Genomic DNA, 56886 nt, shown 5'->3' with positions numbered 1-56886 from the left:
CGCTGCCCGCCGCTGCGCCCCTCGGCGAACAACCGCTCCTGCCAGTCCGACACCTCGGCACCGAGACTCGCCAGCGCCTCCTTGCCGTCGTCCTTGCTGCCGTCGAACCCGGCCGTCGACCGCGTGTCGTACGTCGTCAGGTCGACCTCACCGGCCGGCACCCGCAACAGCTCCCGCAGTCCCCCGCCGGCCTCCCGCTTCTTGGCCGCCTTGTCGCCCTTCTTCTGCTTCGCCATCCACTCATCCTGCCTCATCGGCTGTCCGGTTCACGGCGTTTGCGAACGCGTTTGGCCCACAAGATCGACTCGATCACCACCACCGCCACAAGACAGACCGCGACCGTCCCCGCACCCCACAACAGCCCACCGAGCGGCGCCAGACAGTCCTCCTCCCGCCCCGCACATTGGCGAGCTTCGTACGTCGCCGCCGCGACCAGCGTGACGACGACGGACAGCACCGCCGTACCAACGACGTACGCCGCCAACCGCAGCAGCCACCGACCACCACCCAGCGCCGCTCCCGCCGTCGTGAGCAGGACAACGACCAGCATCACAAGGGCAAGTTCGAACTCGCGCAGCTCCCCCTCGCTCTGGTTCCACACGAACCGGAAGCCGTCGTTCACCGCGTCCTGCCAGATCACCAGCCCGGCAACGACTCCGAGCGCGATCCCCAGCCAGAGCCGCGCTTTCGGCTCCGGCCATGCGACCACCACCGCCGCGATCGCCCCGACTGCCGCCAGCACCCCGAGCGGCAGCTTCCACTGCGAGCTGCCGAAGCCGGACGTGTCGTCGAACTGCACGAAGCTCCCCGCTGCCAGCAGCCCCAGCGCCAACACGAGCAATCCGAGCGAACCCGTCCGCCGCTTCCCCATGTTCCAGGAAAGCACGGCAGCGGATCACGCAGCGCGGGCGAGCGCGATCAGGCGGGAGAGGGCGCGCAGGTACTTCTTCCGGTAGCCGCCCTTGAGCATGTCCTGGGAGAACAGCTCGTCCAGCGGTACGCCGCTCGCCAGCAGGGGCAGGTCGCGGTCGTACATGCGGTCCGCGAGGACCACCATCCGGAGCGCGACGTTCTCGTCGGTGAGCGGGCGGATGTCCGTGATCGCCACGGTCCCGATCCCGTCGAGGAGCGCGCCGTACTTGCTCGGGTGCAGCTCCGCGAGGTGCCGGTGCAGGTCGACGAAGTGGTCGCACGACGCGTTCCGGCGTACGGCGGCCTCGTGCTCGACCTTCTCGTCCGGCCACGGCTCCGGTGCGACCGGGAGACCGCGGTGGCGGTAGTCCGGGCCGTCGACCCGGCGGACGTCGAAGCGCGCCGCCAGGCCCTGGATCTCGCGGAGGAAGTCGACCGCCTGGAAGCGGCCCTCGCCGAGCTTGTCGGGGAGCGTGTTGGAGGTCGCCGCGAACTCGACGCCGGCGTCGACGAGCTGGCCGAGCAGGCGGGAGATCAGCATCGTGTCACCGGGGTCGTCGAGCTCGAACTCGTCGACGCAGATCAGCCGGTAGGACGAGAGCTTGTCGACGGCCGTGCGCAGGCCGAGCGCGCCGACCAGGTTGGTGAGCTCGACGAACGTGCAGTACATCTTCGGCCCCGCCGCCTCGTGCCAGAGGGACGCGAGCAGGTGGGTCTTGCCGACGCCGAAGCCGCCGTCCAGGTAGATCCCCGGCCGGTCCGGCGACGCGGTCCGGCCGCGGAGCCGCGACCACAGCGAGGGCGCCGTCCGCGGCTGTGCGAGCTTCTCGGCCCGCGCCGTGAGCGCCGCGACCGCCTCCGCCTGCGACACCTCGTCCGGATCCGGCCGGTACGTACCGAACCGGACGTCCGCGAACCGCGGCGGCGGAACGCACTCCGAGAGCAACCGCTCCGGGCTGACCTCGGGCCGCCGCTCACTCAACCGCACCACCATGGCCCCAACCCTACAAACCCGCGCCGTCTAGGCTCCGCGCATGACCAACAACTGGCTCCGTCCGCTCGGCTCCACCGGGCTCACCGTCTCGGCCGTCTGCGCCGGCGGCAGCGGCATCGCGGGGATGCCCGCCGTCTTCGGGTACGACGTGACCGCGCAACAGGCCGTCGACCTCGTACTGCGGGTCTTCGACAGCCCGCTCAGCTGGATCGACACGTCCAACGGGTACGGCGACGGGACCAGCGAGACCCGGATCGGTCAGGCGATTCGCGAGTACGGCGGCCTGCCCGACGGGTTCCTGGTCGCGACCAAGGTGGACGCGAAGGACGGCGACTACTCCGGCGCCCGGGTCCGCGCGAGTGTTGCCGAGAGCAAGGAACGGCTCGGCCTCGACGACCTCCCGCTGGTTTACCTGCACGACCCGGAGGCGCACGACTTCGCCGCGATGCGCGACGCGGTCGACACGCTGATGCAACTGCGCGCGGACGGCGAGATCGGCCACGTCGGCCTGGCCGGCGGCGACACCCGCGAGCTGTCCCGGTACCTCGACCTCGGCGGGTTCGAGGTACTGCTCGTGCACAACCGGTGGAGCCTCGTCGACCACTCCGCTCGGGCCATCTTCGAGCGGGCCCGGGCGGACGGCATCGCGGTCGTGAACGCGGCCGTCTACGGCGGCGGCATCCTCGCGAACCCGGCCGGTGCGACCAAGTACGCCTACCGCGAGGCACCGCCGGCCCTGCTCGAGGCGGTCACCGCGATGGACGCGGCCTGCCGCGAGTACGGCGTGGACCTGGCCACGGCCGCGTTGAGGCACTCGGTGGACGACCCTGGCATCGCCGGCACGGTCGTCGGGATCACCAAGCCGGCCCGGGTCGACGCGCTGACCGAGGCGCTCGCGGCCGACCTCCCCGACGAACTGCTTAACCGGTTAGGTAGCCTGCTCCCCGACGAGCGATACTGGGTCGAGAAGGAGACGACGTGACGAACGGCTTCCCGAGCGGGTTCACCTGGGGCGCGGCCACCGCGTCGTACCAGGTCGAGGGCGCGATCAACGCGGACGGGCGCGGCCCGAGCATCTGGGACACCTTCGCGAACACCCCCGGCACGATCGCGGACGGCAGCACCGGCGACGTCGCCGTCGACCACTACCACCGGTTCGCCGACGACATCCGGATGCTGGCCGACCTCGGGCTCACGGCGTACCGGTTCTCGATCGCCTGGCCGCGGATCATGCCGACCGGGACCGTGAACCAGCCTGGGCTGGACTTCTACCGGCGGCTTGCGGAGACCTGCCTGGCGAACGGCATGACGCCGTACGCGACGCTCTACCACTGGGATCTGCCGCAGCCGCTCGAGGACGCCGGCGGCTGGCTGGTGCGCGACACCGCCGAGCGGTTCCGCGACTACGCCGCCGTCACCCACGACGCGCTGTCGGACGTGGTCAAGCACTGGATGACGCTGAACGAGCCGTGGTGCTCGGCGTTCCTCGGGTACGGCAGCGGCGAGCATGCCCCGGGGCGGACCGAGGGCACCGACGCGCTGAAGGCGGTCCACCACCTGCTGCTCGGGCACGGGCTGGCGCTGGACGCGATCCGCTCCGAGGGTGGCTCGTACGGCATCGCGCTGAACCCGGCGCCGATCCACGCCGCCACCGACTCCCCCGCCGACCGCGACGCCGCACGCCGGATCGACGGCCTGCGGAACCGGCTTTTCCTGGAGCCGCTGCTGTCCGGGCAGTACCCGGCGGACGTGCTGGAGGACACCGGCATGTCCGACTGGTTCGCGGCACAGGAGGCCGACCTGCCGCTGATCGGGGCGCCGCTGGACTTCCTCGGCGTGAACTACTACTGCCCCACCACGGTGGCCGCGCCGGACGGGCCGATCTCCACGCCCCGAGCGAGTGACCAGCCGGGCAGCGAGAACGTCGTCGCCGTCGACCCGGGGCTGCCGAAGACGCAGATGGGCTGGTCGGTCCAGGCGTCCGGGCTGCGCGACATCCTGGTCTCGATCAACAAGCTCGCGCCGGAGCTGCCGTTGTACGTGACCGAGAACGGGTCGGCGTACCCGGACGTCGTGACCGCGGACGGTCAGGTCGAGGACGACGAACGGCTCGACTACCTGCGACAGCACGTTGCCGTGTGCAAGGACCTGGTCACCGAGGGGTTCCCACTGAAGGGGTACTTCGCCTGGTCGCTGCTCGACAACTTCGAGTGGGCGTGGGGCTACAGCCGGCGGTTCGGGATCGTGTACGTCGACTACGCGACGCAGCAGCGGATCGTGAAGAAGAGCGGCCGCTGGCTGCAGGATTTCGTCGGTTGACCTCAACCCTTGTAGAGGTTCTAGCGTTCTCGGCGTGAAAGCGATCAGATTGCACGCATTCGGGCCGGCCGAGAACCTGGTGTACGAGGAGGTCCCGGACCCGGTGCCGTCGGCCGGGACCGTCCTCGTCGACGTCGAGGCCGCCGGCGTCCACCTCGTCGACACGATGATCCGGGCCGGGGCCACCGGCGGCAGCCCGATCCCGGTGCCGGACCTTCCGACCATCCCGGGGCGCGAGGTCGCGGGCCGGGTGCGGGCGGTCGGACCGGACACCGCCCCGTCCTGGATCGGCAAGCGCGTCGTGGTCCATCTCGGCATGGTCCCCGGCGGGTACGCCGAACGCGCCGTCGCGAAGGTGGACTCGCTGTACGAACTTCCCGACCACGTCGACGCCGCCCAGGCCGTCGCCGCGATCGGCACCGGTCGGACGACGGCCGGCATCCTCCAGCAGGCCCGCCTCACGATGGAGGACGTCGTCCTCGTGACGGCCGCGGCCGGCGGCATCGGCAGCTACCTGATCCAGGCAGCCCGGAACGTCGGCGCGGTCGCGATCGGCCTCGCCGGCGGGCCGGAGAAGGTCGGGGTCGTCCGCTCGCTCGGGGCGCAGTACGCGATCGACTACCGGGATCCGGACTGGGTCCAGGTGCTGAAGGACGCGCTGCACGGCCAGGACGTCACGGTCCTCCTCGACGGCGTTGGCGGCGCCAACGGTCAGCAGGCGTTCGACCTGCTCGGCAACGGCGGCCGCGCGTTCCTGTTCGGCTGGTCCGGCGGCGGCCCCATCGAGTTCACCCACGAAGACCTGATGAACCGCGGCCTCACCGTCGGCTGGACCCTCGGCGCCCGAATGGCCCGCCAGCTCCGCACCCTCGAAGCAGCCGCCCTCGAAGAGACCGTCACCGGCCGCTGGCAGGCGCTGACCACCACTTTCCCCCTCTCCGAGGCGGCAACCGCCCACCACTACCTGGAATCCCGCCGAACCACCGGAAAGGTCGTCCTCATCCCCTGAGCTATCCGCGGGGCGCGTACATGATGACGGCTACGCCGAGGAGGCAGATGGCTGCGCCGGTCACGTCGTAGCGGTCGGGTTTGAAGTGGTCGACGAGCATGCCCCAGGCGAGGGAGCCGGCCACGAAGATGCCGCCGTACGCGGCGAGGATGCGGCCGAAGTTGGCGTCCGGCTGGAAGGTGGCGACGAAGCCGTAGGCGCCGAGGGCAACTATTCCGGCGGCGATCCAGAGTACGCCGCGGTGCTCGCGCCAGCCCTGCCAGATCAGCCAGGCGCCCCCGATCTCCGCGATCGCCGCCAGGACGAACAGCAGGACCGATCGCAAAACCGTCACTCGGCGATCTCCACGAACGGCAGCGGGCAGGCCGGATCGCCCGCGCAGGTCTCCAGATCGTCGCAGCCGGCGGCGATCCCGGCGCGCAGGGTCTCGGCGATGACCGTCAGGTCGGCGATCTTGGCTTCCACATCGGTCAGTTTCTCCCGGGCGCGCGCCTGGAGCCCGGCTCCCTCGCCGCGGCGGTGGCGATGTCTCGCGGAGTCGAGCAGGTCGGACACCTCGGCAAGGGTGAACCCGAGCCGCTGCGCCGCCTTGATCACACGCAGCGTAGTAACGGCCTCGGACGAGTAGATCCGATGTCCTCCGAGGCTCCGGGACGGTTCAGCGAGCAGTCCGCGGCGTTCGTAGTACCGCAGGGTCTGCGGGTTCACCCCGGCGGCGGCTGCGACCTCGCTCGACCTCATCGCGGCAGTCGGGCGGTCAGACCGTCCAGTACGGCGGTGTGTGCCGGCGGGACCGTGATGCGGAGTTCCGTCCTGCCGGCGAAGGTGAACGTGAAGAACGAGCAGCACTCGCTCTCGCGAGCGGTCAGGTCTGCGACCACCTCATAAGCCTCCGGGTCGAGCGTGAGATCCAGCGTCCGCGCGTCGACGCGCTCGGCGTGTTGCAGGGAGTCGGCGAAGAGTTGGTCGAACTCCGCCACTCGCAGTGGCCGCTCCGCGGTCGGCAGCGTGCAGGAGTCCGGCACCCAGGTCAGGTTCTCGGTCATGCCATCGACGGTAAACCTGTACCCAAGTACCGGATGCAAGCTCGTTACGGCTGCTGCGTCAACGTGAAAGCGACCGCGCCGAAGCTCACCCGGTCGCCCGGGCGTACGCGGACCGTGGTGGTGATGCGCAGGTCGTTCACGCAGGTGCCGTTCATCGAGCCGAGGTCCCGGAGCAGCCAGCCGTCCTCGACGTACCGCAACTCGGCGTGGAACCTGGAGACGGTCACATCCCCCAGCCGCAACGTTGCCCCGGGCCCCCGCCCGATCCGTACGGTCGGAGATCCGGGTGCCGGCAACGCGAGCGCGGCAGGTGCCGGAGCGGGCGTCTTCCGGACCACCGACAGCCGGCCCAGCACGTCCCACCGCGGGACGCTGCGGGACGGGCGGTCGAGCTTCACGCGCGGCAGCTTCTCGCACAGGTTGCGGGTCACCGCGGTGAACCGGGACTCGCGGCGGGGCAGGTCGCGGAGGACGTCGGCGAGTTCGCCGTGGGTCCGGGCGCGGAGTACGACGTTCATCCGGCGGACGAACGTGTCGTGGGAGAGGCGGCCGGAGCCGGCGCCGTCGCGAAGGACCGAGAGCGCGCGGTCACGCTCCGCGTCCGACGGACGCGTCCCCACCCCGAGCGAGCTCATACAGAGCATTGTCCGAGGCAACTCGCGTCCCGTCCACCTGGGAACTGTCACAGGCGTGGGACAGAATGACAGGATGCGACTGCCTGTGATGCCTCCGGTCAAGCCGATGCTCGCCAAGCCGGTGAAGGAGATCCCGCGCGGAGAGCTGTCCTACGAGCCGAAGTGGGACGGGTTCCGGTCGATCATCTTCCGCGACGGCGACGAGGTGGAGATCGGCAGCCGGAACGAGAAGCCGATGACGCGGTACTTCCCCGAGCTGGTCGAGGCGGTCAAGGCGAACCTCCCGGAGCGCTGCGCGATCGACGGCGAGATCATCGTGATCGGCGCGTCCGGCGACCGGCTCGACTTCGAGGTGCTGCAGCAGCGCATCCACCCGGCCGCGAGCCGGGTGAACATGCTGTCCGAGAAGACGCCCGCCCGGTTCGTCGCGTTCGACCTGCTGGCCCTCGGCGACGACGACTACACCGAGCGCCCGTTCAGCGAACGCCGTACGGCGCTGCTCGACGCGCTCGCGAACGTGAAGGCGCCGATCCACGTCACGCCCGCGACCGCCGACCACGACACCGCGGCGCAGTGGTTCGAGCAGTTCGAGGGCGCCGGCCTGGACGGGCTGATCGCGAAGCCGCTGGACGGGCTGTACGTCCCGGACAAGCGGACGATGTTCAAGATCAAGCCGGAGCGTACGGCGGACTGCGTCGTCGCCGGGTACCGCCTGCACAAGAGCGGGCCGGACCGGATCGGATCCCTGCTGCTCGGGCTGTACAACGCCGACGGCACGCTGGCCAGCGTCGGCGTGATCGGCGCGTTCCCGATGGAGCGCCGCAAGGAGCTGTTCGAGGAGCTGCAGCCGCTGGTCACGACGTTCGACGACCACCCGTGGGCTTGGGCGAAGCAGGAGGAAGGCGTCCGGACGCCGCGGAACGCCGAAGGCTCCCGCTGGCAGGCGGGCAAGGACCTGTCGTTCACCCCGCTGCGCCCGGAGCGCGTCGTCGAGGTGCGCTACGACCACATGGAAGGGATCCGCTTCCGGCACACCGCGCAGTTCGTCCGCTGGCGCCCGGACCGGACACCTGAGTCCTGCAACTACGAGCAGCTGGAGGAACCGGTGAAGTTCGACCTGGCCGACGTACTCTCGAGCGCCCAACGCTGATGCTCTACTCCCTGTACAAGCGCCGTCTCCGGCGCCAGCTGAAAGGCCTCCCCAAGCCGCGGCACGTCGCGATCGTGATGGACGGCAACCGGCGCTGGGCACGCGGCGCCGGGTACGACGACGTCCGCGTCGGCCACCGGTTCGGGGCGAAGCACCTGGAGCAGTTCCTGCAGTGGAGCGCCGACGCAGGGATCACCTGTGTCACTGCCTGGGTCGCGTCGGCCGACAACATCCGCAAGCGTGACTCGGCCGAGGTCGGCTACCTGATGGAGCTGACGGAGAGCGTGCTGGCCGAGCACGTACGACGCGACCACCGCTGGCGGCTGCACGTCGCGGGGCAGCTGGATCTGTTGCCCGACTCAACAGCCCGCGCACTGAAGGAGGCCGTCGAGCTCAGCCGGGATCGTGAGGCCGGTGACCTGACGCTGGCAATCGGCTATTCCGGACGGCTCGAGGTGGTCGACGCCGTCCGGGCGGTCCTCGACGACGCCGCGGCGGATGGGCGGTCGCTCGAGGACGTCGCCGACACGCTGAACGAGGCGGAGATCGGCCGGCACCTGTACGTGCCCGGTCTGCCCGACCCGGAGCTGGTGATCCGGACCAGCGGCGAGCTGCGGATGTCGGACTTCCTGCTCTGGCAGGCGACCGACTCGGAGATCGAGTTCTGCGACCTGTACTGGCCGGCGTTCCGCGAGGTCGACCTGCTCCGCGCCCTGCGCACCTACGGAAGCCGAAGACTGCAACGATTCAGTTGAATACTTTCACCGCCGACCGGGGCACTATGGAGTCATACCGACTGGTAAGCGGAGGTGGCACGATGTACGACGTCGTACTGCTTGTCGAACAGGAACTGTCCGAGCCGGACGCGAAACGCGTCGTCGAACTCCATCAGGACATGCCCGAGCCGGTCACGTACCACGTGCTCGTGCCCTGCCACAACGCGGAGGCAGGCGTCGAGGCGTCGATCAGCGCCCTCGGTACGGCGGACCTGTACGGACCGGGTCTCGCCGGTCAGCGCGAGGACCTGGTGGAGGCGCAACGCGCGATCGACTCCGAGGCCAAGGGCTGCAGCGGCCGCAGCGTGCAACGGCTCCGCGAGCTCGGGCAGAACGCCGAGGGCGGCATCTCCCACGACCGGCCGATCGACGCGCTCGTCGCGACCGTGAACCACGTGCACGGGCAGGAGGTCATCATCCTGACCCGGCCGCACATCGTGGCCGAGTTCTTCCATCTGGACTGGACCAACTCGGCGCGCCGTCACCTCGGTGTCCCCGTCCTCCACCTGCTGGAGCACGAGCCGGCTAGTGCTGGAGCAGAACCGCGTAGGTGAGTCCGCCGGCGAGGCTTGCGATCAGGAGCGACAGTGTGGTCCTGATCGCGCGCTCTCCGGTGCGGCCGTAGTGCCGGCCGTCCTCGGAGTGGTACGCGACCTTGTAGCCGGCGTACCCGGCCGCGAGGACGAGCGCGAGTTTGATCATCAGACACCTGCCGCTGTGCCGGACTCCTTGAACTGCGTGCGGTACAGATCAGCGTACTCGCCACCGGCCGCGAGCAACTCTTCGTGCGTGCCGCGTTCGACGACGTTGCCGTGGTCAACGACCAGGATCTGGTCCGCGTTCCGCACCGTCGAGAGCCGGTGTGCGATCACCAGCGACGTACGGCCCTCGAGCGCGGTGTCCAGGGCCCGCTGGACAGCGACCTCGGACTCGGAGTCCAGGTGTGCGGTCGCCTCGTCGAGGACCACGATCTTCGGCGCCTTGAGCAACAACCGGGCGATCGCCAGCCGTTGCCGTTCGCCACCGGACAGCCGGTGCCCGCGGTCGCCCACGACCGTGTCCAGGCCGTCCGGCAACTCCGACACCAGCTCCCAGATCTGGGCCGCCCGCAACGCCGCGATCATCTCGTCCTCGGTCGCGTCGGGCTTCGCGTAGTCCAGGTTGGCCCGGATCGTGTCGTGGAACATGTGTGCGTCCTGCGTGACGTACCCGATCGTGTCGTGCAGGGACCGCAGCCTGACCTCGCGTACGTCGCGCCCGCCGACGCGCACGGCTCCCCCGGTCACGTCGTACAGCCGCGCGACCAGGTTCGTGATCGTCGTCTTCCCCGCACCGGACGGGCCGACCAACGCGATCATCTGGCCCGGCTGGACGACGAAGCTCACGTCCCCGAGGACCTGCGCCGACGCCCGCTTGTCCAGCACGGCGACCGATTCCAGGCTCGCGAGCGAGACCTGCTCGGCGGTCGGGTACGAGAACGCGACGTGATCGAACTCCACGCTCGCCGCGTCGTCCGGCAGGTCGACGGCGTCGGGAGCGTCCTTGATCATCGGCTCCAGGTCGAGCACCTCGAAGACGCGCTCGAACGACACCAGCGCGGTCATCACGTCGACACGCACGTTCGACAGCGCGGTCAGCGGCCCGTACAGCCGGCCGAGCAGCGCGACGAGGGCGAGCAGCGTCCCGACGGTCAGCGTCTGGCGGACCGCCAGGTTGCCGCCCACGCCGTACACCAGGGCCGTCGCGAGCGCCGCGACCAGCGTCAGCGCGGTGAAGAACACCCGGCCCAGCATCGCGATCCGGATGCCCAGGTCACGGACCCGCCCGGCGCGCTCGCCGAAGTCGCGCTCCTCGAGCGCCGGGTGGCCGAACAGCGTGACCAGCAGCGCGCCGCCCACGCTGAACCGCTCGGTCATCGCGGACGACATCTCGGCGTTCAGGTTCATCTGCTCGCGGGTCATCGCGGCCAGCCGGCGGCCGAGGATGCGGGCCGGGACCAGGAAGATCGGCAGCAGCAGGATCGCGACCAGGGTCAGCTGCCAGCTCAGCGCGAGCATCGCCGCGACCACGAGGATCAGGCTGATGATGTTCGAGACGACGCCGGACAGCGTGGTGGTGAACGCCTGCTGGGCGCCGATGACGTCGTTGTTCAGCCGGGAGACCAGCGCGCCGGTCTGGGTCCGGGTGAAGAACGCGACCGGCATCCGCTGCACGTGCGCGAACACCTTGGTCCGCAGGTCGTAGATCAGCCCCTCGCCGATCCGCGCCGAGAACGAGCGCTGCACCAGGCCCAGCACTGCCTCGACGACCGCGAGCCCCGCCACTACCAGCGCGAGCGCCGTCACGAGTCCGGCGTTCCCCTTGGTGATGCCGTCGTCGACGATCTTCTTGAACAGCAGCGGCGACGCGATCACCAGGAACGCCGACGCGATCACCAGCACCAGGAATCCCGTGATCTGCCACCGGAACGGCCTCGCGAACCGGAGGATCCGCCGCACCGTGCCCTTCGCCAGCTTGCGTCCGACGACGGACGCGTCCTGCCGCCGCCAGCCGGCCGCAGCCATCCCGCCCATCATCGACATCGCACTGCCTCCCTTTTCACTGAATCATCTCAACAGCCGGGGGTTGAGAACGCTTCCCGCAACCTTTGGTTGCATATCTCGGCGGCACGGCCTACAGTCATGAGCAACCAAAGGTTGCGAAAGGGGCAGGGGTCAGATGAGCAGGAGTATCGAGCGGGAGATTCGGATCGAGGCCGCGCCGGAGGTGGTCTACGAGGTGGTCAGCTCACCGGAGCACCTGCGCGAGTGGTGGCCGGACGAGGCCGACTACAAGGCGGTGCCGGGGAGCGCCGGCACGATCGGCTTCCGGCAGGACGACGGGACCATGACCGTGGGATTCACGGTGCTGGAGGCCGAGCCGCCGCGCCGGTTCGCGTTCCGCTGGGACTACGACGGCGAGACCGCGACCGTGCGGAACTCGGTGCTCGTCACCTTCGATCTGGTCCCGGACGCCGGCGGCACGCTGCTCCGGTTCGCGGAGACCGGGTTCGACGAGGCCGGGAAGTCCGACGAACTGTTCGCCGACCACACCAGCGGCTGGGACTACTTCCTGCCGCGGATCGCGCCGTACGTCGCCCGGCTGGTAGCCCGGCCGTGATCGACGACGAGCTCTGGTCGGCGATCGGCGACCCGACCCGGCGGCGGATGCTCGACCTGCTGCTCGCGGACGGCGGCGGTACGGCGACCGGGCTCAGCGAGCGCCTGCCCGTCACCCGGCAGGCGGTCGCGAAACACCTCGGCGTCCTGGACCGGGCCGGGCTGGTGCACTCCGCGCCGTACGGGCGGGAACGCCGCTACACCGTGGATGAGGACCGCCTCGCTCACGCCATCAACCAGCTGTCCGACGTGACCCACGCCTGGGACCGGCGGCTGCAGCGCATCAAGACGATCGCCGAGGCGATCGAACGGAAGGAAAGGTAGTTCCGATGAGCGACATTCTGCACCGCGTGGGCATTGTTGCCCCGAGCAAAGATGTGTACGACGCGCTGACCACGATCGACGGTCTGGCCGGGTGGTGGACCGTGGACACCACCGGCGACGTCGACGGCGTACTGGAGTTCCGCTTCGCCAGCGCGGGCGGGGACGGGTTCGACATGAAGGTCCTGGAGACCACGCCCGAGCTGATCCGCTGGGAGGTCGTTGGCGGACCCGACGAATGGATCGGTACCCAGGTCAGCTTCGCGCTCTCGACCGTCGACGACTTCACTATCGTCCTGTTCAAGCACGAGGGCTGGCGGGAGCCGGTCGAGTTCATGTACCACTGCAGCACCAAGTGGGCGACGTTCCTGATGAGCCTCAAGCAGTACGTCGAGACCGGCAAGGGCGAGCCGGCCCCGAACGACGTACTCGTGAGCAACTGGCACTAGCCGAAGGCGGCGAGGAGTTCCTTCAGGCGGCGCTCCTGGGCTGCGCGCTCGGCCTTGAGCTGGTCGTCGTACGGGCGGTCCGCGGCACCGAGGAGCAACGCCTTGGTCTCGCGGATCGCGCCCGGCAGCGGCCCGAGCAGCGCGTCGGAGAGGTCCTTCACCGTCGCCTCCAGCTCGTCCGCCGGTACGACGATGTTCGCGAGGCCGAGCTCCTTCGCCTCGGCCGCCTCGACCCAGCGGGTGGTGGCGCAGATCTCGAGCGCCCGGGAGTACCCGACCAGCTCGACGAGCGGCTTCGTGCCGCCGAGGTCCGGGACCAGGCCGAGCGACGGCTCGCGCATGCTGAACCGCACGTCCGGGGTCACGACCCGCAGGTCACAGGCGAGCGCGAGCTGGAAGCCGGCGCCGACCGCGTGGCCCTGGACGGCCGCGATGCTGACGATCTCGGGCCGCCGCAGCCAGGAGAACCCGGACTGGAAGTGCGCGATCAGCTCCAGCACCTCGTCGGTCGGCTTCGCTCCGAGGTTGAGCAGCGGCTCCTCGCCGAGGTCGTTCTCGCCCATGATCAGCCGCCGGTCCAGCCCGGCCGAGAACGACGGGCCCTCCCCCGACACGATCACCACGCGGACCTCGTCGGGCAGCGACGTACCGAAGTCCGCCAGCTCACTCCACATCCGCGGCGTCTGGGCGTTCCGCACCTCGGGCCGATCCAGCACCACCCGGGCCACGGGCCCGTCCACACTCAGTCGCAGGCCAGTCATACTCCCGGATATTACTCGGAAGTAATCAGGCGAGCGAGACCAGGTCGGCGTACTCGTTGGTCCAGAGGTCCTCGACGCCGTCCGGGAGCAGGACCACGCGTTCGGGTTCGAGGGCCTCGACGGCGCCCTCGTCGTGGGTGACGAGGACGATCGCGCCGGTGTACGAGCGGATCGCGTTCAGCACCTCGGCGCGGGAGGCCGGGTCGAGGTTGTTGGTCGGCTCGTCGAGCAGCAGCACGTTCGCCGCGGAGACGACCAGCGTCGCCAGCGCGAGCCGGGTCTTCTCACCGCCGGACAGCACACTCGCCGGCTTGTCCGAGTCGTCACCGGTGAACAGGAACGAGCCGAGCACGCTGCGCGCCTGCGTCTCGTTCAGGTCCGGGGCGGCGGACTTCATGTTCTCCAGCACGGTCCGGTTCACGTCGAGCGTCTCGTGCTCCTGGGCGTAGTACCCGAGCTTGAGGCCGTGGCCGTCGATCACCTCGCCGGTGTCGGCCTTCTCGATCCCGCCGAGAATCCGCAGCAGTGTGGTCTTGCCGGCACCGTTGAGACCCAGCACGACGACCCGGGAACCCTTGTCGATCGCCAGGTCGACATCGGTGAAGATCTCCAGCGATCCGTACGACTTCGACAGCTCGCGCGCCATCAACGGCGTCTTCCCGCACGGCGCCGGCGTCGGGAACGAGATCTTCGCGACCCGGTCGGCCTGGCGCTCGTCCTCCAGCGAGGACATCAGCCGCTCGGCGCGGCGGAGCATCTGCTGGGCGGCCGCCGCCTTGGTCGCCTTGGCGCGCATCTTGTTCGCCTGGTCGACCAGCTGGGTGGCCTTCTTCTCGGCGTTCGCCCGCTCGCGCTTGCGGCGCCGTTCGTCGGTCTCGCGCTGGCTCAGGTACGCCTTCCAGCCGACGTTGTAGACGTCGATCTCGGCGCGGTTCGCGTCCAGGTGGAAGACCCGGGTGACGGTCTCCTCGAGCAGGTTCACGTCGTGGCTGATCATGATCACGCCACCGGCGTACGACTTCAGGAAGTCCCGGAGCCAGACGATCGAGTCCGCGTCCAGGTGGTTCGTCGGCTCGTCCAGGAGCAGCGTCTCGGCCTGCGCGAACAGGATCCGGGCCAGCTCGACACGGCGACGCTGACCGCCGGACAGGGTGGACAACGGCTGGCCGAGAACCCGGTCCGGCAGGCCCAGGTTGGCCGCGATCCGGGCCGCCTCGGACTCGGCGGCGTATCCCCCGGCGGCGTGCAGGTCGGCCTCGGCGCGCTCGTACCGCCGCATGCCCTTGGCGCGGGTCTTGTCGTCCGCGCTGGCCATCTGCTTCTCCGCGCCCCGCAGCCGTCGTACGACGTCGTCGAGTCCGCGGGCGGACAGGATCCGGTCCCGGGCGAGTACGTCGAGGTCGCCGGTGCGCGGGTCCTGCGGCAGGTAGCCGATCTCCCCCGACGAGGTCACCGACCCGGCGGCCGGGAGACCTTCACCGGCGAGGATCTTGGTCAACGTGGTCTTACCGGCCCCGTTACGGCCGACCAGCCCGACCTTGTCCCCCGGGCCGACCCGGAACGACGCGGGCGCCAGCAACTGCCGGGCACCGACGCGAACCTCGAGATTGGAAACAGTGATCATCGGGGTACGCAGAGGTCCTTACGCTGGGGCCGGCAGAGGTGAGCTGCTCTAGTGTATGTGCCGTGAAATTCAACCCGGATGCGGATCTCGACACGAGCGGTGTCGAGGACACCCGCGGGAGTGGCGGCGGCGGTCGCGGTGGGCTGCCCGGCGGGGTGATTCCGGTCGGCGGCGGCATCGGCGGCCTCATCCTGCTCGTCGTGATCCTGCTCCTGAACGGCGGACTGCCAGGCGGGGACGGCGGTGACCAGCCGGTCACGCAGAACACGGCGGCAGGCAACCTCAGCTCCTGCAAGAAGGGCACCGACCTGCAGTCGAACTCGGGCTGCCGGTTCGTCTTCTACCAGAACTCGATCGAGAGCTTCTGGGCCGCGGAGCTCCCCCGGCACGGGAAGAAGTACACCCGGGCCCCGCTGCGGGTCTTCGACGGCTCGGTGAACACCGGCTGCGGCCCGGCGACCAGCGCGGTCGGCCCGTTCTACTGCCCGCCCGACCACCGCGTCTACCTCGACCTCGGCTTCTTCCAGACCCTGAAGACCGAGCTGGGCGCACGCGGCGGCGAGTTCGCCGAGGCGTACGTCGTGGCCCACGAGTACGGCCACCACGTCCAGAACCTGTACGGCATCCTCGACCGGATCAAGACCCGGAACGGCCCGACGTCGGACTCGGTCCGCTCCGAGCTCCAGGCCGACTGCCTGGCCGGCATCTGGACCAACCACGCCACGACGGTCCCCGGCAAGAACGGCAAGCCGCTGATCACCGACCTCACCCAGGACGACATCGCCCGCGGCCTGGACGCTGCCGCCTCCGTCGGCGACGACCGCATCCAGCAGAAGACGCAGGGCCAGGTCACCCCCGAGTCCTTCAGCCACGGCACCGCCGCCCAACGCATGAAGTGGTTCCAGACCGGCCTCGACTCCGGCGACCTGACCGCCTGCGACACCTGGTCTGCCCGCTCCCTCTGAGGACTTACCCCCTCACCTGGAGGGTTGCCCCCTGAGATTTTCAAGGGGCAACCCTCCAGTTCGGGGGATGTCCCGTGAACTGGAGGGTTGTGCGGCGGTGGGTCAGGCGACCTGGGCGGGGCGGTGGTAGCCCGGGATGAGTTCGTCGACCAGGGCGTCGGTCTCGGCTTCGGGGCCGCGGGGGGCGCCGTGCTTGGTGAGGGCGGCGTACATCTGGCCGGCGACGTTGGTGACGTCGGCGGTGGTGCCGAAGTGGGCCGCCAGCCGGAGGGTGGCTCGCCACAGTTCCTCGGAGGCCGGCGAGAAGCTCAGGCCGGTCTGCAGGGCGGTGCGGGCCAGGTTGCCGTCGTTGTGGCTGAGGGACGCCTCGGCGAGCCGCAGGGCGGCGTCGACGACGGCCTCGACCATCCGGCGCTCGATGCCGGACGCGGCGAGCCACGAGTAGCGGCCGCCGGGCAGGTTCGACCAGGCCGGACCGTGCACCAGGCTGAGCGCCGTCGACAGCGGGCCGCGCGGGTCGTCCACCATCGACGCCTGCTTGGCCAGGGTCCGGAACACGTCCCAGTCGACCCGGACCACACTGCGGTTCAGCATCCAGCGGCCGGACTCGTCGGCGTACATCGCGTCCACGCCGACCCAGCGGCGGGTGTGCTCGAGCGCCGAGTCGCGCAGTTCCTCGCTGATGCCGCGCGGCCAGATCGCACCGGCCAGCACGTTCGGGTGTACGCCGTAGTCCTGGCTGGCCAGGAACGCGACGATCTCGGTCGCGAGCGCGACCCGTCCCTCGTCGATCGCGCCGCGGGCGTCCACCTCGACCGGCCCGAGCAGGTCCACCTCGACCGGCGCGGGCTGGCTCAGGTCAGTGGCCGAGAACTCGTACGCCGGCATGTCCTGCTCCACGCGGCGCTTGTCGCGGGCGTCCGCCTCGGCCGCGTCGAACAGCTGGACCAGGTCCGCGAACTGCGCGGGGTTGATGCTGTGCGCCTCGACCTCGAGGCCGAGCAGCCGGCAGACCGCCTGGTTCTTCTCGTCCACGACGAACCGCCACGGTGCGTTCAGTACGTCGCCGACCACGATCACCGAGATGCTGCGCTTGGTGTCAGCGGCCAGCCGGTTCAGCTGGTCCTGCTCCTCCGGCGACGGCGGCGCGGACACGAAGATGATCTCCGCGCCCCACAGCGCCGCGTCCGGGTGCGACATCCGGGCCTCGGCGACCGAGCCGGCGTTCCGCCGCTGGCAGGCCTGGACCTGCGCCTCGGTCCGGCGGACCACCTCGCCCATCGCGTCGTCCAGCCGCACCCAGTAGCTCAGCCGGCTCGGCGACAGCGACGACAGGTCGTCACCGAACCCGACCATGCTGATGTGCGCGCCTTCCGACCACAGGTTGGTGGCCAGCTCGACGGCCAGCGAACCGACCACGTCGCGGGAGGCGTTCGTGACGCCGCCGAACGCGACGATCCCGTTCGCGGTGTCGAGGTCGATCAGCACGGTCGCGCCGTCGGCGTTCTGGCCGACCGTGACCAGTGTCGGGTACGGCGCCGGCGCGTTCACCTCGCCGGCCGGGCCGTACGCGCGGCGCAGCGTCCAGCGGGTGCCCTCGGCGATCGCCTGCCACGGACCGGGCGGGGCGGGCTGCGCCTCGTACGGGTCCAGCACCAGGGTCAGCGCTCGGTCGGTCACCAGCGCGGCGACCACCTTCGGCATCGGGCGCCCGAGCTGGGTCATGTCCGCACCGAGCTTGCGCAGCGAGTTGTCGACGAACTGTGCGGTCGGTACGTCGGCCGCCAGCCGCAGGTCGATCTCGGTCTGCCGCTGTCCGGCCGCCTTCGGGCCGGGGCCCTGCGCCCAGCCGCGGCGACGCTTCAGCGCCAGCGCCAGGCCGGCCGCGAGCAGCGTCGCGCCGAAGCCGAAGATGCCGGCCTCCTGCAGGCTGATGCCACCGCTGTGCGCCGCGACCGGAGTCGCCACCGGCACCTGGGTGCCACCGCCGGCCGGCTCACCCTGGGCGTTCGTCCCGGTGCCCGGGATGTGCGGCTCGGCCGTCACGTTCGGGCCGCCCGGCTTGACGTTCTTCGCGCCCGGGTCGGTGGTCGAGCTGACGATCCCGAGCGAGGATCCCTGCTCGACGCCCTGCTCCGCGTAACGCCCCGGACCGCTGGTCCTGGTCTCGGACTTGTGGTCGACCGCGGCCTTCGGCTTGGCCGTCGTCTTCGTCTCGGCGGTCTTCGTGCGGGCCTCGGTGGTGTGGGTCTTGGTCTGGTTCGTCGACGTGTGGTCGCCGATGCTGACCCGGACCGTGTGCACCCCCGGGCCCTTGGCGTCGGCCGGCAGCCGCACCTGCCAGCCCGGCATGATCAGGTCCGGGTTGGTCAGCCGGCGGCCGTCCGGCTGCAGCTTGTTCTTGTTGAGGTCGTAGATCTCCTTGTACCGGCGGCCGTCGCCGAGGTGCCGCTCCGCGATGTCCCACAGGCAGTCGTAGTTGCGGCCGTGCGGCGGACGCACCTCCGTGTACTTGATGACCTGACCCTGGTGGTCGTGGTTCGTCCGGACCCCGGTGGTGGTCTTGTTCGCCTGCTGGCTGCTGCCGCTGAGGATCGTGCTGGACGCCTCGGTCTGGCGGAACTGCGACGCCGCGGACTCCTGCGTGCTGTGCCGCGCGGTCACCGCGGTCGGCGCGACCGGGCCGCTCGTCGTCGCCGCGCTCGCCACCGGCAGGCTGACGCCCGCACCGGCCGCGATCAGTACGACGGTGCCGATCAGCCGCCGGGCCAGCGCCTGCGAGCCGCCGCCGAGCGGGACCCGTGGCGACAACCCGTGGCCGCGGATCTCCGCGACCGCCTCCGCGATCAGGCAGACCACGAAGTGCAGCCAGGCGATCCAGATGAAGAACGCGATGATGCCCAGCACGGTCCGGATGCTCAGCTCGCTGAACAGCATGCTCTTCGAGGGCATGCTGTCCGGCCACGGCGTACCGAAGAACCGCAGCAGCACGTACGGCACGCCGCCGACGATCGCGAGGATCGCGAGCAGCGCGAGGAAGCCCTTCAGCCGGTCCGCGCCCGGACTCGTCGACCGCCGCTGCGGCAACCGCGCCGCGCGCACCGGATCATTCGTCCTTACCATCGCTCCTCCATACCCCCACCATCAGCCACCAATGGCCTCGACTTCCTGCACCGGCAACCGCTGCACCGCGTGAACATCCGCCCTACCGATCGGGTTCCAGCCCCCGTGGTCCTTGCCGATCCAGTAGGAGACCTCCCATGTGATCGTCAGCTTCACCGTGTACATCCCGTCCGGCTGACTCGCGCTGGACTTCTTGTAGACGTGCTTGCACGGGTTCAGCTGGTGGTACGGATCCTGCGTCGGGTCGTATCCGGTCGGGTTGGCCAGCGGTGTCGTCCCGGTCATGCACTTGAACGGTCCGGTGCCGTCCCCCGGGTCGATCGTCATCTCCACCACCATGCCGCGCATGGTCAGGTTGTGCCCCGGGCTGAAGTAGCTACTCGTCGTACCGTCGACCTCGTAGATCTCGGAGCTCAGCGGCGTCAGCGTGAAGTACGCCGGCACGTTCACCCGCGGGGTGTACGTCGGCATGATCTGCAGCGCCGGCTCCGGGTAGCTGCTCTTGAACTCGTACCAGAACTGCTTCATGTAGTCCGGGAACGGGCACTGCGCTTCCTCGGCCGGGTCGACCGGCACGTACGCGCGCTCGAGGTGCGCGTGGTCGCCGCCGTTGAACGTGTTCAGGTCGTAGTCCGTGATCGTCACCCGGAGCACCCACTTCTTGCCCTCCGGGGCCTTCGGCAACTTGATGCCTTCCGGGATGTCGAAGTTCCGGCACGGTACGAACGGCCGGCCCTCGAGCCGGTCCTTCCAGGTCGGCGGCGGCGAACCGTCGCCCAGGTAAGGCTCACCGGAACTGCAGTAGGAGCCGAAGCCGACGGAGTTGACGTACATGCTGCAGACGGAGTTGCCGGTGACGATGGTTTCGGCGGACGCCGTGGTGGCGGGGACTGCCACCAGTAGTGCGAGAACGGCGCTCAAGGCGAGCAGCGCGCGGCCTACCCGGTTGTGCATCCTCACTCCCCAGACTCGTCTTCCGGCAGATTATCTTCGACCAGGGGCATCATGCCCGTTGCCCAGTGCCCCGTCACCTCTTCGCAACCTGAAATCCATCATTCTGGTCTATGCCGGATAATGGATGCCGGCGCAGTTCACGCCCTTGCTCGTGACCAGCCGGTACGGCAGCCAGCCCATCCCGGTCTTCACCATCTCGATCACCTCGGGCGACCCGTTCGGTGCTACCACGGTCCAGTTCCGGGCCTTGGGATCCCAGTACTGCGTGTGCTGCGAGCGGCAGGTCTGCACGGTCACGGTGCCCTGTGGCGTACTGCGGGCACCGACCACGACGACGCTGCCCGGCGGCTTCATCACCCAGCCGTTGCGCTTGGCGTCCGCGATGCCCTGCGCCACGTCGGCGTAGAAGAACGACGGGAACCGCTGCTTCAGGATCGTGTCGTCGCGGTCGACGAGCGACTTGAAGTACAGCGGGTAACTGGTCACGAGCCCTTGGACGGCGGGATTCGACCCGAAGTTCCCGGGAAGTACCGTCACCTGTTTGGCGGCCGGCGCGGTCGGCTGCGCGGTGGCTGCGGTCTGGGTCGGCGCGCTGCTCGGAGTCTGGCTCGGGTCCGCGGACGGCGTACTCGAGGTCGTCGTACCGGCGTCGCCGCCGGCCGGGACCGGGAGGCCGCCGTCTTTGGAGTCCTTGCCGCAGGCACTGAGCAGCAGGACGCCACAGAGCACCGCGGCAGGGATGGCAAACCTACGCACGAGGAACAGTCCTCCGTCTCTAGCGACCGCTCGGCGGCGTGTCTGTGGGGCTCGGCGGTGTACCGGTCGGCGGAGTGTCCGACGGGTTCGGGGTGAGGGTCGGGGTCGGGGTCACGTTCGGCTTGCAGGTGGCCGGGAACGGGAACGGCGTCAGCGTCCAGACGGGTGTCGGCGAGCCGACGGTCCAGGTCGGGCAGGGCAGGTCGATGGTCGGCGGGACCGCGGTGGTGATCGGGATCGTGCCCGGGCCGTCCGGGGTCGAGTTCACCACGATCGGCGGGATGGTCGGGCTGTCGTCGGCCTTGTCGACGCCCTGCTCGGCATGCGCCTGGCCGGCGCCGGTCGCCTTCAGCGACTGCTTGCCGATCAGGCCGAGGAACGTGGTCTTGTTCTGGATGTCGACCTGGATGTCGACCTCTTTCTCGGTCAGCGTGGTCGGGCCGCACGAGGTCACGGTCGGGTCGTTGTTCTGCACCTGGCCGCAGAAGCCGGCGATCGCGGTGGCGGCCTTGGTCGTGTCGATCTTCGCCTCGGCCGAGTTCAGCTGGATGGCGGCGGCGCCGACCCGGGCGGCCTCCTGCGCGTAGCCGACCGCGCGGGAGCGCGCGCCGAGCTGCCGGCCGCCGTCGATCACGAGTCCGGCCAGCGTGAAGATCATCACCGCGAGGATCGCCACCGCGGGGCTGAGCGCGCCGCGGTGGAAGCGCCGGTGCGGCCGCGGTGCGTCGATCCGCAGGAACTCGACGAGCCGCGACCTCAGCTGGTCAGGAGCCGTCACCGCGCACCCCCCGGTACGGGTCGAGCGACGACGTGAAGCGCTTGGTGATCTTGGTGTCACCGCCGAGCCCGAGCAGGCCCAGGTCGCGGTAGTTGATCGTGCACGTGACCTCGACCGACAACGGCGACCCGGCAACGAACCCGGTGGTGATCGAACCGCTCGCGGACTCCTTGCAGGACTTCACCGCCTGGCCCATCGCGTCGCTGACGGCCTGGTCGACGCGGCCCTGCGCCTCCTGCACCGACCGCGACTGGCTGGCGCCGCGGGCACCGTCGCGGGCGGCGCTCTCCAGCAGCGACGAGGTCTGGAAGTATCGGCCGCAGGCGAGCAGGAACATGAACAGCGCCAGCAGCACGGGCGCGAGAATCACCATCTCCAGCGCCATCGTGCCGCGCTCGGCGCGCAACAGGAGCGAGGAAGGCGCTCGCTCCAGGCACCGTCGAAGCTGCATCCTCCGAACCCTCACTTGTCGGCACTCACTTGTCAGCTTGGAACTGCTCGATCGGGCCGGTGGCGGTCCGGCTCACCTTCAGCTTCAGCCCGGGCACCAGCGAGACGGTGTCACCGGTGACGGTGAACGAAACCATGCCTTCCGGGCTGTTGTACGACGGGAACGGCACGGCGGTGTTCTGCAACGTCGTACCGCCCAGCTGCTGGGCGTAGGACTGGATGTCCGAGCGCACCTTCTCCCCCACCGCGTCGGTGTAGACCGTCGGCTGCACCAGCCGCAGCCGCGACACCCCTTCCTGAGCGGCGTTCAGCGCGACGGACCGCCCGTACAGCCAGAGGGCGGTCTGGATCGAGACGAAGATCAGCGCCAGGATGGCCGGCGCGAGGATGGCCAGCTCGAGTGTGCTGACACCTCGCTCCGATCGTCCCCGCGAGCGTCCCGGCGCCGTCCGCCGCAGCACGGCCGGCGTCAGCCCTGGTCGATCTCGGACGTGCGCTTGGTGATCACGCGCTTCACCACCACGCCGATCGCCAGCGCGGCCGCGACCAGGATCGCCGAGATGATCGCCCACTCCAGGGCGGAGGCGCCCAGCTCGCTCTGGCCCGCGCGCTGCCGGGCGCGCTGCGCCTGGGCCCGCGCCACCGCGTAGCCGGCCATCGCCCGCCAGAACATCAACTCCGAGATCATCCGTCTGCCTTCCGATTCGTGAGGCCTGAGCAGGCCCCAGTATGCCGTGTTCGACGGGCGACGCCGCCCAACGGATCCCGTGCCCTGATCACTGTTCGGCCTAACTTCCGAGGATGGCCACGCCGGCCGGGAAAGCCAGGAACAGGAAGAAGGCCGCGATCATCACCAGCTGCGCGACCAGCATGGACTGCGACCGCTCGCCGGCCTTGCCCTCGACGTCGGCCAGCTCCTTGCGGCGCAGCGACGCCGCCCGGGCGAGCAGCGAGGACCGGATCTTCGCGCCCTCGTCGCCGGCCAGTGCCAGTGCCGAGGCCAGGTCCCGGAGCTCCTCGACGCCGAGGTCCTCGCCGAGCCGGGCCATCGCGTCCCACGGCGTGATGCCGATCAGCCGCGCGTTCGCCAGTGCCTGCCGGATCCGGGCCATCGCCCAGTGCTCGCCGATCGTGGACGCGGTCATCAGCGCCTCCGGCAGGCCGCGGCCGCCGGCCAGGTTCATCGCGACCAGGTCCAGGAAGCTGCCGACCACGTGCCGGAAGTCCCGGCGCCGCTTCTCCGCCTCCTGGCGCAGGGCCAGGTCCGGCAGGAAGAACGCCACCGCCATGAACGCCAGCGTCACGATCGCCGGCGTCGCGCCGGGCGCGGTCAGGCCGATCGCCGAGAACAGGAACAGCACGAGCGGGATGAACAGCATCGCGCCGAGCGCGAAGAACACCTTGGTGGCGAGCATCGCGGCGAACGGCTGGTTCATCACCGCGAGGTCCCGGCGAAGCTTGCCGAACGCCCAGCCGCGGGAGTTCGCCTCCAGCTCCAGCCGGCGGCCCAAGGACTCCCGGGCGCGGTCCACACCGCCGAGCACCCGCTCCCCGGCCGCGCTCGCGGTGGCCCCGCCGGTGTAGGCGCCGCGGCCGGCGTCGATCCGGGCGATCGTGGACAGCACGTTGGCGCGCGGCTTGATGAACATCCGCACCAGCAGGTACACGCCCAGGCCGGCGATCGCGCCGGTGACGAAGGCCCACGTCATCCGTTCACCACCTCCATCCGCTCGTCACCGGGCCGGTTCGTCCCGTGGTCCCTGGAGACGCCGATCAGGAACCGCTCCGGCACCTCGATCTTCGCCAGCCGGCGCAGCCAAAGCAGGCCGAGCGCGTACAGGCCGATCACCACGGCCAGCACGACCTGCCCGATGAAGCTCGTGTACGGCGCCATGTACGTCGGGTTGAACAGCACCAGGCCGGCCGCCATGATCAGCGTGATCGCGACCACCACCTGCACACTGCGCCGGGTGGACCGGCGCTCGGCGGCGACCTTCCGGCGTACGTCGAGCTCCTCGCGGGCCGAGTCCGCGAGCGCGCTCAGCACCTCGCGCAGACCGGGTCCGCGGAGCCGGGCGTTCAGCACCAGGGCCGCGACGATCAGGTCCGCGGACGGGTCGTCGAGGTCGTCGGCGAACCGCATCAGGGCCGACGGCAACGGTTCCCGGATCCGCAGCCGGTCGACCAGCAGGTTCAGGCCGGGCTTGATCGCGGGCGCCGCGTTCACCGCGGTGGCCGGGATCGCCTGCTCCAGGCCGACCGCGCCGGCGATCGTGTCCCGGAGCGCCTCCGTCCAGGTCGCCAGTGCGTCCAGCCGGTCGATCGCCCGGCGCTCCTCGCCGCTGCCGCCGAAGAACCGGTCCGCCATCCCGGCCAGCAGGCCGAGGGCGACCGCGAGCACCAGCCAGCGGGTCACCACCAGCACCACCAGGCCGACCGCGACCGCGGCGCCGAGCCGGATCAGGTTCTTGCGGTTCTCGGCACTCCGGTTCCGGAACAGCGAGGGCGTCTCGTTCTTCGGCTCGGTACCGCGGATCGCGACGATCAGCAGCATCACGGCGCCGCCCACCACCGCACCGCAGAGCAGCGCCGCCAGGGTCTCGGTGCTCACGGCATCACGCCCACGTTCCGTGCACGAGCGGCTGGTACCCGAAGTGCTCGAGCTCGTCCATGCACGCGATCGGCGCGTGCGCCGCGGCCCGGCCGTCCGGTCCCGGCGCGAACACCTCGCCGGACAGCACCCGCCCGTCCCAGCCGGTCACCTCGCGGATGCTCTCGATGTACCGGCTGACGCCGCCGCCGCGCTGGTAGTCGTTGTGCCGGCGGACGAACACCACGAAGTCGAGCGCTCCGGAGATCAGCATCTGGGTGGCGTCCATCGGCAGCCGCTCCATCGCCTGGATGGCGTACGTGCTGATCCGGTTGAACACCTCCATCGAGCTGTTCGAGTGGATCGTCGACAGCGAGCCGTCGTTGCCCTGGCTCATCGCGTTCAGCATCGTCACGATCTCGTCGCCCAGCACCTCACCGACGATCACGCGGGACGGGTTCATCCGCAGCGAACGACGGACCAGATCGGCCATCGTCACCTCGCCGACGCCCTCGGAGTTCGGCAGCCGCTCCTCGAACGCGACCACGTTCGGGTGCAGGTCCTTGAACTCCCCCAGCCCGAGCTCGAGCGAGCGCTCGACCGTGATCAGCCGCTCGTGCGGCTGGATCTCGTTGGCCAGCGCGCGCAGCAGCGTCGTCTTCCCGGAGTTGGTCGCGCCCGCGATCATGATGTTCTTCCGGGCCGCGACCGCCGCCCGCAGGAACGAGCCGACGTCGTCGCTCATGGTGCCGTTGGCAACCAGGTCCTTCAGGAACACCCGGCCGAGCCGGGCGCGCCGGATCGACACCGCGGGCCGCGAGGTCACACCCATCACGGCCGAGAGCCGGGAGCCGTCCGGCAGCCGGAGGTCGAGCTGCGGGTTCGCGGAGTCGAACGGCCGGCTGGTCAGGCCGGCGTGCGAGGCCAGCACCTGGATCAGCTCGATCAGTTCCTCGTCGCTCTCGGCCACCGGGCCGGGCGTCTCCTCGCGGCCGTCGCCGTACTGCACGAAGACCTGGTCGCAGCCGTTGATGTCGATGTTCTCGACCTCGGGGTCGTCGATCAGCGGCTGCAGCCGGCCGACGCCGAACAGCGCCGAGTGGATCGCGCCGGCGATCTGCGCGTCGTCGTCCGGCGTCGGCGGCGTCCGCCCCTCGGCCAGCTCGTACCGCGCGTGGTCCTCGAGCACCTGCACGATCAGCGACCGGGCGTACTCCCGCTCGTCCTCGGCGCTCATCGGAGGTACGCCGTTCACCTGGTCGCGGCGGCGCTGCTCGTTCAGCCGCTCCGCGACCTGCACCCGCAAACGGCGAACCAGCTCCTGGTCAGCGCTCATCGATAGTCACCCGGCGGGAACGCCGCGTTCGCCATGTCGAAGTCCTGCGGCGGCGGGGCGGCGACCAGCGAGGCCATCTCTCCAGCAATCACGCTCGCGGAACGGATCAGCTGGGTCTTGTCGAGCCTGCCGTGCCCACGGCCGTCGAAGAACGCCGCGCCCACCGGGTCGTAGGCCAGGTGCCAGCGGTGCCGCACCGGCAGCGACATGGCGTCCAGGACCGACCACACCTGCTTCACGCCGTCCCGCTGCTTCGGGTCGGCGACCACGACGACACCGAGCTGGGCGTCGACGTGATGCACCAGCGTGGACAGCCGCTCACGCAGGTGCGCCACCGACGAGCCGGTCGCCGTACACACCATCACGACCAGCCGCGCGGACTGGATCACCGGAAGCTGCGGCGACGACGCGCCGATCCGCCCGCAGTCCGCCAGTACGTCGCTCTGGTGCATCTGGTTGAAGGAGATGCCGAGCGGATGCCACAGCCCGCCCATACCGCCGACCTGCTCCGGCGAACGCACACCGAGCAGTACGTCGAGCCCGCCGTCCAGTTGCTGGCTGTGCGCCAGGATCACCTCGTCGCCCAGGCCCTTCCGGCTCGCGGCGGCCAGGCTGACCAGCCCGCGGTCCGAGTCGAGCGGGGCACCGGCCGGGCCGGTCATCCGGATCGCGACGTCGCTGCCGGCCGGGTCGCACTCGGCCAGCAGCACCTGCCGCGGCCAGAGCGCGCCGAACACCAGGCTCGCCGTGGTCACGCCCGGAGAGCCTTTCGCGCTCGCCAGCGCCACCAGTGCCATCAGTTCGACCCCACATCGGTCTTGGTACCGGGCGCCAGCTTCGCCACCGACAGCGTCTTCGCCGCGGCGGCCGCGGCGACCATGTTGACCTTCGACTGCGGGACCAGGATCGTCACGTTGAGCGAGCTGTTGGCACTTGTCTTGCTGTCGGTGATCGCACCGGCGCTCGAGGTCACCGTGGCCGCGCCGACCAGCAGCGTCGAGTTGCCGCCCCCGTCGTTGCCTCCGGGCACCCGGACGACCTGCACGATGTCGCCGACGCTCAGCCCGTCGGACGGTGCGTGCCCGGCATCCAGGCTGACACCGACCAGGGCGCCGTCCTGCGGGATCGGCTGATGGCCGTCCTTGGTGAAGTTGTCCGGCGTGACGAACTGGTCCTTGTACAGCCAGCTGGTGGTGTACCGGCCGACGTACTTGCCCGCCTGCGACCACGGGACCAGACCGCCGGTGGCGCCGGCCAGGTCACCCCGGGAGAAGTCCTTGGCCTCGATCTTGTGGCCGGGCGGCAGCGTGCCGGAGATCGCGACGTAGTCGGAGCGGTTGCCGCTGTTCAGCGCGATCAGCGCGGAGCCGGCGGCACCGAGCAGGATCAGGATGACCGCGAGCGCGGCCAGCGCCGGACGTCGTTCCCGGCCGCTGGGAAGGCGGTTAGGGCCGCCGCCCGCCGGTCGGCCCGCGGCCCGGGACCCTTGGGAAGTGCTACGCGTGGAGGACGAGAGACTCACCCGCCTACCGTAATGGCAGCGAGGTACCAATCGCGCCAGCGGCCCGGCGCTGTTCCATCCCCCGTTACCGCGCCGCGACCCGCTCCCGCTCCAGCGGCGTGAGCAGCTGGTTGAACAGTCCCGGACCGCCGTACAACTGGTCCAGATAGGAATACAGCGCCCGCAGGCAGAGGCCGACCTGTCGTTCCCAGGCCGGACGTGCCTCCATCCAGTCGACCAGCTCGCGGCCCTCCGCCAGCGTGACGGCCGCGTTCACCGGCTGGTCCATCCGGTTCGACGACGGGTCCCAGGCGGTGTTCGGGCCACGGACGGCCCGGACCGCGGCGGCCAGTTGCTCGAACTGCGGCCCGGTGTAGAACGAGCCGAACCCGTACCGGCCGCGGGCCGGATCGGTGCCGTGCAGCTCGTCCAGGTACTCGCAGAGCGCGAGGAACAGTTCGATGGCGTCGTACTCCCGGTCGCCCTCGGCGATCCGCCGCAGCTCGTGGACGAGTTCACGCGCGTCGCTGACCGTCCACTCCGACTCACCGAACGTCTCAGTCATGGAGCGGATCCTAGGGGGACGCACTGGCGTAAATCGTTAACAGTTCGGGTAGTACGAGTTGCTGGCGAGTAACCGATTGTTTGCTAGATTCCGGAACCAGAGGGTCCTGGTGACGACTGGTGAGCACCTGGACACTGAACGGGAGGGGTGATCCGGCTGACCACACCCACGTTGTCCGCCGCGGACGCGACGGCTCGGGCCCGCTGGGCGGTCGGAAGCGCCCTGGGGATCCTGCACCCGTCGGCCGTGCCGCTGCGGAACGGCCGGGTCCGGCTGACCACCCGCGAGGACGTGCTCGACGCCCAGGTGCTGCGGTCGCTGCAGCAACACCTCACCCGCCGCGCCGCCGACCGGGTCGTCGAGGACCGCCTGCTGGCCGAGTCGGTCGCGATCCTCGGCGCCGAGATCGCCCGCGCCCGCGGCCAGGAGCCGGCTCGCGGTGCGACCGACGCGCTCGACCGCTACCTCGGCGGGCCTGGTCTCAGCCCGTCGCGACGCGCCGAGGCCGAGGCGATGTTGCTGGTCGCGCTCGGCGGAGCCGCGGCGCACGATCCGCAGGCCGCCGAGCGGCTCCGCCGGATTCCGCAGCCGGGAACGGTCGTCCGGACCTCGGAGATCGTCGGTACGTCGGGCCTGATCAGCCGCGACGCGCAATACCTCGACGCCCGTACGGCGCGTCGTACGCCGACATCGCACCGTCGGCAGCGTGGCAACGTCGGCGGACAGCACCGCGCGCCGAAGCGCAGCCGTCAGCAGAGCACGACAGGCCGCCGCCTGTGGACCTCGCAGATCCGGGGCACCGGGCTGGAACGCCGCGAGCGACCCGCGTCCGAAGGCGTACTGACCTCGACGCACGCACTCGACGTCCTCGGCGCGATGAACCAGGACGACCTCGCCGCGACCCTGACCGATCAGCGGCCGGCCGGCCAGCTCGCCGTACTGCGGATACCCGGAATCGACGAGCCGCAGCACGTGCGCGTCGAGGTCGGTGACGTGCCGCTGGGCGCCCTCGCGAGCAGCGTGCGGCATGCCGGTACGGCGACGGACCCACATGTCGTACAGCTCTCGTCGCGACTCACCGACCAGCAGCTCCGCGTGGTGTGGGCCAACCAGACGTCGCAGCTGACGCAGGACGTCACGGCCGGCCGGGCCGAGCGCCCGCACGGCCTGCTCGGCAAGCTTCGGTCGGTCTTCGGCAGCGAACGCCGGGACCGCCGCGCCCAGGCCGACCTCGCGAGCTTCCAGCTGCTGCTCCGGGACTGGCACGAGGCGCGCGCCCACGGCCGGCCGGTCGCCGACCTGCAGCGCGACCTGGAGGGCCTGGCCCGGACGATCCGGCGGCACGGCGGCTCCGAGCCGGCGCTGCCCTGGGCCGACGGCGTGGTCGTCGACCCGCAGGCCGCCGCCTTCGGAGTCGCGGCCGGTCGTGCCGCGGCCGCCGCGAACGCGGCCCCGCACACGCCGGAGCACCTCCGCGGCCAGGTCGTCCAGCAGATCGAGATTCTCCGGGCCGCCGCCGAGGACCTCGCCATGGACACCGCCACCAAGCGGAACAGCTCGCTCGACGCCACCACCGAGGCCGAGCAGCACGAAGCGGCGGCCACGGACGAGGACGGGCAACGGGACTTCGGCGCGCCGGAACGGGCGCGCAAGCTGCGGGTCCTGGCGGACGGCGCCCGGCGCAAGGCCGTCCGGCACACCGAGATCGCCGCCGGGTACGAGACCGCCGCCGTCACCGCCCGCAAGGCACTCGCCGAGTACGAGCAGTTGCTGACCCGGATCGACGAGGGTGCGCCGCCGGCCCGGATCGCCGAGCTCGCCGCCGCGGCCGAGCGCCAGGTGCTGGCGTACGAACGCAGCCTCGACAAGGCGATGCCGGTCAAAGACCTGCTGATGACCGGCACTCCGGACGGGCAGCCGGTCACGTTGCCGGCCGACGACATCAACCGGATCCTGGCCGCGAACGGGATCGGCCGGCAGCTCCCGGGCCGTGGTCCGGCTCCGCTTCCGAGTGCGGAGTACCGGCGGCTGCTGTCCCGCGACGGCATGGTGTTCCCGGTCGGCCACGACCCGGACGCCGACGTCTCGACGCTCCCCCAGGTCCGGCTGCGGCTGGTGCCGCGCGATCTCACCGAGATCACCAACCGCAACTACGAGATGGCCGAGCAGATGTCCGGCACACTCGGCGAGGGCGGGACCAGCGTCGGCACCACCGACACCCACTCGACCAGCACGAACTTCGGCCTGTCGCTGCAGCCGTTCCTCGCGATGGCAGCCCCCGGTACGCCGTTGCACGCGGTCTCCCAGCTGGTGTCGCCGCGAGTGGACGTGACCCGCGGCCGCACGCTGGCCGACAGCAGCGGCGCCACCGCCCACTACCAGTCCGGCTGGGTCGACGACAACCGCGGCGAATCGCTGCTGTACGAGTGGTCCGGCACCTGGGAGATCGAAGTACGGAACTCCCCCACCGAGCCCTGGTCCACGGTCGAGACCCTCGACGCCGGGCGGCAGCAGACGTGGGTGTCCAGCGCCTACACGGTGCAGGCGGCCGACGAGACGATTTCGCTCGACGAGATCGGCCAGGGCCACGAGGTCACCGGCGAGTTCCCACGGCACGCGGTCACCAGCATCACCGGTCTGCAGGACGTCACCGACCGGCTCGTGCGCCGGACCCAACAGCAGTACGGCGACCTGGACCGAGTCGCGTACGACCACATCGCGGGCCTGATGGTCAACGACTCGCACCGGCTGCTCCGGGAGATGAGTCAGCCCGGCGGCCTCACCCGGCGGATCCCGACCGGCGGCGAGACCGAGTACGAGCTGACCTGGGAGGTCGAGCCGGTCTGGGCCGACGCGAAGCTCGTCGGCGAGTCCAGCTCGGAGATGTGGCAGGAAGAGGTCCTGGTCGACTTCGCCGGATCGAACGCGAGCCAGACGTTCGGTACGTCGGCGACCGCCAGCGCGGGCCTGGCGTTCCCGGGCAAGCCGGACGCGGTGAACCCGCTCGGCGCGGCGACGGTGCTCGACAACGTCGGCGGCAGCGGCGTGAACGTGTCGCCGAACGTGTCGGCCGGCCGCAACGTGTCCCGGACCGGCGGCCAGAACGTCAGCATGACCACGATCACCCCGGCCGTGCACCGCAGCCAGGGACCGACCCAGGGTGTACTCGTCGGCCTGAACGTCCGCGCCACGCTGCGCAGGGCCGGCGACCCGAAGGCCGCGCCGATCGTCGAGACGGGCACCTGCGAGGCGCTGCTCCGGGTCCAGGAGAACGACCTGCTCCGGGTCGGCGGCCGCGCGGACAAGGACGCCGTACCGCGGAACCCCGACGGCACCGTCAAGCTCGGACCGGACGGCCGGCTGCTGCTCCGCGGCGACCCGGCACCGGCCACCGGTCCGCAGCAGGCACCGCCGTGGATGGGCTTCGGCCCGGACCAGATCCGCGGCGTCGGCAAAGCACTGGTGCAGAACCTCAAGGGCGCCGACGCGGCCCAGTTGCAGGCGCTCGACGGTCTCCGCAAACTCGGCCTTGTCCCGCCGCACGGTCCGACCAGCGACGACGACCTGCAGAACCGGAACTACCAGCAGATCATCAAGCACCTGAACGCGCCGCGGATCCGCGCCGGTATGAACGAGGCCTGCCAGAGCGGCCTGATCGTGATGCTCGAGGACCGCGGGATCGCCGGTACGCCGAAGTGGCGGCCGTTCCGGCTGACCGTGACGCAGGACCACGACGAGACCAGCGGCCGGATGACCACCCGCGGCGCCGGCGTCAGCGAGAACGAGAACGCCGTACTCCTCGGCATCAGCTCCCGGGCCACCGGGCGGACGTCCGGGCGGTCGAAGGCGCTGCCGCTGTCGGCCGGCGTCGGCGGTTCCCGCGGCCCGGCCGCCGGGATCAGCGGCCTGATGGGACGGCTCGGCCTGACCGGCACCCGGACCGCCCGCGGCCGCAACTTCAGCCACACCGCCGGCCGCCGGGTCAACCGGGTCACGCTGAGCGAGTCGACCGAGCCGCTCGACCTGCTCGAGCAGGGCATCCGGATCCGGTTCGCGGAGATCACCGACAAGGGCGACGCGCCCCCGCTGGCCGACGTCCGCGGCAGCATGCGGATCGGGTACGACAGCGCGATGACCCGCGCCGCCGAACCGGTCTACGAGAAGGACCCGAAGGCGCCGCACGGCGACGCCGTACAGCAGGCCTTCCCGGTCGCCGTGGACGCCGGCAAGTACAGCGCGGAGACCGAGGAGTACGTCGGTGCGGCGGACGCGCTGTGCAAGGCGATCCCGGCGATCCACGCGGACTCGACCGCGCTGGCGAAGCTGCACGCCGAACTCGCCCCCACCAGTTTGCTCGCGAACCGCGAGTGGCTGAACGGCGAGTACCGGCTGCCGTTCACGGTCGTCCAGGCGCCGGGCAACCCCGTACACATGCTGCGGAACAAGACGATCCTGCCGCAGGAGTACCAGATCGTCGTCCGCGGCAAGGCGGTCGGCCTGACGCATCTGGCGATGCATCAGGAGAACAGCGTCGACATCAAGTTCCCGATGAACGACGTCGGCTCGACGTCCGGTACATCGTCGTCCGGCGGGATCGGCGGCAGCATCGGGGGCGGCCAGGTCGGCGCCGACGGTGTCGGCCGGAGCGGCGGCGCGTCGATCTCCCGGACGGGCGGCCGGTCGCAGTCGACCACGACCAGCGAGGCGTCCGGCGACGAGGACCTGCTGATCAACCCCGGCTCGCACCATGAGTTCATGGAGCGGTACGAGCTGACCGCCGACATCGTGCACAACGGCGAGGTCGTCGGGCAGATCGAGCTGCCTGAGGCCCGCGTCCAGAAACTGATGGCCGAGCGGCGGGCCCTGGAGCTGTACGCCGCCCGCAAGCTCGACCTGCCCTTGTGGGTGGTGTCGGACGCCGCCGAACGGTACCTGAACGACCGGCTGCCGATCAGTCAGCGGACCGCCGCCGGCCTGCTGCAGCGGTACCAGCAGGAGAAGGCCGGCGTGACCACCGGGCTGGCCGCCGAGCACACCAGCGAGCGGCTGATCGCGAAGGTCCGGCAGCAGAATCGCCGCACGCCGGCGTCTGCCCCGAGCCGGCCGGATGAGCTCCAGTCGCTCACGCACGCGATCATCGCGCACGCCGACGAACGCCGCGAGGTGCACACGTCGGACGCGTACGAGGACGGCCTCGGCGCGTCGGTGGTCGAGTCGGTCACCGTGGCGGGCCGCCCGTTCGACCCGCGGACGCTGGTCCAGCCGCAGATCGACGCGCTGGCGCCGGGGCTGCGGGCCGCCAGCCTGCAACTGCAGAACGACATCGACGTCGACCTCGACCCGAGCAGCTTCTCGGGTCACCTGAACGACATGCTCGGTGCCGGCGGCTTCTACGCGCCGATCGAGGTCCCGGTGCAGGGACAGGCCCGTCCTGACGTGCTGTTCGTCCGGGTCCGGGCGAGGTTCACCGGGCCGCGCACCATCGACAACGTCCCGGACAAGCCCGTCGACGAGCAGGACCCGGGCGCCGGGACCCAGCCCGACATCCCCAAGGAGGACGTCGGCAAGGTACGGCAGAAGTACGACTACACGTCGGTGGACCGGTCGACCGGCCATACGACGACCGTCGCCGGCGGCGTCGACGGGAAGGGCGGCCTCGGCGGCGGAACGGACGCGTCCGGCGGCCTGTCCACCGACCAGACCCGGAACAACACGGCCGGAGGCGGCGAGCAGAACACCACGATCGACCGGCTCGGTCACTTCGATCTGGTCAAGACCCACCGGGAGGCGATCTTCACCACCGAGGTCGTCCGGATCCGGAACGCCGGCTCCGCCGCGCAGGCCGGTCGCCGCTGGCAGCTCGGCCGGATCGACCAGGCCGACATCACCACCGTGTCCGCGCCCGCCCAGGTCCGCGCGGACCTGATCCAGTGGATCCCGCGCGGCGACGTCCTGGACGGACCGGCGCCGGCCAGGAGCGCACCGGCGGAGCAGGAGGTCGCCGACCACCGGCAGATCGACCTGCCCGAGGGCGCGGTCACCATCCGGGTCGCGTTGCACGGCAGGGATCGCGAACGCCGGCACGAGTTGTTGGAGAACCTGACGCAGTACCTCGAGCAGCCCGGAGTGCTCGGCCGGAACGGCACGGCGGCGTACGCGCATCTGCTGCATCAGAACCTGGCCGCGACCGCGCTGGCGGCAAAGACCGGCCGGATGTTCGGCCCGGGCATCGACCTGCAGCCGATGACGAAACCCGGCAACGGGAACAAGACCGTCGACGTGCACCTGCAGGCGACCGCGATCGGCTTCGAGCTGGACGGTCCGGAGGTCGAAGGGCAGGTCGGCCGGGTCTGGCGGCGGCAGAAGACGTACCGGTCCTCCAACTCCGCCAACCGGCTCACCCCGCTCACCGCGAACGCCGGTGTCGACGGCGGGCTGGTCGGCGTGAGCGGCTCGATCGGCGAGCAGGTCAAGGAGCAGGTGTCGGACGCGAACGGCACCCGGCTCGAGACCAGCAGGTTCCTCGAGGGACAGCTGGTCACGGTCCGGATCCCGGTCCGGTACGACGCGACCGTACGGACGAGTGTCGACCGGGGCCGCGGCGAACCGGAGACCCGGAGCACGACCAGAGTGCCGGACCTGGCCCGCGGGGAACTGTACGTCCGGATGCTCGGCCACCAGTACCTCGACGTCCTCCGGCAGATGGAACGCGGCGCCAGCCTCGACAGCGCCATCGCCCAGACCCGGCTGCAGGCAGCGCCGGACGGGTTCGGCCGGCCGGACTTCGTCGTCAGCGAACTGCAGCAAGGAGAGTCGGGTCTGGTCAAGCAGTCGTACCGGCCGCTCGTGGACCTGATGCAGCAGGCCAACCTCCAGGACCGGACGCTGGTGCTGCAGTTCGAGCAGGCCGACGGCCGGACGGAGAAGTACCGGGCCTCGCCGGGCGGTAACCTCGAGTGCGAGGGCAACCGCGGATTCGGCCCGGCGTTCGCTGCACTGGACCCGAAGGTCGCGTTGATGGCCCAGGACCGGGTGGACCTTCAGGAGCTGTACAACAGCACACCGGCAGACGAGTCGTTCAACGCCAGGGTCGCGCGGGAGTTGCTGCGGACGGGTGTGCCGGAGGCGTCGCTGTTCGGACGGGAGTACGGGACGACCGCCAAAGGGATGCCCCACCACGTACCCAACCGGCAGGCGCGCACGCACTCCGGTGGTTCCGCCGGGCGGACGATTTCGCCAACCGGCCACGGCCCGTCGCTGGCCGGGCCGTGAGCCGATGATGAATACTGCAGGACTTCAGCAGCGAGAGGGGCTTCATGGGATTCTCGGTGGTTCGCACCCGGGACGAGGCGCACCTGTACCTCGAGCTGCATCCCTGCCCGGACTGCGGGACCGACGAGGCACCCTGGCAGCAGGCACTGGTCGACGTCGACGGTGAGCTGTCGATCAGCTACAGCGCGGTCTGCCCGGGCTGCGACGCCGAGCGCGAGTACCTGTTCGGCGTACCGGACCGGGAGACACCGGTGCAGGGCTGGCCGACGTTCGGCGGACCGGAGCCGTCCGACGTCATCGACGCCGGACAGTGGCTCGACGTCGCCGAGCGGCTGGTGTCCGCGGTGCCCACCGATCCGGCCGAGGCCGGCCGGGCGATGGCGATCGCGCAGGCCGCGGTCGCCGAGGTGATCAAGTTCGTCCCGGAGGGCCTGGACGCCGTGCCGGACGAGGAGTTCTGGACGCCGGAGGGACGGGCCGCCCGGGAGCTGGACCCCGGCCGGTTCCGGCTGCACCGGTTGCTGCTGACCCGAGACGCCTACGCCGAGCTGGCACGAGAAGTGGGAGCGAGATAACCGATGCTGATGGCCCGCAGTATCTGGGAGGCCCAGACCTACGTGAGTCTGCGGCTCGCGGAGCAGCAGAACCCGTCGGTCGAGCCCGGGCAGCCGGTGCCGGCCCTGACGCTCGGCGACGCGCCGCCGATGAAGCTCGGCACGAACATGGTCGAGGGCCCGGACTCCTGGACCTACCAGTCCCCCGTCGGCGACATCGTCATCCCGTACGCGTCCGAGAAGACCACGATCCAGGTCGGCGCGCCGTTCGGGCTCGGCCGGTCGCTGCTGATCGACGCCGCCGAATGGGTGCAGGTCGCGTACCTGTACCACGACTGGGCGATCGGCGACATGCTGACGTACGCCGGTGAGCCCGACCCGCACAGCCAGGACGTCCAGCACACCGAGCGGCGCCGCTACATCCGGCTCGGCTGGGAGCTCGCGATCGACGCGATCGTGCAGGCGATGGCGTTCCTGCCCGAGGGCGACCAGGGCGGCGACCAGGTGCCGGACGCGGAGATCTGGTCGCAGTTCGGCCGCAGCGCCAAGCTCGCGGATCCGCACCTGGTCACCCGGGCCCGGCTCGAGGAGGACCTGGAGACCTACCGCGGCATCCTCGAGGACTTCGACCGGAACTACGACTCGGTCGACTGACTCAGGTCGATCCGGATCGCGCGGGCGTCGGCGCCGGCCTGCTCCAGGACCTTCTGTTTCGGGTCCGGTACGCCGAGGAACGGCGCCCGCACCAGCGGTACGAGGTCCCGCAGCCGCGGGTCCTCGAGCACGGTGTCGACAGCCCGCCGGTCTCCCCCGCAGACCAGTACGTCGAGCTTCGCCGGGGCCAGGATCCGCACCGCCACCTCGGTCGCGGCGGCGAACGCCTCGCGTGCCTGGTTGTCCCGCCGGCGGGCGTACCGCTGCTGCGACCAGCCGCCGGCCTTGGTCGTCCCCTGCACGTGCCGGGAACCCACCTTCGAGTCGAGAAGGTTGCCGTCGGCAAACACCCCGGCGCCGTACCCGCCGCGGCGGACCAGCAGTACGCCGAGCCGTCGCGGCCGCAGCACGTGTGCGACGAGCCCCTCGCGGGACAATTCCGCGAGGGGCTCGAAGGGCACCGTGACGACGGCCGTCTCGCCGTCCTCGGCCGACAACGTGACCGCTGTCGGCGTCACGTCGTACCGGACCTCACCGTGCCGTTCGCCGAAACCTGTCAGCCACCTGTCCAACCGCTCCGGCGCGACGTGAACGGTCCTGCTCACACGTTGAAGCCGAGGGCGCGCAACTGGTCGCGGCCGTCGTCGGTGATCTTCTCCGGACCCCACGGCGGCATCCAGACCCAGTTGATCCGGAAGTCGTTGACCAGGCCGTCGAGCGCCATCCGGGTCTGGTCCTCGATCACGTCGGTCAGCGGGCAGGCCGCGGACGTCAGCGTCATGTCGATGATCGCCGTACTGCTGTCGTCGACGGTGATGCCGTAGATCAGGCCGAGGTCGACGACGTTGATGCCGAGCTCGGGGTCGACCACGTCCTTGAGCGCCTCGGTGACGTCCTCCACCTTCGCCGGACTGGTGCCGGGCTGAGCCGCCGCTTCCAGGTCGACCTCGGGCAGCTCGATCTTCTCGTCGGTCTGGTCAGCCATTGCTCACTCCTTCGGTTGCCGTCAGGGCCTGCGCCGTGGCGTCCCGCCACGCCGACCACCCCAGCAGTGCACACTTCACCCGGGCCGGGAACTGCGCGACGCCCGCGAACGCCACACCGTCCTGGAGAACCTCTTCGTCGGGCTCGACATTCCCGCGGCCCTGCATCAGTTCGAGGAACTTCTCGTACGTCGCCATGCCCTCGGCCACCGGCTTGCCGATCACCAGGTCGGACATCACCGAGGTCGCGGCCTGGCTGATCGAGCAGCCGACGCTGTCGTGCGTCACGGACTTCACCGTGTCGCCGTCGAGCTCGACCCGGAGCGTGACCTCGTCCCCGCAGGACGGGTTCACGTGGTGCACCTCCACGTCGTACGGCTCCGCGAGACCCGCGTGGTGCGGGGCCCGGTAGTGGTCCAGGATGATCTCCTGGTACAGGCTGTCGAGCTGCATTATCAGTCCACCTTGAAGAACGATCGGACGAACCCGAGACCGTCGACGAGCGCGTCGATCTCCTCGGGAGTCGTGTACAGGTAGAAAGACGCTCTGGTCGACGATTGCATTCCGAACCGCTCGTGCACCGGCCGCGCACAGTGGTGCCCGGCCCGGACGGCGATCCCGCGGGTGTCCAGCACCGTCGACACGTCGTGCGGGTGGACGCCGTCCAGCGCGAAGCTGATCGCGCCGCCGTGGTCGGTGGCGTCCGTCGGGCCGAGCAGCTTCAGACCGGGGACAGTCTTCAGCCCCTCGAGCGCGTACTCCACGATCGCGTGCTCGTGCGCGGCGATCTTGTCCATCCCGATCCCGGACAGGTAGTCGACGGCCGCACCGAGCCCGACCGCCTGCGCGATCGGCGGCGTACCGGCCTCGAACCGGGCCGGCGGCGGCGCGTACGTCGAGCCGGTCATCCGGACGACCTCGATCATCTCGCCACCACCGAGGAACGGCGGCAGCGACGCGAGCAGGTCGTACCGGCCCCAGAGCACGCCGATCCCGGTCGGGCCGACGACCTTGTGACCGGTGAACACCAGCAGGTCGGCGCCGAGCGTGGACACGTCGACCGGGAACTGCGGCACCGCCTGGGAGGCGTCCACGACCATCGTCGCGCCGACCGCGTGCGCCTTGGCGGCGATGTCGCTGATCGGGTTGATCGTGCCGAGCGCGTTCGACACCCAGGTCAGCGCGACGACCTTGGTGTTCTCGGTCAGCAGCTCCTCGATGTTGCTCGTGTCGAGGCGCCCGTCCTCGGTGACGCCGAACCACTTCAGCGTCGCGCCGGTCCGCTCGCAGGCGAGCTGCCACGGGACGATGTTGCTGTGGTGCTCCATCTCGGAGACCACCACGACGTCGCCCGGCTTCAGCGACGCGCCCAGCGTGTGCGCGGCCAAGTTGAGCGCCTCGGAGGCGTTCTTGGTGAAGACGATCTCGTCCCGGTTCGTCGCCCCGACGAACGCGGCGACCTTGTCCCGGCCACCTTCGTACGCCGCGGTCGCCTCGGCACCGAGCTGGTGCATGGCGCGAGCGACGTTCGCGTTGTGCTTCAGGTAGTGGTCCTCGATCGCCTGCACGACCTGGCGCGGCTTCTGCGACGAGTTCGCCGAGTCGAGGTACACCAGCGGGAACCCTCCCGCCAGCTCACGCGACAGGATCGGGAAGTCCGCCCGGACCGACTGCAGGTCCAAGGGACTGCTGAACGTCCGGGCGTCGGTCACTTCGCGCCTGCCTTGAGGAACCGCTCGTAGCCGTTGGCTTCCAGCTCCTCGGCCAGCTCCGGGCCGCCCTCCTCGGCGACGCGGCCGTCGACGAAGACGTGCACGAAGTCCGGCTTGATGTAGCGCAGGATCCGCGTGTAGTGGGTGATCAGCAGGATGCCCTTGTCGCCCTGCGACGCGTACCGGTTGACGCCCTCGGAGACGATCTTCAGCGCGTCGATGTCGAGGCCGGAGTCGGTCTCGTCGAGGATCGCGATCTTCGGGTTCAGCAGCTCCAGCTGGACGATCTCGTGGCGCTTCTTCTCACCGCCGGAGAAGCCCTCGTTGACGTTGCGCTGCGCGAACTCGGGGTCCATCTGCAGCTCGCCCAGCGCGGTGTTCACGTCCTTGACCCAGGTCCGCAGCTTCGGCGCCTCGCCGTCGATCGCGGTCTTCGCGGTGCGCAGGAAGTTCGCCACCGACACCCCCGGGACCTCGACGGGGTACTGCATCGCCAGGAACAGGCCGGCCCGGGCGCGCTCGTCGACGGACATGTCCAGCACGTCCTCGCCGTCCAGCGTCACCGAGCCGCCGGTGATGTTGTACTTCGGGTGCCCGGCGATCGAGTACGCCAGCGTCGACTTGCCGGAGCCGTTCGGGCCCATGATCGCGTGCGTCTGACCACCGGCGATGGTCAGGTCGACGCCGCGCAGGATCTGCTTCGGTCCGGCCTCGGTGTCCACCGACACCTGCAGGTCGCGAATCTCGAGTGTCGCCATGAGTTTCTCTATCTCCGTAGGGTTTTACAGGGAGGTCTGGTTGATGGGGTTCTTCACGTCGACGAGTACGTCGTCGCCGTCGAGGCGCACCGGGTAGATCGGCACCGGGTCGTAGGCCGGCAGGCTGGTCGGCTCGCCGGTCCGCAGGTCGAAGCGGGACCCGTGCAGCCAGCACTCGATCTCGCACCCGCCGACGTCGCCCTCGGACAGCTGGATCTGCGCGTGCGAGCACTCGTCGCGGACCGCGAAGTACTGTCCCTCGCTCTTCACCACCGCGACCTCGACGCCGCCGACCTCGACCGGGACCACGCCCTCGTCGGGTACGTCGGCGGCGGCGCAGGCGCGCTCGAACGTGTCGCTCACTTGCCGACAACCGCCTCTTCGCCCGATGGGCGCAGCGCGGACTCGCTCAGCTCGGCTGCCCGGGCGAGCTTCTCCTCGATCACCTCGTGCAGGCGCTCGGAGACCTCGGGGACGCCGATCTTGCCGATGATGTCGTTGAAGAACCCGGACACCACCAGCCGGCGGGCGGCGTCCTCGGGGATGCCGCGGGCCTGCAGGTAGAACAGCTGCTCGTCGTCGAACCGGCCGGTCGCGGACGCGTGCCCGGCGCCCTCGATCTCGCCGGTCTCGATCTCCAGGTTCGGCACCGAGTCGGCGCGGGCGCCGTCGGTGAGCACCAGGTTCCGGTTCAGCTCGAAGGTGTCGGTGCCTTCGGCCGCGGCCCGGATCAGCACGTCGCCGATCCACACCGAGCGGGCCTGGTCACCGGCCAGCGCGCCCTTGTAGAGCACGTTGCTCTTGCAGTGCGTGGCCTCGTGGTCGACGAACAGCCGGTGCTCGTGGTGCTGGCCCGACTCGGCGAAGTACACGCCGACGAGCTCGGCGTCGCCGCCGGGTCCGTCGTACCGGACGTTGGTGTTCACCCGGACGACCTTGCCGCCGAGCGTCACCGCGACGTGGTGCAGCCGGGCGTCCCGGCCGACCAGCGCGTCGTGCTGCGCCAGGTGGATCGACTCGTGGTCGCTCTGCTGGATCGCGACCACCCGCAGGTCCGCGCCGTCACCGACCTTGATCTCGACGTTGCCACTCAGCTCGCCGGCTCCGGTGTGGTCGATGATCACGATCGACTTGCTGAACCGGCCGGCCTCGACGATCAGGTGGCTGAAGCCGCGGGCACCCAGGCTGGCGACGTTCACGTGCACCGGCTCGGTCAGCTCCGCCTCGACCGGGATCCGGACCGCGAGCGCCTCCGGCGCCTGGGTCCAGGCCACGGCCGCCGTACGGTCCTGCGGCTTGCCGACCTTGAGCGCGTCGGCGGCGACCGTCTCGATCACCACGCCGTCCGGGCCGGAGGCGTCGATCTTCGGCGTCTCGGTCCCGGCCGCGTCCTCGAACAGCGCCTTGAGCTGCTTGACCGGGGTGAAGCGCCACTCCTCCTCGCGCCCGTTCGGCACCGCGAAGTCGGCGACGTCGTACGACGTCGGCCGCTCGCTGCGGGCCTGCAGCGGGATCTCCGATCCCGCTCCGTGGGAGTGTGCCTTGTTGCCGGTAGCAACAAGAGTTTCAGAGGTCGACATCAGCCGACGGCCCCTTCCATCTGCAGCTCGATCAGTCGGTTCAGTTCCAGCGCGTACTCCATCGGGAGCTCGCGGGCGATCGGCTCGATGAAGCCGCGGACGATCATCGCCATCGCCTCGTCCTCGGCCATGCCCCGGCTCATCAGGTAGAAGAGCTGGTCGTCGCTGACCTTGGACACGGTCGCCTCGTGCCCCATCGCCACGTCGTCCTCGCGGACGTCGACGTACGGGTAGGTGTCCGAACGGCTGATGGTGTCGACCAGCAGCGCGTCACAGCGCACCGTGGACTTGCTGTGGTGCGAGCCCGGCGCCACCTCGACCAGACCGCGGTACGACGTCCGGCCGCCACCGCGGGCCACCGACTTCGAGACGATCGAGCTGGAGGTGTACGGCGCGTTGTGCACCATCTTCGAGCCGGCGTCCTGGTGCTGGCCCTCGCCGGCGAACGCGACCGACAGGGTCTCGCCCTTGGCGTGCTCGCCCATCAGGTACACGGCCGGGTACTTCATCGTCACCTTGGAGCCGATGTTGCCGTCGATCCACTCCATCGTCGCGCCCTCCTCGCAGGTGGCGCGCTTGGTGACCAGGTTGTAGACGTTGTTCGACCAGTTCTGGATCGTCGTGTAGCGGCAGCGGGCGCCCTTCTTCACGATGATCTCGACGACCGCGGAGTGCAGCGAGTCGGACTTGTAGATCGGCGCCGTGCAGCCCTCGACGTAGTGCACGTAGGCGCCCTCGTCGACGATGATCAGCGTCCGCTCGAACTGGCCCATGTTCTCGGTGTTGATCCGGAAGTACGCCTGCAGCGGGATGTCCACCTTGACGCCCTTCGGGACATAGATGAACGAACCGCCGGACCAGACCGCGGTGTTCAGCGACGCGAACTTGTTGTCGCCGACCGGGATCACCGAGCCGAAGTACTCCTTGAAGAGCTCCGGGTGCTCCTTCAGGCCGGTGTCGGTGTCCAGGAAGATGACACCCTGCTCCTCCAGGTCCTCACGGATCTGGTGGTAGACGACCTCGGACTCGTACTGCGCGGCGACGCCGGCGACCAGGCGCTGCTTCTCCGCCTCCGGGATGCCGAGCTTGTCGTAGGTGTTCTTGATGTCCGGTGGCAGCTCCTCCCAGGAGGTGGCCTGCTTCTCGGTCGACCGGACGAAGTACTTGATGTTGTCGAAGTCGATCCCGGACAGGTCGGCGCCCCAGGACGGCATCGGCTTGCGGCCGAAGAGCTTCAGGCCCTTCAGGCGCAGGTCGAGCATCCAGTCGGGCTCGTTCTTGAGGGTGGAGATGCCTCTCACCACGTCCTCGCTCAAGCCGCGCTGAGCAACCGCGCCGGCGGCGTCGGAGTCGGACCAGCCGTACTGGTAGTTGCCGAGGCCTTCCAGTTCGGGGTGAGCGGTTTGCGTCATCGTGCAGTCCTCGCAGATTCGCCGTCGGTTACAGGGGCCACAGGGGCAGGGCCCGGGATGTGCGTCGTACAGACACCGTCGCCGTGGGCGATGGTGGCCAGTCGCTGTACGTGCTTGCCGAGGAGTCTCGAGAACACCTCGGTCTCGGCCTCGCACAGCTGGGGGAACTGCTCGGCCACGTGCGCGACCGGGCAGTGGTGCTGGCAGAGCTGGGCGCCGTGGCCCGCCTCCGCCGTCGAGGCGGCGTACCCGTCGGCCGTCAGGGCCTGCGCGAGCACCTCCGCCTTCTTGCCCTCCGGGGCCTGCGCGAGCAGGTCCCGGTACCGCTCCTCCACCTCGGCGACGCGACGGCGGGCGAACTCCGTCACCGCGTCGTCACCGCCGGCCTCGGCGATGAACCGCATCGCGGTCGTCGCGAGGTCGTCGTACGCCGTGTGGAAGGCGTGCCGGCCGGTGTCGGTCAGCACGAACACCTTCGCGGGGCGGCCGCGGCCACGCGGGCCGTAGACGCGCTCCTCGCGGGACTCCACCAGGCCCTCGTCGAGCAGGTGGTCCAGGTGCCGGCGGACCGCCGCCGGGGTCAGCTCGAGCCGCTCCGCCAGCACCGCGGCGCTGGACGGACCATTGGTCAGGATCGAGCGGGCAACCCGGTCCCGGGTGGACTCGTCCCGCGCACCGGCGGTGCCGTGGGTCACGGCAGATCCAGTCGCAGGAGTTTTCACAACATCAGTGTCGCGTAATTCCCCGGGGCCTTCAAATAAGGCACGCCTTACCCCTCCCGCCACTCAGGCGGCCCTCAGCCGTGGGGCGTGAGCGAGGTCACTCCGGCCCGTTCCCTATGCTGCGTTACGTGCCAGTCGCGGTGGAGATCGACAACCTCGTCGTGCGGTACGGAGAGAAGACCGCGGTCGACGGTCTCAGTCTCACCGTAACCGCCGGCACGGTGACGGCCGTGCTCGGCCCGAACGGTGCCGGCAAGACCACGACCGTGGAGACCTGTGAGGGATTCCGGCGCCCGGAGTCGGGCAGTGTCCGGGTCCTCGGCCTGGACCCGCTCGCCGATCACGACGAGCTGATGCCGAAGATCGGCGTGATGCTCCAGGAGGGCGGCGCCTGGTCCGGCGTCCGGGCTGTCGAGATGCTCCGGTACGTCGCGACGCTGCACACGCATCCGCTCGACGTCCCCGCGCTGGTGGAGCGGCTGGACCTCGGCAGTTGCGGGCGGACGCCGTACCGGAGGCTCTCCGGCGGGCAGAAGCAGCGGCTGTCGTTCGCGCTGGCGATCGTCGGGCGGCCGGAGCTGGCGTTCCTGGACGAGCCGACCACCGGGCTGGACCCGCACGGCCGCCGGGAGATCTGGCAGCTGATCCGGGACCTCCGCGACGACGGCGTCACCGTCGTCCTGACGACGCACGCGATGGACGAGGCCGAGCAGCTGTCCGACCAGGTGCACGTGGTGTCGGCCGGCAAGGTGATCGCCTCCGGTACACCCGACTCCCTCACCGAACACCACACCAAGTCCCTCGAGGACGTCTTCCTCGAACTCACGTCACCTAGGCACGACAAATGACGGCTTACGCACCGCAGCCGGGGAGCGCGCCCTGGGCGCAGAAGGTGCTCTCGCACACCCGGATGGAGTTCAAGCTCCTGATCCGCAACGGCGAACAGCTGTTGCTGGCACTGGTCATCCCGTTGGGAGTCCTGCTGCTGCTCGGCGGGACCGGCCTCGGCGACCGCCTGCCGCTCGGCGGTGGCCGCCCGATCGACGAGGCGGTCCCCCGCGTGCTCGCGCTCGCGGTCCTCTCGTCGTCCTTCACCTCACTGGCGATCGCCACCGGCTTCGAACGCCGGTACGGCGTGATCAAACGCCTCGGTGCCTCACCGCTGTCCCGCACCGGTCTGCTCGCGGGAAAGATCGGGGCGGTGCTGATCGTCCAGCTGATCCAGCTCGCCGTTCTGATCGGCGCCGGGTTCGCCCTCGGCTGGAAACCGGTCGGCGGGGCCGCGGCCGTCTTCGGCGTCGCCCTCACCGTCCTGTGCGGTACGGCGGCCTTCGCCTCCCTCGGCCTGCTGATGGCCGGCGTACTGCGCGCCGAAGCGACCCTGGCCGCCGCCAACCTGCTGTACCTGCTCCTGCTGGTGGGCGGCGCGATCATGACCCCGGTCGACGAGTACCCGCACGGCATGCAGGCCGTCGTACGGCTGCTGCCGAGCGCCGCGCTGGCGAGCGGGATCGCGAACTCGACCGTGCACGGCGTGGTGCCGTGGGCCGCCGCGCTGTCGCTGGCCCTGTGGGCGGCGGTGCTCGGATACCTGGTCTCCCGGACGTTCAAATGGGACTGAGCTTTAGAGTGTCCCGGTGATGAGCACGGATACCCCGCCCCAGGAGAGCGAGCCCGTCAGCAAGTTCTGGCGGCTGATCCCCGAGCCGAGCCTGGACGCCGTCCGGCGCTGGGGATGGGCCTCGGTGGCGGTGAACATCGGCATCGTGGTGACCGGCGGTCTGGTCCGGCTGACCGGGTCCGGGCTCGGCTGCCCGACCTGGCCGTCGTGCACCGACTCGTCGTACGTCCCGCACGCCGCGCTCGGCATCCACGGCGCGATCGAGTTCACCAACCGGATGCTCGGGTTCGTGGTGGCGATCGTCGCGATCATCACCTGGCTGGTCGTGATGCGCTACCGCCCGATCCGGCGGGACCTCCGCCGGCTGGCGACCGCGGCCGCGCTCGGCGTCCCGCTGCAGGGCGTGATCGGCGGCATCAGCGTGCTGACCGGCCTGAACCCGTGGATCGTGTCGGCGCACTTCCTGGTCTCGCCGGTGATCATCACGCTGACCGTGTCGATGATGCGCCGGTCCCGGACCAGCCCGTACCCGCACACTCCCCCGGTGGTCCGCGCGCTCGCGACCGCCGCGGTCGTGGCGGTCTGGATCACGATTGCCCTCGGCACCGTCACCACCGGCGCCGGGCCGCACTCCGGCGACCCGGAGACCGGGCGGAACGGGTTCGACCCGGCGGTGGTCAGTCAGCTGCACGCGGACTTCGTGTTCGGCCTGTTCGGCATCACGATCGCGCTGGTGATCGCGACCCGGGTGACCGCGACCTCGCGCACGCTCCGGAAGCTGGCGGCGTGGCTGCTGGCGATCGAGCTGCTGCAGGGCGCGGTCGGCTTCACGCAGTACTTCACCGGCCTGCCGTGGGGCGTCGTACTGGTCCACATGTTCCTGGCCGGCCTGCTGATCGCGCTCGTCACCGCCGTGTACGGCGAACGCGGTACGCCCGCAACCTAGACGCTCGAAGTTCCCGGCCGGCAGCATCCTTCCCGACCGGCCGGGAAATCGTCGGGCAGACGTCAGTTGCGCGTCAGGGTGACCTCCACCGGGGTGATGACGTACGGCGTGTCCGAGGTGAAGGCGAGCCGAGCGTGGTACTGCCCGGCTGTGGACGTCGCGGCAGGGTCGAACCGCAGTCGTACGGTCACAGAACCACCAGATGGAACGGTGATCTGGGTACGGTCGGCCGACAACCAGCTCACGTCCGCGCCGAGGACACACGCGTCCTGACCGGACAGGTACTCCGCGAACGGTGTCGCGGTGAACGATCCGATCGAGCCGCCGATCCTGCTCAGCCCGCAGGCCGCACCTCCGCGGAACATGCTGTACGTGGCATTCGGCAGGGCCGACCACTCACCGCTCGCCGGATCGAACTGGACGGCCTGGTTGGTGATGTAGCCACCTGTGATGCCGCCCACCAGTTGCAGCTTGCCGCCGCTGCCCGAGTACGCCATGCCCCAGGCGGGATACGGCATGTCGGCGACCCGGGTCCAGCTGTCCGAATCGGGGACGTAGCGGTAGGCGCTCGAGACAGGGAACTCGTGCCACGGGTCGTCGAGCACCGGCACGAGACCACCGGCGCAGATCAGTCCGTCACCCGAGCCCGTGCACCCCGGCATCACGACGTGCTCCGGGTACGCCGCGATCCGCGTCCAGGTGTTGCGACCGGCGTCGTACCGGTACGTGGGAGTCGTTTCCGTGCACGCCTCCGACTCACAACCGGCCACCACGTACAGGGCGCCGCCGACGACCGCGCCCGCCGCGGCGGTACTGGGCATGGGCAGGTCTGCCACGCGTGACCACTTGTTCTTCACCGGGTCGTACACATACGTCGCCGAGCTCAGGTTGCCCTGCACGTTCCAGCCGCCGGTGACGTACAACTTCCCGCCGACGAAGCCGCCGACCGCGCGCTCCAGCGGCTCGGGGAGATCCGCGATCCGCCGCCACGAGCCGGCCTCCCGGTTGTACGCGTACCCGGCGGCGGTCAGACCGTCGTCGGTCGCTCCGCTGACCGAGTAGACGACTCCGTCGTCCGCAGCGACGACGTTGTCCATGATCGGCGTGGGGTAGTCCGGCAAGTGCGACCACGCCGGGTTCGGCGAGGCGTCCCGGGAGGGCAGCGGGTCGCGTCCGCCGTGCTGCTTCGCGAACGACAGCGGCGAGGCGTCCACCTTCTCGCGCCGCAGCGGCGCACCGGGGGACGTCGTTCGGCGACGGCCGTCAGCACCCGTGAAACCAAGGTCCTGCTCCACGAGCGACACGTGAGCGGGCTTCGTGCCGTGGTTGGTGAACGTGATCGTCCGGGTGCCGACCGGCCCCTTGCCGGCGTGGACCGAGATCGTGGACGGTGTCGAGGTCACCCGGCCCGCCTCCAGCGACCAGTCGACCCGGGTCGTCCGGTGCGCGACGACCGGCGTCGTCTGCCGCGCCTCGGCGTACTGGCGCCCGGTGGCGCTGAGCGGGACGTTGCCGGTGTGGCCGAACAGCCAGTAGTAGCCGTCGTCGATCTGCGAGTCGTCGGTGGTCGCCTGGCTCACCGCCGGAGTGGCTCCACCGCCGAGCTGTACGCCGGTCAGCCCGGCGCCGGTGTTGTGGTCCCGGACGAAACCTGCCACGAGTCCACCCGGCGCCGCCTCGCACGACCGGTTGCCGACGTACACGTCGTCCAGCTCCCAGAAGTTGTCGGCCTGCCCGCTGAAGCGGAACCGCACGCGGACGTCGCTCTTGTGCGCGGCCTGCGGGACCGGCACCTCCACGTGTCCCCGGACGAAGGCGTCCGGCGCCCGCCAGATGTTCTGCCAGGTGGCCCCGCCGTCGAGGCTCAGGTCGACGACGCCGTCCTGCTCACCGAACCCGTAGTCGTAGTAGTACGTGTCGAAACCGACAACCGGCTGCGAGCGGTCGGACAGGTCCGCGACCGGGCTGACCAGGCTCGTGTCGTTACGGTCGACCGGCGACGACCAGTTGTCGACGATGGCGAACTGGCCGCCGGCGCCGGTGAGGTTGCCTTTGGCACCGGGATCGTCGAACGTCCAGGTCTTGCCGGTGCCCGCGTCGTCGGTCACCGTCCAGCCGCCCTGCGCGCCCGACCATCCCTCGAAGCCGGTGCCGGCACCATGGAACGTATGCCCGTATCCGGCGGCCGTGCACGCCGACGCGTCGACGCCCAGCGCGACGTCGCGCAGCACGGCGTTCTTTCCGTTGCCTACGGCAACACTGGTGTCAGAAGGCAGATAGCCGGGCATGTCGGCTGCCTCGACGTGCAACCGGTACGTCGCACCGACCGGGAGCGCCACGCTGTAGCGACCGGTGAACGGATCGGTGTGGACGGCGCCGTCCGGGTATCCGTCGATGGAGATCTTGGCGTACACCGGCCAGCCCTGACCTGATCCGTCGGTGACGACACCGCTGACCGTACGGCGGGCTACCGCTGTCAGCGTGAAGTTCCTCGACAGCTCGGCGCCCGCGGACACGGTGACATGGTCGAGCGTCACGTCGGCGTACCCGAACTTCGACGCGATGACCTGGTAGGTCCCTGCGGCCACCGCGACGCGGTAGTGACCGGATTTGTCGACGACGGCGCGGGTGCGGTAGCCGCTCTCGTCGGTGAACGTGACCGTCGCACCGTCGAGCGGTTGGTTCCGGGTCCGCACCGAACCCGAGGCCCAGCCGTAGGATCCCAGGGTCAAGGCCGACACACCGTTGGGCGTACCAACGCCGGTCGGGCCGTCCCAGCCGGGGCCTGCCGTGCAGCGTACGTCGCCGCACGAGCCGTCGACGCCGTCGGTGACATCGTGCAGGGAGCTGTTGCGGCGATACGGGTAGGTGACCGGATTGCTCCCCGGCACGGGCGTGCCCGCCAGCGCGTACATCGCGGCGACCAGTGGCGCGGACAGGGAGGTACCGCCGTACTGCGCCCATCCGTCCTGCCCGAGGGTGTTGTAGACCGCAAGCCCGGTCTCCGGGTCGGCCACGGCGGCCACGTCGGCGGTGGCTCGCGTGTCCGGGCAACCGGTGTCGAGGCCGCGCTGGTAGTCAGGGCGCGGCTCGTAGAGCGAGCAACCGCTGCCGCCGTCGGCCCACGCCGCCTCGTGCCATCCGCGCGGCGTCGAGTCGTCCCGGGTCAGCGTCGTACCTCCGACCGAGATCACGTTGGGTGAGGTGGACGGATAGCTCTGGACGTTGCCGTTGTCGCCGGACGACACGGTGACGGCGACACCGGGGTGGTCGTAGTAGTGGTCGTAGTACGTCTCGAACGGGAGTTCACCGTCGATGCCGTACGAGTTGGAGATCGCGACAGCTCCCAGCGACGCGGCGGTGTCGACCGCCTGACCGAGGCTCGGCGAGCTGTTGCTGTCGGCCTGGACCAAGAGGATGTGGCAGTCGGAACAGGAGGAGGAAACCGCATCCAGGTCGAGGGCCGTCTCGATGGACCAGCCGGGATCCTCTTGCGGGTAGTCCGTCCCGCCGCGCTGGTCGACCTTGCGGAAGCAGCCGTTGTCCGTCGTACACGGCGCCAGACCGTAGTGCGCGCGGAACACGGCCAGATCGGATTCGGCGTTCTCGTAGCCGAACGCGTCGACGATCGCCACGGTCCTTCCGGCGCCGCCATCGGGCAGGGCGTACGCCGCCTTGATGTCGGCGGGCCCCAGCGATCCGGGGATCGGCCCGGCCGTTCGCTGCGCCAGTGAGCCGCGATCGCCGGCCCGGCCGACCGCGTAGCAGCGGGCCAGCGGAGTGGACCCGTCGGCGGCCGTCTGGGCGACGTTGCAGCCCGCCGGGACAGCGCGGCTGCCGTGCAGCCCACCTGACGTCGGATTACCTGCCGCGACCGCCTCTGAAGAAGCCAGGGCCGGCACTGTCACCGCGGACGCCACCAACGCAGCGATCGTGGTCACGACGACTGTCATGGTCCTGGTAGCGCGATGTCTTCTCATCAAGCCGTTTCGTATCCTTCTCGTGCGTTGCACGCCTCACCCCTCGCTCACTCGTCCGGCGGGACATTCCCGTCGGGTTGCCCGGCTCACAACCAGCCCGCCCGGGAGGCCAGCAAACCGGCCTGGAACCGCGTCTCGGCCCCGAGGGCCGCCATCAGTGCCGCGATCCGCCGCCGGGTGGTTCGATGGCTCCAGCCCAGGTGCCGCGCGATGGCCTCGTCCTTCATCCCGCTGGCGAGCAGGACCAGGACGCGCCGATCCTGCTCGGCCGGTTCGAACGTCCCGTTCTCCTCGGCGGCTCGTAGCGAACCGTGAGCGGTCAGGGGCGTCGCCTGTTGCCACAGCTGGTCGAAAACCAGCAGCAGTACGTCGAGGAGGCTGCACGGGTGGACGACGATCGCGCTGGCGATGTCGCCGTGATCGATCGACTGTGGGATGAACGCCGTCCGGCGATCGAAGGTCGCCAGCTTCAGCGGCAGCTCGGACGTTACCCGGGCCTGCTCGCCGGCAGCGACGTACCGCAAGATCGCGGTCACCGCGTTCGGCGCCTGTTCCAGTGCGGCCCGGTCGTAGATCGCCTTGCAGGTCACGCCCCTCGCGAGCACCTCGAACTCGACGGCATTGGTGTCCGGCCCCGCCGCACGCACGTACGGCGGAGTGTCCAGGACCTGCACCTCCTCGACGGCGGCGCGCTGGAGCTGGTCGAAGCGGCTCAGCACCGTGTCGGCACCGACGACGACCTCGATCAGTTCGGTCGGCCCCGTACTGCGACCCGCGCGGAAGTCGGCGACCCAGGCCGTCGCCAGTGCGCGGATCCGCTCGAGGTCGGACTCGTGCCGGCGTACCAGCGCTCCGATCGCGGCATCCGGCGCGACCGGCAACAACCGGGGTGTGGGCAAGGGCGACCGCGTGATCAGCCCGGTCTGCTCGAGCCGGGCGACCGCGCGGCGAACCCGTCCGGCCGGCGATCCGATCCGGTCCGCCAGCCCGTTCACGGTCAGGCCCGGCCGGCGCAGCAGGATCCGGTACGCCCGTTCCTCGAACTCACTGATTCCGAGGATCGACAGGTCAGCCCCAGTCCGCATGCCGAACCCCTCCCTGATAGCGCGCCGGATCTCACCGCACGGCACGACGCGCAAGCAGTTTCGCCAGCGCTACATCAGGGTGTCCAGCAACATCTGTGGCCCACATAGGCCACGGCCAGAACTGGCCATCCGGGCATCACACGACGTCGGGGCGCCACGACCGCTACGGCGTGGCGCCCCGACGCTGACAACCGGCTACTACCTGTACCGCACCTTGTAGACGGCGCCCGGGCCGAAGACCGGGCCGGCGACGTACAGGCCGCCCCACCGGTCGAAGGCCGTGCCGCCCGGCAGGTTGAGCTGTCCACGGACGAGTTCCCGTTTGTACCCGGCCTGGTGGTGCCGGCCCGGGTACTGCAGGAACAGGCCGCCGACCGTCGGGCCGCCGAGTTCGAACTGCAGCCAGCTCGCGTTGTCCAGCTGGACGACGGCGAAGGTTCCGTGCGGGCCTCCGGCCAGGTCGACGATCGACGTGTAGCCGTCGGCGTACCGCTGGCACTTGCCCTTCGACGGTTTCACCGGGTCGCAGGTCGCGCCCACCGAGCCCGGTCGGATCCGCCAGATCTCCGACGTCCCGGGCGTCGCCGGGAAGCCGCGGAGCTCGCCGACGTACCAGTAGCCGTCCGAGCCGACCGTCACCGAGGTGGCGACCGCCTCGGCCGGGATCGGCGTACCGGCAGGCGGCAGCGGGTTGCCGTCCGGATCCTTGGCGGGCAGCCCGGCCGGGACCTTGACGGTGCGCGGCTTGAGCCGTGCCACCGTGACGATGTGGCCGTTCGGCCAGACCCGGAGCAGGTCGTTGCCGGCCGCGTCGGACACCAGGACCGTGCCGTCGTTCAGCGTCGCGACCCCGAACGGGTTCGAGTCCGTCGGGTTGTTCTCCAGGTCGTACGGGTCCGGGTCGTGCGCTTGGTACGCGGCGATGTCGGCGACCTTGATCGCCTTACCCCGCCACAGCTTGTAGAGCGTCGAGCTGCCCGGCACCGGTGGTTGGCCCGGCTCGCCGCCGGCCCCGGTCAGGGCGTAGGTGACGCCCCACCTGTTCGTGTCGATCGCCGGTGGGAACCCGCCCGTGCCCGGCACCGTGCCGAGCTTCCAGGTCCGGTGGCCGTTGGTCGCGTACACGGAACCGTCCGTGACGCTGTACATGACCAGATTCTTGTACGTCGAGACTCCGCGCGGCCCGTTCAATCCGGTCGCGATCGGTTTCAGGCTCGAGTGAGCCCCGCCGGCGTCGGCCTGTCCTGCGACCAGGACCGATCCGGCCAGTGCGAGCGCCGCGAGTGCGGCAATGCGTGTTCGTACCCCCATGAATCCCCCTGAAGCCTCCGAAATCGAGTCTCCCCAGGCGTGGAACCCCCTCCACAGACCTGACCATGGCAACAAAAGATCACAGGAAGGTCAACGGGAGGACGCGGAAAACCTCAGCGGAATCTCAGCGCAGCAGCGGGTCGATCGCGGCCGCGATGAACAGCAGCGCGAGGTAGATGTTCGAGAAGTGGAACAGCCGCATCGGCCGCAACGCCGCGCCGTCGGCACCGGTGTGGGCCCGGAGCAACAGCCGGCGAGCCTCCCGGAGGAACACGAAGCCGAGCACGATCGCGGCCAGTGGGTACACGTAGCCGGTGCCGCCGATCGGCCAGAGCGCGATCGAGGTGGCGACCATGATCACCGAGTACGCCATGATCTGCCGGGCGGTGGCGACCGGGGTGGCGACCACCGGCAGCATCGGTACGTCGACCGCCGCGTAGTCCTCGCGGTACCGCATCGCCAGCGACCAGGTGTGCGGCGGGGTCCAGAAGAACACCACCAGGAACAGCACGACCGGCGTCCAGGCCAGCTTGCCGGTGACCGCGGTCCAGCCGATCAGGGTCGGGAAGCAGCCGGCGATCCCGCCCCACACGATGTTCTGCACGGTCCGGCGCTTGAGCACCATCGTGTAGCCGAAGACGTAGAACAGGTTCGCCGCCAGCGCGAGGCCGGAGGACAGCCAGTTCACGAAGAAGCCGAGCTCCAGGGTGGCCAGCAGGCCGAGCACCACGCCGAAGACGGTCGCGGACCGCGGGCTGACCGCGTGCCGCGGCAGCGGGCGGCGCCGGGTCCGGCGCATCTGCTCGTCGATGTCCCGGTCGAACACGCAGTTGATCGTGTTCGCGCTGCCGGAGGCCAGGATGCCGCCGATCAGCGTCGCGACCACGATCCGGAGCCCCGGCACGCCGTCGGCGGCCAGGAACATGACCGGCACCGTGGTCACCAGCAGCAGCTCGATGATGCGCGGCTTGGTCAGACCGACGTACGCCTTCACCACGTCGCGCACCGACGGACTCACTGTTGCTGCTGATGCAGCAGTAGCGTCCGGCAGCGGCGTCGGGTACGACGTCGTCGCGGCGGGACGCGGGTCGACGGCCGTCACGAACACCTCGAACAGATCTGGGTTGACGCCGGCGGACCGGCGCTGACGATTCAGCAGTCTACGACGCCCCGTAGGAGGGTTCTGCCACCCCCCTCCGATGTGCGGGTGTGACCTCGCAGACGTCCGGGAACAGGCCGTTGAGCTGAACGGTTGACAAACAGTCGAGTGGTACCCAGCGGACGGTCCTCGTCACAGTAGGCTCATCCTGAACGGGTACCCCGGAGAATTCCATCGAGAGGAGCGCCGCCGGCGTGACGGAGAAGACCAAGCTTGAATGGACCGAGCTCGACCAGCGCGCGGTCGACACCGTGCGGGTGCTCGCGATGGATGCGGTCGAGAAGGTCGGAAACGGACATCCCGGTACGGCGATGAGCCTGGCGCCCGCGGCGTACCTGCTGTTCCAGAAGGTGATGCGGCACAACCCGGCGGACCCGCACTGGGCCGGCCGCGACCGCTTCGTGCTGTCCGCGGGCCACTCCAGCCTGACCCTGTACATCCAGCTGTACCTGGCCGGCTTCGGCCTCGAGCTGGACGACCTGAAGGCGCTGCGGACCTGGGGCAGCAGGACCCCGGGCCACCCTGAGTACCGGCACACCCCCGGCGTCGAGACCACCACCGGCCCGCTCGGCCAGGGCGTCGGCAACGCGGTCGGGATGGCGATGGCGGCCCGCCGCGAGCGCGGCCTGCTGGACCCTGACGCGCCGAAGGGCGAGAGCCTGTTCGACCACCAGATCTACGTGATCGCGTCCGACGGCGACATCGAGGAAGGCGTCGCGTCCGAGGCCTCCTCGCTGGCCGGGCACCAGAAGCTCGGCAATCTGACCCTGATCTACGACGCGAACAAGATCTCGATCGAGGACAACACCGACATCGCGCTGTCCGAGGACGTCGCGGCCCGCTACGCGGCGTACGGCTGGCACGTCCAGGACGTCGACTGGACCAACGGCGGGACCGGCTACGAGGAGAACGTCCAGGCGCTGTACGACGCGCTCGAGGCGGCCAGGGCGGTCACCGACAAGCCGAGCTTCATCCGGCTGCACACGATCATCGGCTGGCCTTCGCCGGGCAAGCAGAACACGGGCAAGATCCACGGCTCGGCACTGGGCGCCGACGAGGTCGCGGCCACCAAGAAGGTGCTCGGCTGGGACCCGGAGCAGACGTTCCAGGTCGCGGACGACGTGATCGCACACACCCGCAAGGCGCTGGACCGCGGCAAGGCGCTCGAGGCCGAGTGGGACAAGGGTTTCGAGGCGTGGAAGGCGGCCGACGGCGAGCGCGCCGAGCTGCTGGCCCGGCTGCGGAAGCGGGAGCTGCCGGCCGGCTGGCAGGACGCGCTGCCGAGCTGGGACGCCGACGCCAAGGGTGTCGCGACCCGCGCCGCGTCCGGTGAGGTGCTGACCAAGCTGGCGCCGGAGCTGCCCGAGCTGTGGGGCGGTTCGGCCGACCTCGCCGGCTCGAACAACACCACCCCGAAGGGCCAGCCGTCGTTCATCCCGGCGGAGTACTCGACCAAGGAGTTCTCCGGCGACGAGTACGGCCGGGTGCTGCACTTCGGCATCCGCGAGCACGCGATGGGCGCGGTCCTGAACGGCATCGCCCTGCACGGTCTGACCCGTCCGTACGGCGGTACCTTCCTGGTCTTCTCGGACTACATGCGCCCGTCGGTCCGGCTGGCCGCGCTGATGAAGCTGCCGGTCACCTACGTGTGGACGCACGACTCGATCGGCCTCGGCGAGGACGGCCCGACGCACCAGCCGATCGAGCACCTCTCGGCGCTGCGGGCGATCCCGGGCCTGGACGTCGTCCGCCCCGGTGACGCGAACGAGACGGCCGCCGCCTGGGAGGCGATCCTGGAGCACACCGACCGTCCGGCCGGCCTGGTCCTGACCCGGCAGAACGTGCCGACCTTCCCGCGCGGCACCGACGGCTTCGCCACGACGGAGAACGTCCGCAAGGGCGCGTACGTGCTGCTCGACACCGAGGGCACGCCGGACGTGGTGCTGATCGGCACCGGCTCCGAGCTGCAGATCGCCGTCGAGGCCCGTGCCAAGCTGGCCGAGGAGGGCGTCAACGCCCGGGTCGTCTCGATGCCGTCCCGCGAGTGGTTCGACGAGCAGGAGGACGGGTACCGCGAGTCGGTCATCCCGGCCGGCGTCCGGGCCCGGGTCTCGGTCGAGGCCGGGATCGCGCAGAGCTGGCACGACATCGTGGGTGACGCCGGCCGGTCGGTCAGCCTGGAGCACTACGGCGCGTCCGCGGCGTACCAGACGCTGTACGACGAGTTCGGGATCACCACCGAGGCCGTCGTCCAGGCTGCGAAGGACAGCATCGCCGCCGCCGCGCAGATCAGCGGTCCGGGTGTCCCGCCCGGTCGTTCCGCCGCCGGGCCGGTCGGACCGGCCGACGCCAACTGACACCACCAGAGAACATCCGGAAGAAGGCATCGGAATCATGAACGATCGCTTGAAAGCACTCGCCGACGCGGGTGTCTCCATCTGGCTCGACGACCTGTCCCGCGAGCGGCTGACCAGCGGCAGCCTGCGGGCGCTGATCGAGGACAAGCACGTCACCGGCGTGACCACGAACCCGACGATCTTCGCCAAGGCGATCTCGGACGCGGACGCGTACTCGGAGGTGATCGGCAAGCTGGCGGCGCAGGGCGTCTCCACCGACGAGGCGATCCGGGTGATCACCACCAGCGACGTGCGCGACGGCGCCGACGTCTTCAAGCCGACCTACGACGACACCGAGGCGCAGGACGGCCGGGTGTCGATCGAGGTCGAGCCGAGCCTCGCGCACGACACCGAGGGCACCATCCGGCAGGCCAAGGAACTGTGGGACATCGTCGGCCGGGAGAACATCTTCGTGAAGATCCCGGCCACCAAGGCCGGGCTGCCCGCCATCACCGCGGCGCTCGCCGCCGGGGTCAGCGTCAACGTGACGCTGATCTTCTCCCTCGACCGCTACAAGGCCGTCGCCGACGCGTTCCTTTCCGGCATGGAGCAGGCCGTCGAGAACGGCC

55 protein-coding genes (2 of these 55 cut by a window edge) are annotated in these 56886 nt (G+C 70.2%); 18 read left to right on the top strand and 37 right to left on the bottom strand.

Translation table 11 applies throughout. The features are described 5' to 3' along the window. The 3 genes in view from AB0M51_RS06980 to zapE are tightly spaced (at most 60 nt apart) and all read right to left on the bottom strand, a layout consistent with a single transcriptional unit that may run on beyond the window. Nucleotides 1-236 carry the 5' end (the start) of a polyphosphate kinase 2 family protein gene (locus AB0M51_RS06980; RefSeq protein WP_344196504.1) on the bottom strand. The gene continues 649 nt to the left of window position 1, outside the view, so the window shows 236 of its 885 coding nt (coding positions 1-236); its start codon is at nt 234-236; its stop codon lies beyond the left edge, outside the window. A 14-nt stretch (nt 237-250) separates the two neighbouring features. Further along, nucleotides 251-835, bottom strand: coding sequence for a hypothetical protein (locus tag AB0M51_RS06975; protein WP_344196505.1), 585 nt, complete (start codon nt 833-835; stop codon nt 251-253). 60 nt (nt 836-895) lie between these two features. Then, nucleotides 896-1906 carry a cell division protein ZapE gene (zapE, locus tag AB0M51_RS06970; protein WP_344196507.1) on the bottom strand — a complete coding sequence of 337 codons (1011 nt, stop codon included), beginning with the start codon at nt 1904-1906 and terminating at the stop codon, nt 896-898. Nucleotides 1907-1946: 40 nt separating this feature from the next. Between zapE and AB0M51_RS06965 the strand changes: the two genes are divergently transcribed. Genes AB0M51_RS06965 through AB0M51_RS06955 form a run of 3 tightly spaced genes read left to right on the top strand, consistent with a single transcriptional unit; the run spans nt 1947 to nt 5234 of the window. After that, nucleotides 1947-2888, top strand: a complete 942-nt coding sequence (locus tag AB0M51_RS06965) for an aldo/keto reductase (protein ID WP_344196509.1) — start codon at nt 1947-1949, stop codon at nt 2886-2888. Beyond that, entirely contained in the window at nt 2885-4225 is a 1341-nt protein-coding gene (locus AB0M51_RS06960) for a GH1 family beta-glucosidase (protein WP_344196511.1), read from the top strand. Before AB0M51_RS06965 ends, AB0M51_RS06960 begins: the two co-directional genes overlap by 4 nt. 34 nt (nt 4226-4259) lie before the next feature. Beyond that, the gene (locus AB0M51_RS06955; RefSeq protein ID WP_344196513.1) at nt 4260-5234 is read left to right on the top strand and encodes a zinc-binding dehydrogenase; all 975 of its coding nucleotides are present in this window, start codon (nt 4260-4262) and stop codon (nt 5232-5234) included. 1 nt (nt 5235) lies between these two features. Here AB0M51_RS06955 and AB0M51_RS06950 read toward each other — a convergent pair whose 3' ends face one another. From AB0M51_RS06950 to AB0M51_RS06935, 4 genes are read right to left on the bottom strand one after another with little or no spacing between them, the layout of a single operon-like run. Beyond that, the gene (locus AB0M51_RS06950) at nt 5236-5568 is read right to left on the bottom strand and encodes a YnfA family protein (RefSeq protein WP_344196515.1); all 333 of its coding nucleotides are present in this window, start codon (nt 5566-5568) and stop codon (nt 5236-5238) included. Beyond that, nucleotides 5565-5975, bottom strand: coding sequence for a MerR family transcriptional regulator (locus AB0M51_RS06945; protein WP_344196517.1), 411 nt, complete (start codon nt 5973-5975; stop codon nt 5565-5567). Before AB0M51_RS06945 ends, AB0M51_RS06950 begins: the two co-directional genes overlap by 4 nt. Further along, nucleotides 5972-6280 carry a hypothetical protein gene (locus AB0M51_RS06940; protein WP_344196518.1) on the bottom strand — a complete coding sequence of 103 codons (309 nt, stop codon included), beginning with the start codon at nt 6278-6280 and terminating at the stop codon, nt 5972-5974. The genes AB0M51_RS06945 and AB0M51_RS06940 overlap by 4 nt, the downstream gene beginning before the upstream one ends. A gap of 44 nt (nt 6281-6324) precedes the next feature. Then, complete coding sequence (locus tag AB0M51_RS06935) at nt 6325-6915, bottom strand: DUF1707 and FHA domain-containing protein (protein ID WP_344196520.1); 591 nt, start codon at nt 6913-6915, stop codon at nt 6325-6327. A 73-nt stretch (nt 6916-6988) separates the two neighbouring features. On the opposite strand from AB0M51_RS06935, the gene AB0M51_RS06930 reads away from it, so the two are divergent. The 3 genes from AB0M51_RS06930 (at nt 6989) to AB0M51_RS06920 (ending at nt 9395) form a co-directional block, all read left to right on the top strand. Then, nucleotides 6989-8065 carry an ATP-dependent DNA ligase gene (locus AB0M51_RS06930; protein WP_344196521.1) on the top strand — a complete coding sequence of 359 codons (1077 nt, stop codon included), beginning with the start codon at nt 6989-6991 and terminating at the stop codon, nt 8063-8065. Continuing rightward, nucleotides 8065-8820: a polyprenyl diphosphate synthase gene (gene uppS, locus AB0M51_RS06925; protein WP_344196523.1), complete on the top strand. Its 756-nt coding sequence runs from the start codon at nt 8065-8067 to the stop codon at nt 8818-8820. The genes AB0M51_RS06930 and uppS overlap by 1 nt, the downstream gene beginning before the upstream one ends. A gap of 62 nt (nt 8821-8882) precedes the next feature. Beyond that, nucleotides 8883-9395 carry a hypothetical protein gene (locus AB0M51_RS06920; protein WP_344196524.1) on the top strand — a complete coding sequence of 171 codons (513 nt, stop codon included), beginning with the start codon at nt 8883-8885 and terminating at the stop codon, nt 9393-9395. Here the strand turns inward: AB0M51_RS06920 and AB0M51_RS06915 are convergent. Next, nucleotides 9367-9543, bottom strand: coding sequence for a hypothetical protein (locus AB0M51_RS06915; protein WP_344196526.1), 177 nt, complete (start codon nt 9541-9543; stop codon nt 9367-9369). The two genes, AB0M51_RS06920 and AB0M51_RS06915, sit on opposite strands and share 29 nt — an antisense overlap. After that, on the bottom strand, nt 9543-11417 hold the full coding sequence (locus AB0M51_RS06910; protein WP_344197137.1) for an ABC transporter ATP-binding protein: 1875 nt from the start codon (nt 11415-11417) through the stop codon (nt 9543-9545). Before AB0M51_RS06910 ends, AB0M51_RS06915 begins: the two co-directional genes overlap by 1 nt. Nucleotides 11418-11559: 142 nt before the next feature. On the opposite strand from AB0M51_RS06910, the gene AB0M51_RS06905 reads away from it, so the two are divergent. Genes AB0M51_RS06905 through AB0M51_RS06895 form a run of 3 tightly spaced genes read left to right on the top strand, consistent with a single transcriptional unit; the run spans nt 11560 to nt 12769 of the window. After that, nucleotides 11560-12000, top strand: coding sequence for an SRPBCC domain-containing protein (locus AB0M51_RS06905; protein WP_344196528.1), 441 nt, complete (start codon nt 11560-11562; stop codon nt 11998-12000). Next, nucleotides 11997-12323: a metalloregulator ArsR/SmtB family transcription factor gene (locus AB0M51_RS06900; RefSeq protein WP_344196529.1), complete on the top strand. Its 327-nt coding sequence runs from the start codon at nt 11997-11999 to the stop codon at nt 12321-12323. The genes AB0M51_RS06905 and AB0M51_RS06900 overlap by 4 nt, the downstream gene beginning before the upstream one ends. A 5-nt stretch (nt 12324-12328) precedes the next feature. Next, nucleotides 12329-12769 carry an SRPBCC domain-containing protein gene (locus AB0M51_RS06895; protein WP_344196531.1) on the top strand — a complete coding sequence of 147 codons (441 nt, stop codon included), beginning with the start codon at nt 12329-12331 and terminating at the stop codon, nt 12767-12769. Here the strand turns inward: AB0M51_RS06895 and AB0M51_RS06890 are convergent. Continuing rightward, nucleotides 12766-13530: an enoyl-CoA hydratase/isomerase family protein gene (locus AB0M51_RS06890; RefSeq protein ID WP_344196532.1), complete on the bottom strand. Its 765-nt coding sequence runs from the start codon at nt 13528-13530 to the stop codon at nt 12766-12768. The genes AB0M51_RS06895 and AB0M51_RS06890 overlap by 4 nt on opposite strands. A 25-nt stretch (nt 13531-13555) precedes the next feature. Further along, on the bottom strand, nt 13556-15154 hold the full coding sequence (locus AB0M51_RS06885) for an ABC-F family ATP-binding cassette domain-containing protein (protein WP_344196534.1): 1599 nt from the start codon (nt 15152-15154) through the stop codon (nt 13556-13558). Between the two features lie 62 nt (nt 15155-15216). On the opposite strand from AB0M51_RS06885, the gene AB0M51_RS06880 reads away from it, so the two are divergent. Then, nucleotides 15217-16119, top strand: coding sequence for a neutral zinc metallopeptidase (locus AB0M51_RS06880; RefSeq protein ID WP_344196536.1), 903 nt, complete (start codon nt 15217-15219; stop codon nt 16117-16119). A 102-nt stretch (nt 16120-16221) separates the two neighbouring features. Here AB0M51_RS06880 and AB0M51_RS06875 read toward each other — a convergent pair whose 3' ends face one another. From AB0M51_RS06875 to AB0M51_RS06815, 13 genes are all read right to left on the bottom strand, one after another. Continuing rightward, complete coding sequence (locus AB0M51_RS06875) at nt 16222-19242, bottom strand: hypothetical protein (RefSeq protein ID WP_363748414.1); 3021 nt, start codon at nt 19240-19242, stop codon at nt 16222-16224. Between the two features lie 21 nt (nt 19243-19263). Then, nucleotides 19264-20196 (bottom strand): hypothetical protein, encoded by a 933-nt coding sequence (locus tag AB0M51_RS06870; protein WP_363748412.1) that lies wholly within the window; start codon nt 20194-20196, stop codon nt 19264-19266. A 108-nt stretch (nt 20197-20304) separates the two neighbouring features. Next, entirely contained in the window at nt 20305-20952 is a 648-nt protein-coding gene (locus AB0M51_RS06865) for a hypothetical protein (protein WP_363748411.1), read from the bottom strand. 19 nt (nt 20953-20971) lie between these two features. Then, nucleotides 20972-21730 (bottom strand): Tad domain-containing protein, encoded by a 759-nt coding sequence (locus tag AB0M51_RS06860; protein ID WP_363748409.1) that lies wholly within the window; start codon nt 21728-21730, stop codon nt 20972-20974. Further along, entirely contained in the window at nt 21717-22181 is a 465-nt protein-coding gene (locus AB0M51_RS06855) for a TadE/TadG family type IV pilus assembly protein (RefSeq protein WP_344196543.1), read from the bottom strand. Before AB0M51_RS06855 ends, AB0M51_RS06860 begins: the two co-directional genes overlap by 14 nt. A gap of 25 nt (nt 22182-22206) precedes the next feature. After that, nucleotides 22207-22641 (bottom strand): TadE family protein, encoded by a 435-nt coding sequence (locus AB0M51_RS06850; protein WP_344196545.1) that lies wholly within the window; start codon nt 22639-22641, stop codon nt 22207-22209. A gap of 8 nt (nt 22642-22649) precedes the next feature. Further along, nucleotides 22650-22868, bottom strand: a complete 219-nt coding sequence (locus tag AB0M51_RS06845; RefSeq protein WP_344196546.1) for a hypothetical protein — start codon at nt 22866-22868, stop codon at nt 22650-22652. A gap of 100 nt (nt 22869-22968) precedes the next feature. Further along, nucleotides 22969-23889 (bottom strand): type II secretion system F family protein, encoded by a 921-nt coding sequence (locus AB0M51_RS06840; RefSeq protein WP_344196548.1) that lies wholly within the window; start codon nt 23887-23889, stop codon nt 22969-22971. Further along, nucleotides 23886-24791, bottom strand: a complete 906-nt coding sequence (locus AB0M51_RS06835) for a type II secretion system F family protein (protein WP_344196550.1) — start codon at nt 24789-24791, stop codon at nt 23886-23888. Before AB0M51_RS06835 ends, AB0M51_RS06840 begins: the two co-directional genes overlap by 4 nt. A gap of 4 nt (nt 24792-24795) precedes the next feature. Beyond that, the gene (locus AB0M51_RS06830) at nt 24796-26106 is read right to left on the bottom strand and encodes an ATPase, T2SS/T4P/T4SS family (protein ID WP_344196551.1); all 1311 of its coding nucleotides are present in this window, start codon (nt 26104-26106) and stop codon (nt 24796-24798) included. Next, the gene (locus tag AB0M51_RS06825) at nt 26103-26903 is read right to left on the bottom strand and encodes a hypothetical protein (RefSeq protein ID WP_344196553.1); all 801 of its coding nucleotides are present in this window, start codon (nt 26901-26903) and stop codon (nt 26103-26105) included. Before AB0M51_RS06825 ends, AB0M51_RS06830 begins: the two co-directional genes overlap by 4 nt. Beyond that, on the bottom strand, nt 26903-27628 hold the full coding sequence (locus AB0M51_RS06820; protein ID WP_344196554.1) for a hypothetical protein: 726 nt from the start codon (nt 27626-27628) through the stop codon (nt 26903-26905). Before AB0M51_RS06820 ends, AB0M51_RS06825 begins: the two co-directional genes overlap by 1 nt. 64 nt (nt 27629-27692) lie before the next feature. Next, the gene (locus AB0M51_RS06815; RefSeq protein ID WP_363748405.1) at nt 27693-28172 is read right to left on the bottom strand and encodes a hypothetical protein; all 480 of its coding nucleotides are present in this window, start codon (nt 28170-28172) and stop codon (nt 27693-27695) included. A 147-nt stretch (nt 28173-28319) separates the two neighbouring features. Between AB0M51_RS06815 and AB0M51_RS06810 the strand changes: the two genes are divergently transcribed. Genes AB0M51_RS06810 through AB0M51_RS06800 form a run of 3 tightly spaced genes read left to right on the top strand, consistent with a single transcriptional unit; the run spans nt 28320 to nt 36652 of the window. Beyond that, complete coding sequence (locus AB0M51_RS06810) at nt 28320-35444, top strand: hypothetical protein (RefSeq protein ID WP_363748403.1); 7125 nt, start codon at nt 28320-28322, stop codon at nt 35442-35444. Between the two features lie 56 nt (nt 35445-35500). Further along, a complete protein-coding gene (locus AB0M51_RS06805) occupies nt 35501-36019 on the top strand; it encodes a hypothetical protein (protein WP_344196559.1) in 519 nt (172 codons plus the stop codon). A 9-nt stretch (nt 36020-36028) separates the two neighbouring features. Next, a complete protein-coding gene (locus AB0M51_RS06800; RefSeq protein ID WP_363748400.1) occupies nt 36029-36652 on the top strand; it encodes a hypothetical protein in 624 nt (207 codons plus the stop codon). On the opposite strand, the gene AB0M51_RS06795 is transcribed toward AB0M51_RS06800, so the two are convergent. From AB0M51_RS06795 to AB0M51_RS06755, 9 genes are read right to left on the bottom strand one after another with little or no spacing between them, the layout of a single operon-like run. Next, complete coding sequence (locus AB0M51_RS06795; RefSeq protein ID WP_363748398.1) at nt 36634-37257, bottom strand: acVLRF1 family peptidyl-tRNA hydrolase; 624 nt, start codon at nt 37255-37257, stop codon at nt 36634-36636. The two genes, AB0M51_RS06800 and AB0M51_RS06795, sit on opposite strands and share 19 nt — an antisense overlap. Further along, nucleotides 37254-37637 (bottom strand): metal-sulfur cluster assembly factor, encoded by a 384-nt coding sequence (locus tag AB0M51_RS06790; protein ID WP_344196563.1) that lies wholly within the window; start codon nt 37635-37637, stop codon nt 37254-37256. The genes AB0M51_RS06795 and AB0M51_RS06790 overlap by 4 nt, the downstream gene beginning before the upstream one ends. Further along, a complete protein-coding gene (gene sufU / locus AB0M51_RS06785) occupies nt 37630-38088 on the bottom strand; it encodes a Fe-S cluster assembly sulfur transfer protein SufU (protein ID WP_363748396.1) in 459 nt (152 codons plus the stop codon). Before sufU ends, AB0M51_RS06790 begins: the two co-directional genes overlap by 8 nt. A 2-nt stretch (nt 38089-38090) precedes the next feature. Then, nucleotides 38091-39347 (bottom strand): cysteine desulfurase, encoded by a 1257-nt coding sequence (locus AB0M51_RS06780; RefSeq protein ID WP_363748394.1) that lies wholly within the window; start codon nt 39345-39347, stop codon nt 38091-38093. Further along, complete coding sequence (gene sufC, locus AB0M51_RS06775; RefSeq protein ID WP_344196568.1) at nt 39344-40105, bottom strand: Fe-S cluster assembly ATPase SufC; 762 nt, start codon at nt 40103-40105, stop codon at nt 39344-39346. The genes AB0M51_RS06780 and sufC overlap by 4 nt, the downstream gene beginning before the upstream one ends. Before the next feature lie 24 nt (nt 40106-40129). Then, the gene (locus AB0M51_RS06770) at nt 40130-40468 is read right to left on the bottom strand and encodes a non-heme iron oxygenase ferredoxin subunit (protein WP_344196569.1); all 339 of its coding nucleotides are present in this window, start codon (nt 40466-40468) and stop codon (nt 40130-40132) included. Continuing rightward, nucleotides 40465-41685 carry a Fe-S cluster assembly protein SufD gene (gene sufD / locus AB0M51_RS06765; protein WP_363748391.1) on the bottom strand — a complete coding sequence of 407 codons (1221 nt, stop codon included), beginning with the start codon at nt 41683-41685 and terminating at the stop codon, nt 40465-40467. The genes AB0M51_RS06770 and sufD overlap by 4 nt, the downstream gene beginning before the upstream one ends. Beyond that, nucleotides 41685-43097 carry a Fe-S cluster assembly protein SufB gene (gene sufB, locus AB0M51_RS06760; RefSeq protein WP_344196572.1) on the bottom strand — a complete coding sequence of 471 codons (1413 nt, stop codon included), beginning with the start codon at nt 43095-43097 and terminating at the stop codon, nt 41685-41687. The genes sufD and sufB overlap by 1 nt, the downstream gene beginning before the upstream one ends. Beyond that, the gene (locus AB0M51_RS06755) at nt 43094-43792 is read right to left on the bottom strand and encodes a metalloregulator ArsR/SmtB family transcription factor (protein ID WP_344196574.1); all 699 of its coding nucleotides are present in this window, start codon (nt 43790-43792) and stop codon (nt 43094-43096) included. Before AB0M51_RS06755 ends, sufB begins: the two co-directional genes overlap by 4 nt. A gap of 155 nt (nt 43793-43947) precedes the next feature. Here AB0M51_RS06755 and AB0M51_RS06750 point away from each other — a divergent pair, with 155 nt between their 5' ends. Genes AB0M51_RS06750 through AB0M51_RS06740 form a run of 3 tightly spaced genes read left to right on the top strand, consistent with a single transcriptional unit; the run spans nt 43948 to nt 46386 of the window. Further along, nucleotides 43948-44667, top strand: coding sequence for an ABC transporter ATP-binding protein (locus AB0M51_RS06750; protein ID WP_344196576.1), 720 nt, complete (start codon nt 43948-43950; stop codon nt 44665-44667). Beyond that, on the top strand, nt 44664-45440 hold the full coding sequence (locus AB0M51_RS06745) for an ABC transporter permease (protein ID WP_363748388.1): 777 nt from the start codon (nt 44664-44666) through the stop codon (nt 45438-45440). Before AB0M51_RS06750 ends, AB0M51_RS06745 begins: the two co-directional genes overlap by 4 nt. A 19-nt stretch (nt 45441-45459) precedes the next feature. Then, on the top strand, nt 45460-46386 hold the full coding sequence (locus tag AB0M51_RS06740; RefSeq protein WP_344196579.1) for a COX15/CtaA family protein: 927 nt from the start codon (nt 45460-45462) through the stop codon (nt 46384-46386). A 62-nt stretch (nt 46387-46448) separates the two neighbouring features. On the opposite strand, the gene AB0M51_RS06735 is transcribed toward AB0M51_RS06740, so the two are convergent. The 4 genes from AB0M51_RS06735 to AB0M51_RS06720 all read right to left on the bottom strand — a co-directional run bounded on the left by AB0M51_RS06735 (nt 46449) and on the right by AB0M51_RS06720 (nt 53813). Continuing rightward, nucleotides 46449-50327 carry a carboxypeptidase regulatory-like domain-containing protein gene (locus AB0M51_RS06735; protein ID WP_363748385.1) on the bottom strand — a complete coding sequence of 1293 codons (3879 nt, stop codon included), beginning with the start codon at nt 50325-50327 and terminating at the stop codon, nt 46449-46451. Nucleotides 50328-50452: 125 nt separating this feature from the next. Further along, nucleotides 50453-51451, bottom strand: coding sequence for a helix-turn-helix transcriptional regulator (locus AB0M51_RS06730; protein ID WP_363748383.1), 999 nt, complete (start codon nt 51449-51451; stop codon nt 50453-50455). 198 nt (nt 51452-51649) lie between these two features. Continuing rightward, on the bottom strand, nt 51650-52762 hold the full coding sequence (locus tag AB0M51_RS06725; RefSeq protein WP_344196583.1) for a ScyD/ScyE family protein: 1113 nt from the start codon (nt 52760-52762) through the stop codon (nt 51650-51652). A gap of 124 nt (nt 52763-52886) precedes the next feature. After that, nucleotides 52887-53813, bottom strand: a complete 927-nt coding sequence (locus AB0M51_RS06720) for a heme o synthase (RefSeq protein WP_344197139.1) — start codon at nt 53811-53813, stop codon at nt 52887-52889. Nucleotides 53814-54115: 302 nt separating this feature from the next. Between AB0M51_RS06720 and tkt the strand changes: the two genes are divergently transcribed. Together tkt and tal are read left to right on the top strand one after the other, a co-directional pair. Beyond that, entirely contained in the window at nt 54116-56278 is a 2163-nt protein-coding gene (gene tkt, locus AB0M51_RS06715) for a transketolase (protein ID WP_344196585.1), read from the top strand. Nucleotides 56279-56315: 37 nt separating this feature from the next. Beyond that, nucleotides 56316-56886, top strand: the 5' portion of a protein-coding gene (gene tal / locus AB0M51_RS06710) for a transaldolase (protein WP_344196587.1). Its footprint extends 539 nt past the window's final position; the window shows 571 of its 1110 coding nt (coding positions 1-571); the start codon lies at nt 56316-56318; its stop codon lies off the right edge, out of view.

It is taken from the genome of Kribbella sp. NPDC051137 (assembly GCF_040682535.1).
Classification (GTDB): domain Bacteria; phylum Actinomycetota; class Actinomycetes; order Propionibacteriales; family Kribbellaceae; genus Kribbella; species Kribbella karoonensis.
This window is presented reverse-complemented; position numbering and strand designations above follow the sequence as displayed.

Coding starts and splice junctions, on each gene's coding strand:
- zapE (WP_344196507.1), bottom strand. CDS start 1,906: ATGGTGGTGCGGTTGAGTGAGCGGCGGCCCGAGGTCAGCCCGGAGCGG.
- AB0M51_RS06965 (WP_344196509.1), top strand. CDS start 1,947: ATGACCAACAACTGGCTCCGTCCGCTCGGCTCCACCGGGCTCACCGTC.
- AB0M51_RS06945 (WP_344196517.1), bottom strand. CDS start 5,975: ATGAGGTCGAGCGAGGTCGCAGCCGCCGCCGGGGTGAACCCGCAGACC.
- AB0M51_RS06940 (WP_344196518.1), bottom strand. CDS start 6,280: ATGACCGAGAACCTGACCTGGGTGCCGGACTCCTGCACGCTGCCGACC.
- AB0M51_RS06935 (WP_344196520.1), bottom strand. CDS start 6,915: ATGAGCTCGCTCGGGGTGGGGACGCGTCCGTCGGACGCGGAGCGTGAC.
- AB0M51_RS06930 (WP_344196521.1), top strand. CDS start 6,989: ATGCGACTGCCTGTGATGCCTCCGGTCAAGCCGATGCTCGCCAAGCCG.
- uppS (WP_344196523.1), top strand. CDS start 8,065: ATGCTCTACTCCCTGTACAAGCGCCGTCTCCGGCGCCAGCTGAAAGGC.
- AB0M51_RS06920 (WP_344196524.1), top strand. CDS start 8,883: ATGTACGACGTCGTACTGCTTGTCGAACAGGAACTGTCCGAGCCGGAC.
- AB0M51_RS06915 (WP_344196526.1), bottom strand. CDS start 9,543: ATGATCAAACTCGCGCTCGTCCTCGCGGCCGGGTACGCCGGCTACAAG.
- AB0M51_RS06910 (WP_344197137.1), bottom strand. CDS start 11,417: ATGATGGGCGGGATGGCTGCGGCCGGCTGGCGGCGGCAGGACGCGTCC.
- AB0M51_RS06905 (WP_344196528.1), top strand. CDS start 11,560: ATGAGCAGGAGTATCGAGCGGGAGATTCGGATCGAGGCCGCGCCGGAG.
- AB0M51_RS06895 (WP_344196531.1), top strand. CDS start 12,329: ATGAGCGACATTCTGCACCGCGTGGGCATTGTTGCCCCGAGCAAAGAT.
- AB0M51_RS06890 (WP_344196532.1), bottom strand. CDS start 13,530: ATGACTGGCCTGCGACTGAGTGTGGACGGGCCCGTGGCCCGGGTGGTG.
- AB0M51_RS06885 (WP_344196534.1), bottom strand. CDS start 15,154: ATGATCACTGTTTCCAATCTCGAGGTTCGCGTCGGTGCCCGGCAGTTG.
- AB0M51_RS06875 (WP_363748414.1), bottom strand. CDS start 19,242: ATGGTAAGGACGAATGATCCGGTGCGCGCGGCGCGGTTGCCGCAGCGG.
- AB0M51_RS06870 (WP_363748412.1), bottom strand. CDS start 20,196: ATGCACAACCGGGTAGGCCGCGCGCTGCTCGCCTTGAGCGCCGTTCTC.
- AB0M51_RS06855 (WP_344196543.1), bottom strand. CDS start 22,181: ATGCAGCTTCGACGGTGCCTGGAGCGAGCGCCTTCCTCGCTCCTGTTG.
- AB0M51_RS06845 (WP_344196546.1), bottom strand. CDS start 22,868: ATGATCTCGGAGTTGATGTTCTGGCGGGCGATGGCCGGCTACGCGGTG.
- AB0M51_RS06840 (WP_344196548.1), bottom strand. CDS start 23,889: ATGACGTGGGCCTTCGTCACCGGCGCGATCGCCGGCCTGGGCGTGTAC.
- AB0M51_RS06830 (WP_344196551.1), bottom strand. CDS start 26,106: ATGAGCGCTGACCAGGAGCTGGTTCGCCGTTTGCGGGTGCAGGTCGCG.
- AB0M51_RS06825 (WP_344196553.1), bottom strand. CDS start 26,903: ATGGCACTGGTGGCGCTGGCGAGCGCGAAAGGCTCTCCGGGCGTGACC.
- AB0M51_RS06815 (WP_363748405.1), bottom strand. CDS start 28,172: ATGACTGAGACGTTCGGTGAGTCGGAGTGGACGGTCAGCGACGCGCGT.
- AB0M51_RS06800 (WP_363748400.1), top strand. CDS start 36,029: ATGGCCCGCAGTATCTGGGAGGCCCAGACCTACGTGAGTCTGCGGCTC.
- AB0M51_RS06790 (WP_344196563.1), bottom strand. CDS start 37,637: ATGGCTGACCAGACCGACGAGAAGATCGAGCTGCCCGAGGTCGACCTG.
- sufU (WP_363748396.1), bottom strand. CDS start 38,088: ATGCAGCTCGACAGCCTGTACCAGGAGATCATCCTGGACCACTACCGG.
- sufC (WP_344196568.1), bottom strand. CDS start 40,105: ATGGCGACACTCGAGATTCGCGACCTGCAGGTGTCGGTGGACACCGAG.
- sufD (WP_363748391.1), bottom strand. CDS start 41,685: ATGTCGACCTCTGAAACTCTTGTTGCTACCGGCAACAAGGCACACTCC.
- sufB (WP_344196572.1), bottom strand. CDS start 43,097: ATGACGCAAACCGCTCACCCCGAACTGGAAGGCCTCGGCAACTACCAG.
- AB0M51_RS06745 (WP_363748388.1), top strand. CDS start 44,664: ATGACGGCTTACGCACCGCAGCCGGGGAGCGCGCCCTGGGCGCAGAAG.
- AB0M51_RS06740 (WP_344196579.1), top strand. CDS start 45,460: ATGAGCACGGATACCCCGCCCCAGGAGAGCGAGCCCGTCAGCAAGTTC.
- AB0M51_RS06730 (WP_363748383.1), bottom strand. CDS start 51,451: ATGCGGACTGGGGCTGACCTGTCGATCCTCGGAATCAGTGAGTTCGAG.
- AB0M51_RS06725 (WP_344196583.1), bottom strand. CDS start 52,762: ATGGGGGTACGAACACGCATTGCCGCACTCGCGGCGCTCGCACTGGCC.